At 69.5% G+C, this 56,043-nt stretch carries 52 protein-coding genes (1 of these 52 only partly in view); 23 read left to right on the top strand and 29 right to left on the bottom strand.

The genetic code is table 11. From position 1 onward, the window contains the following. Positions 1-44, top strand: the 3' end of a protein-coding gene (locus tag BM066_RS18090; protein ID WP_089929805.1) for a winged helix-turn-helix domain-containing protein. 265 nt of this gene lie to the left of the window's left edge; the window shows 44 of its 309 coding nt (coding positions 266-309); its start codon lies off the left edge, out of view; it ends in the stop codon at positions 42-44. Between the two features lie 151 nt (positions 45-195). Here BM066_RS18090 and glmM read toward each other — a convergent pair whose 3' ends face one another. Continuing rightward, complete coding sequence (gene glmM / locus BM066_RS18085) at positions 196-1,542, bottom strand: phosphoglucosamine mutase (RefSeq protein WP_089929804.1); 1,347 nt, start codon at positions 1,540-1,542, stop codon at positions 196-198. A gap of 160 nt (positions 1,543-1,702) precedes the next feature. On the opposite strand from glmM, the gene glmS reads away from it, so the two are divergent. Next, positions 1,703-3,526 (top strand): glutamine--fructose-6-phosphate transaminase (isomerizing), encoded by a 1,824-nt coding sequence (glmS, locus tag BM066_RS18080; RefSeq protein ID WP_089929803.1) that lies wholly within the window; start codon positions 1,703-1,705, stop codon positions 3,524-3,526. Positions 3,527-3,592: 66 nt separating this feature from the next. On the opposite strand, the gene BM066_RS18075 is transcribed toward glmS, so the two are convergent. Next, positions 3,593-5,011, bottom strand: a complete 1,419-nt coding sequence (locus tag BM066_RS18075; RefSeq protein ID WP_089929816.1) for an APC family permease — start codon at positions 5,009-5,011, stop codon at positions 3,593-3,595. A gap of 150 nt (positions 5,012-5,161) precedes the next feature. On the opposite strand from BM066_RS18075, the gene BM066_RS18070 reads away from it, so the two are divergent. After that, entirely contained in the window at positions 5,162-5,623 is a 462-nt protein-coding gene (locus BM066_RS18070) for an SAM-dependent methyltransferase (protein WP_089929802.1), read from the top strand. Positions 5,624-5,630: 7 nt separating this feature from the next. Here the strand turns inward: BM066_RS18070 and BM066_RS18065 are convergent, their stop codons facing one another. From BM066_RS18065 to BM066_RS18055, 3 genes are all read right to left on the bottom strand, one after another. Continuing rightward, complete coding sequence (locus BM066_RS18065; RefSeq protein WP_089929801.1) at positions 5,631-6,680, bottom strand: alpha/beta hydrolase-fold protein; 1,050 nt, start codon at positions 6,678-6,680, stop codon at positions 5,631-5,633. A gap of 151 nt (positions 6,681-6,831) precedes the next feature. Beyond that, a complete protein-coding gene (locus tag BM066_RS18060; RefSeq protein WP_089929800.1) occupies positions 6,832-8,019 on the bottom strand; it encodes an SAM-dependent methyltransferase in 1,188 nt (395 codons plus the stop codon). Positions 8,020-8,104: 85 nt separating this feature from the next. Next, the gene (locus BM066_RS18055; RefSeq protein WP_089929799.1) at positions 8,105-9,115 is read right to left on the bottom strand and encodes an aldo/keto reductase; all 1,011 of its coding nucleotides are present in this window, start codon (positions 9,113-9,115) and stop codon (positions 8,105-8,107) included. Positions 9,116-9,234: 119 nt separating this feature from the next. Between BM066_RS18055 and BM066_RS18050 the strand changes: the two genes are divergently transcribed. The 5 genes from BM066_RS18050 (at position 9,235) to BM066_RS18030 (ending at position 15,204) form a co-directional block, all read left to right on the top strand. Then, entirely contained in the window at positions 9,235-10,128 is an 894-nt protein-coding gene (locus tag BM066_RS18050; RefSeq protein WP_089929798.1) for a LysR family transcriptional regulator, read from the top strand. Between the two features lie 179 nt (positions 10,129-10,307). Next, on the top strand, positions 10,308-11,336 hold the full coding sequence (locus BM066_RS18045) for an aspartate-semialdehyde dehydrogenase (protein WP_089929797.1): 1,029 nt from the start codon (positions 10,308-10,310) through the stop codon (positions 11,334-11,336). Between the two features lie 96 nt (positions 11,337-11,432). After that, on the top strand, positions 11,433-12,344 hold the full coding sequence (gene rarD, locus BM066_RS18040; protein WP_089929796.1) for an EamA family transporter RarD: 912 nt from the start codon (positions 11,433-11,435) through the stop codon (positions 12,342-12,344). A gap of 84 nt (positions 12,345-12,428) precedes the next feature. Further along, positions 12,429-13,721 carry a serine hydrolase domain-containing protein gene (locus tag BM066_RS18035; RefSeq protein WP_089929795.1) on the top strand — a complete coding sequence of 431 codons (1,293 nt, stop codon included), beginning with the start codon at positions 12,429-12,431 and terminating at the stop codon, positions 13,719-13,721. A gap of 58 nt (positions 13,722-13,779) precedes the next feature. Further along, positions 13,780-15,204, top strand: coding sequence for an MFS transporter (locus BM066_RS18030; protein WP_089929794.1), 1,425 nt, complete (start codon positions 13,780-13,782; stop codon positions 15,202-15,204). Here BM066_RS18030 and BM066_RS18025 read toward each other — a convergent pair. The 6 genes from BM066_RS18025 to BM066_RS18000 form a co-directional block, all read right to left on the bottom strand. Further along, positions 15,201-16,028 carry a transporter gene (locus BM066_RS18025; protein ID WP_089929793.1) on the bottom strand — a complete coding sequence of 276 codons (828 nt, stop codon included), beginning with the start codon at positions 16,026-16,028 and terminating at the stop codon, positions 15,201-15,203. The genes BM066_RS18030 and BM066_RS18025 overlap by 4 nt on opposite strands. A gap of 82 nt (positions 16,029-16,110) precedes the next feature. Beyond that, positions 16,111-17,238, bottom strand: coding sequence for a serine hydrolase domain-containing protein (locus tag BM066_RS18020; protein ID WP_089929792.1), 1,128 nt, complete (start codon positions 17,236-17,238; stop codon positions 16,111-16,113). 153 nt (positions 17,239-17,391) lie between these two features. After that, positions 17,392-18,252 carry a PfkB family carbohydrate kinase gene (locus BM066_RS18015; RefSeq protein WP_089929791.1) on the bottom strand — a complete coding sequence of 287 codons (861 nt, stop codon included), beginning with the start codon at positions 18,250-18,252 and terminating at the stop codon, positions 17,392-17,394. 176 nt (positions 18,253-18,428) lie between these two features. Further along, entirely contained in the window at positions 18,429-19,820 is a 1,392-nt protein-coding gene (gene ahcY, locus BM066_RS18010; RefSeq protein ID WP_089929790.1) for an adenosylhomocysteinase, read from the bottom strand. An 84-nt stretch (positions 19,821-19,904) separates the two neighbouring features. After that, positions 19,905-21,203 carry a M61 metallopeptidase family protein gene (locus BM066_RS18005; protein WP_143093761.1) on the bottom strand — a complete coding sequence of 433 codons (1,299 nt, stop codon included), beginning with the start codon at positions 21,201-21,203 and terminating at the stop codon, positions 19,905-19,907. Between the two features lie 214 nt (positions 21,204-21,417). Further along, the gene (locus tag BM066_RS18000) at positions 21,418-22,953 is read right to left on the bottom strand and encodes a CYTH and CHAD domain-containing protein (RefSeq protein WP_089929788.1); all 1,536 of its coding nucleotides are present in this window, start codon (positions 22,951-22,953) and stop codon (positions 21,418-21,420) included. 130 nt (positions 22,954-23,083) lie between these two features. Between BM066_RS18000 and bioB the strand changes: the two genes are divergently transcribed. Continuing rightward, the gene (bioB, locus tag BM066_RS17995; protein ID WP_089929787.1) at positions 23,084-24,094 is read left to right on the top strand and encodes a biotin synthase BioB; all 1,011 of its coding nucleotides are present in this window, start codon (positions 23,084-23,086) and stop codon (positions 24,092-24,094) included. 99 nt (positions 24,095-24,193) lie between these two features. Then, positions 24,194-26,956, top strand: a complete 2,763-nt coding sequence (locus BM066_RS17990) for a M16 family metallopeptidase (protein ID WP_089929786.1) — start codon at positions 24,194-24,196, stop codon at positions 26,954-26,956. Between the two features lie 30 nt (positions 26,957-26,986). Here BM066_RS17990 and BM066_RS17985 read toward each other — a convergent pair whose 3' ends face one another. From BM066_RS17985 to BM066_RS17965, 5 genes are all read right to left on the bottom strand, one after another. After that, positions 26,987-27,265, bottom strand: a complete 279-nt coding sequence (locus tag BM066_RS17985) for an HPr family phosphocarrier protein (protein ID WP_089929785.1) — start codon at positions 27,263-27,265, stop codon at positions 26,987-26,989. Further along, positions 27,262-27,669 (bottom strand): PTS sugar transporter subunit IIA, encoded by a 408-nt coding sequence (locus BM066_RS17980; RefSeq protein WP_035080717.1) that lies wholly within the window; start codon positions 27,667-27,669, stop codon positions 27,262-27,264. Before BM066_RS17980 ends, BM066_RS17985 begins: the two co-directional genes overlap by 4 nt. Before the next feature lie 75 nt (positions 27,670-27,744). Further along, complete coding sequence (locus tag BM066_RS17975; protein ID WP_089929784.1) at positions 27,745-28,179, bottom strand: HPr kinase/phosphorylase; 435 nt, start codon at positions 28,177-28,179, stop codon at positions 27,745-27,747. Continuing rightward, entirely contained in the window at positions 28,176-29,873 is a 1,698-nt protein-coding gene (locus BM066_RS17970; RefSeq protein ID WP_255367639.1) for a sensor histidine kinase, read from the bottom strand. Before BM066_RS17970 ends, BM066_RS17975 begins: the two co-directional genes overlap by 4 nt. Before the next feature lie 7 nt (positions 29,874-29,880). After that, positions 29,881-30,591 (bottom strand): response regulator transcription factor, encoded by a 711-nt coding sequence (locus BM066_RS17965; protein ID WP_035080721.1) that lies wholly within the window; start codon positions 30,589-30,591, stop codon positions 29,881-29,883. A 218-nt stretch (positions 30,592-30,809) separates the two neighbouring features. On the opposite strand from BM066_RS17965, the gene BM066_RS17960 reads away from it, so the two are divergent. Next, a complete protein-coding gene (locus BM066_RS17960; protein WP_089929783.1) occupies positions 30,810-32,531 on the top strand; it encodes a hypothetical protein in 1,722 nt (573 codons plus the stop codon). 132 nt (positions 32,532-32,663) lie between these two features. Here the strand turns inward: BM066_RS17960 and pseC are convergent, their stop codons facing one another. Both pseC and pseB read right to left on the bottom strand, forming a co-directional pair. Continuing rightward, on the bottom strand, positions 32,664-33,836 hold the full coding sequence (gene pseC, locus BM066_RS17955) for a UDP-4-amino-4,6-dideoxy-N-acetyl-beta-L-altrosamine transaminase (RefSeq protein ID WP_089929782.1): 1,173 nt from the start codon (positions 33,834-33,836) through the stop codon (positions 32,664-32,666). Beyond that, on the bottom strand, positions 33,836-34,870 hold the full coding sequence (pseB, locus tag BM066_RS17950; RefSeq protein WP_089929781.1) for a UDP-N-acetylglucosamine 4,6-dehydratase (inverting): 1,035 nt from the start codon (positions 34,868-34,870) through the stop codon (positions 33,836-33,838). The genes pseC and pseB overlap by 1 nt, the downstream gene beginning before the upstream one ends. A 116-nt stretch (positions 34,871-34,986) precedes the next feature. Here pseB and BM066_RS17945 point away from each other — a divergent pair, with 116 nt between their 5' ends. Further along, positions 34,987-35,394 carry a hypothetical protein gene (locus BM066_RS17945; RefSeq protein ID WP_089929780.1) on the top strand — a complete coding sequence of 136 codons (408 nt, stop codon included), beginning with the start codon at positions 34,987-34,989 and terminating at the stop codon, positions 35,392-35,394. A gap of 4 nt (positions 35,395-35,398) precedes the next feature. On the opposite strand, the gene tadA is transcribed toward BM066_RS17945, so the two are convergent. From tadA to BM066_RS17930, 3 genes are read right to left on the bottom strand one after another with little or no spacing between them, the layout of a single operon-like run. Beyond that, positions 35,399-35,872, bottom strand: coding sequence for a tRNA adenosine(34) deaminase TadA (gene tadA / locus BM066_RS17940; protein ID WP_255367641.1), 474 nt, complete (start codon positions 35,870-35,872; stop codon positions 35,399-35,401). After that, a complete protein-coding gene (locus BM066_RS17935; protein WP_089929778.1) occupies positions 35,869-36,300 on the bottom strand; it encodes a type II toxin-antitoxin system VapC family toxin in 432 nt (143 codons plus the stop codon). Before BM066_RS17935 ends, tadA begins: the two co-directional genes overlap by 4 nt. Then, entirely contained in the window at positions 36,290-36,820 is a 531-nt protein-coding gene (locus BM066_RS17930; RefSeq protein WP_143093760.1) for a DUF7662 domain-containing protein, read from the bottom strand. The genes BM066_RS17935 and BM066_RS17930 overlap by 11 nt, the downstream gene beginning before the upstream one ends. 131 nt (positions 36,821-36,951) lie before the next feature. Between BM066_RS17930 and BM066_RS17925 the strand changes: the two genes are divergently transcribed. Beyond that, positions 36,952-38,391: a pseudouridine synthase gene (locus BM066_RS17925; RefSeq protein WP_369823253.1), complete on the top strand. Its 1,440-nt coding sequence runs from the start codon at positions 36,952-36,954 to the stop codon at positions 38,389-38,391. 41 nt (positions 38,392-38,432) lie between these two features. Here BM066_RS17925 and BM066_RS17920 read toward each other — a convergent pair whose 3' ends face one another. Then, entirely contained in the window at positions 38,433-39,095 is a 663-nt protein-coding gene (locus BM066_RS17920) for a CDP-alcohol phosphatidyltransferase family protein (RefSeq protein WP_089929776.1), read from the bottom strand. 74 nt (positions 39,096-39,169) lie between these two features. Here BM066_RS17920 and BM066_RS17915 point away from each other — a divergent pair, with 74 nt between their 5' ends. Both BM066_RS17915 and BM066_RS17910 read left to right on the top strand, forming a co-directional pair. Further along, the gene (locus BM066_RS17915) at positions 39,170-40,144 is read left to right on the top strand and encodes a phosphatidate cytidylyltransferase (protein WP_089929775.1); all 975 of its coding nucleotides are present in this window, start codon (positions 39,170-39,172) and stop codon (positions 40,142-40,144) included. 2 nt (positions 40,145-40,146) lie between these two features. Further along, on the top strand, positions 40,147-40,785 hold the full coding sequence (locus BM066_RS17910) for a lysophospholipid acyltransferase family protein (protein WP_089929774.1): 639 nt from the start codon (positions 40,147-40,149) through the stop codon (positions 40,783-40,785). 4 nt (positions 40,786-40,789) lie between these two features. On the opposite strand, the gene BM066_RS17905 is transcribed toward BM066_RS17910, so the two are convergent. Next, complete coding sequence (locus tag BM066_RS17905) at positions 40,790-41,728, bottom strand: CPBP family intramembrane glutamic endopeptidase (RefSeq protein WP_089929773.1); 939 nt, start codon at positions 41,726-41,728, stop codon at positions 40,790-40,792. A gap of 127 nt (positions 41,729-41,855) precedes the next feature. Between BM066_RS17905 and BM066_RS17900 the strand changes: the two genes are divergently transcribed. After that, entirely contained in the window at positions 41,856-42,494 is a 639-nt protein-coding gene (locus BM066_RS17900; RefSeq protein ID WP_089929772.1) for a TMEM175 family protein, read from the top strand. Positions 42,495-42,496: 2 nt separating this feature from the next. Further along, positions 42,497-43,063 carry a 16S rRNA (guanine(966)-N(2))-methyltransferase RsmD gene (gene rsmD / locus BM066_RS17895; RefSeq protein WP_089929771.1) on the top strand — a complete coding sequence of 189 codons (567 nt, stop codon included), beginning with the start codon at positions 42,497-42,499 and terminating at the stop codon, positions 43,061-43,063. 13 nt (positions 43,064-43,076) lie between these two features. Here rsmD and BM066_RS17890 read toward each other — a convergent pair whose 3' ends face one another. From BM066_RS17890 to BM066_RS17875, 3 genes are all read right to left on the bottom strand, one after another. Beyond that, positions 43,077-43,352, bottom strand: a complete 276-nt coding sequence (locus BM066_RS17890) for a YjhX family toxin (protein WP_089929770.1) — start codon at positions 43,350-43,352, stop codon at positions 43,077-43,079. Positions 43,353-43,690: 338 nt separating this feature from the next. Continuing rightward, positions 43,691-45,778, bottom strand: a complete 2,088-nt coding sequence (locus BM066_RS17885; RefSeq protein ID WP_369823252.1) for an AsmA family protein — start codon at positions 45,776-45,778, stop codon at positions 43,691-43,693. A 255-nt stretch (positions 45,779-46,033) separates the two neighbouring features. Next, positions 46,034-46,423: a hypothetical protein gene (locus BM066_RS17875; protein ID WP_018061488.1), complete on the bottom strand. Its 390-nt coding sequence runs from the start codon at positions 46,421-46,423 to the stop codon at positions 46,034-46,036. A gap of 154 nt (positions 46,424-46,577) precedes the next feature. On the opposite strand from BM066_RS17875, the gene BM066_RS17870 reads away from it, so the two are divergent. The 3 genes from BM066_RS17870 to BM066_RS17860 all read left to right on the top strand — a co-directional run bounded on the left by BM066_RS17870 (position 46,578) and on the right by BM066_RS17860 (position 48,405). After that, positions 46,578-47,219, top strand: coding sequence for an HAD-IA family hydrolase (locus BM066_RS17870; RefSeq protein WP_018061489.1), 642 nt, complete (start codon positions 46,578-46,580; stop codon positions 47,217-47,219). A 32-nt stretch (positions 47,220-47,251) separates the two neighbouring features. Further along, entirely contained in the window at positions 47,252-47,539 is a 288-nt protein-coding gene (locus BM066_RS17865) for a 4a-hydroxytetrahydrobiopterin dehydratase (RefSeq protein ID WP_018061490.1), read from the top strand. 80 nt (positions 47,540-47,619) lie between these two features. Then, positions 47,620-48,405 carry an SDR family oxidoreductase gene (locus BM066_RS17860; RefSeq protein ID WP_018061491.1) on the top strand — a complete coding sequence of 262 codons (786 nt, stop codon included), beginning with the start codon at positions 47,620-47,622 and terminating at the stop codon, positions 48,403-48,405. 114 nt (positions 48,406-48,519) lie between these two features. On the opposite strand, the gene spdR is transcribed toward BM066_RS17860, so the two are convergent. Next, entirely contained in the window at positions 48,520-49,077 is a 558-nt protein-coding gene (gene spdR, locus BM066_RS17855) for a stationary phase response regulator transcription factor SpdR (RefSeq protein WP_018061492.1), read from the bottom strand. 89 nt (positions 49,078-49,166) lie between these two features. Beyond that, positions 49,167-50,576 carry an ActS/PrrB/RegB family redox-sensitive histidine kinase gene (locus tag BM066_RS17850; protein WP_026176466.1) on the bottom strand — a complete coding sequence of 470 codons (1,410 nt, stop codon included), beginning with the start codon at positions 50,574-50,576 and terminating at the stop codon, positions 49,167-49,169. Positions 50,577-50,631: 55 nt separating this feature from the next. Here BM066_RS17850 and BM066_RS17845 point away from each other — a divergent pair, with 55 nt between their 5' ends. The 3 genes from BM066_RS17845 (at position 50,632) to BM066_RS17830 (ending at position 53,554) form a co-directional block, all read left to right on the top strand. Beyond that, positions 50,632-51,228: an SCO family protein gene (locus BM066_RS17845; protein WP_018061494.1), complete on the top strand. Its 597-nt coding sequence runs from the start codon at positions 50,632-50,634 to the stop codon at positions 51,226-51,228. 95 nt (positions 51,229-51,323) lie between these two features. Beyond that, on the top strand, positions 51,324-52,580 hold the full coding sequence (locus tag BM066_RS17840; RefSeq protein ID WP_018061495.1) for a polyhydroxyalkanoate depolymerase: 1,257 nt from the start codon (positions 51,324-51,326) through the stop codon (positions 52,578-52,580). A 254-nt stretch (positions 52,581-52,834) separates the two neighbouring features. Further along, complete coding sequence (locus BM066_RS17830) at positions 52,835-53,554, top strand: M48 family metallopeptidase (RefSeq protein ID WP_018061496.1); 720 nt, start codon at positions 52,835-52,837, stop codon at positions 53,552-53,554. 127 nt (positions 53,555-53,681) lie between these two features. Here BM066_RS17830 and BM066_RS17825 read toward each other — a convergent pair whose 3' ends face one another. Beyond that, a complete protein-coding gene (locus BM066_RS17825) occupies positions 53,682-54,659 on the bottom strand; it encodes a sensor histidine kinase (protein WP_049801054.1) in 978 nt (325 codons plus the stop codon). Positions 54,660-56,043: the final 1,384 nt, after the last annotated feature.

Raw genomic sequence — 56,043 nt, 5'->3', positions numbered from 1 at the left:
ACCTGCGCGCCGTGGTCGAGGGCGTGGACGGGGACGTCACCTAACCACCGCTCATCCCGGCGAACGCCGGGACCCAGATGGAATGGCTTTGGGGCCGACGCCAAGAACGCTGAGCTCTTCCAATCAGCCACCCAGCTTTGGGATCTGGGTCCCGGCGTTCGCCGGGATGAGCGGATTATGGGGCTGGCGAAAAGATCAAACCGCCTTCACCGCCGAGACGATCGACTTGACCACCTTCCGGACCAGGGCCGGGTCGTCGCCCTCGGCCATGATGCGGATCAGGGGCTCGGTGCCGGACGGACGGACCACGATGCGGCCCGAACCGTTCAGCTGGGCCTCGCCGTCGGCGATGGCCTCCTTGACGGTCTTGTGCTCCAGCGGCTTGCCGCCGGCGAAGCGGACGTTCTCCAGCAGCTGCGGCACCGGCTCGAACTGCCGGCCCAGGGCGCTCATCGGCTGGCCGGTCTGGATCATCACCGCCAGCACCTGCAGGGCGGCGATCAGGCCGTCGCCGGTGGTCGAGAAGTCCGACAGGATCACGTGGCCCGACTGCTCGCCGCCGATGTTGAAGCCGCCCTCGCGCATGCGGGCCATCACATAGCGGTCGCCGACGCCGGTGCGCTCCAGCTTCAGCCCGTTGTCGGTCATCAGCCGCTCGAGGCCGAGGTTGGACATCACCGTGGCGACCACGCCGCCCGCCTTCAGCGTGCCGGCCCGGGCGAAGGCCAGGGCGACGATGGCCATGATCTGGTCGCCGTCGACCACCACGCCCTTCTCGTCGCAGATCACCAGCCGGTCGGCGTCGCCGTCGAGAGCGACGCCGATGTCGGCGCGATATTCGCGCACCATCTTGGCCATGGCTTCGGGATGGGTCGAGCCGCATTCGGCGTTGATGTTCGTGCCGTTCGGGGCGACGCCGACAGTGATCACCTCCGCGCCCAGCTCGTAGAGCGCCGTGGGGGCCACCTTGTAGGCGGCGCCGTGGGCGCAATCGATGACGATGCGCAGGCCCGACAGGCTCAGATGGCGCGGGAAGGTCGCCTTGGCGATCTCGACATAGCGGGCCTGGGCGTCATCGATGCGGGTGACGCGGCCCAGGCCGCGCGGCGGGGCCAGGCCCTCCTGCAGGCCCTCGTCCATCAGGGCCTCGATCTTCAGCTCCTGCTCGTCCGACAGCTTGTAGCCGTCGGGGCCGAACAGCTTGATGCCGTTGTCGGCGAAGTCGTTGTGCGAGGCGCTGATCATCACGCCCAGGTCGGCGCGCATCGAGCGGGTCATCATCGCCACGGCCGGGGTCGGCAGCGGGCCGAACAATCGCACGTCCATGCCGACGCTGGCGAAGCCGGCCACCAGGGCCGGCTCGAGCATGTAGCCCGACAGCCGGGTGTCCTTGCCGATCACCACCAGGTGGCGGCGGTCGTCCTGCGAGCGGAACAACTTGCCGGCCGCCAGGCCGACGCGCAGGGCGACCTCGGCGGTCATCGGATGCTTGTTGGCCTGACCGCGGATGCCGTCGGTGCCGAAATAAGCGCGCTTGCTCATGGTCTTGTTCTGGTCTCGGTTAGGCCTTGGTCGAACCGCGAAACGATCCGAAATGCAGATTTATGAGGGCCGGGTCCTCACGAATGCTAAAGCCTGGCCTCGAAATATCCGCTTCGACAGCAATAGTCCGGTCGAAGCGTTCTACAAAGGATCATGGCCCATGTGCGGCATCATCGGCATCGTCGGCACCAAACCCGTCACGGAGCGCCTGATCGACAGCCTCAAGCGGCTGGAATATCGCGGCTACGACTCGGCCGGCGTGGCGGCCGTCGTCGTGGGCGGCAAGGTCGAGCGCCGGCGGGCCCAGGGCAAGATCAAGAACCTGGAGGCGGTGCTGGTCGAACAGCCCCTGGCCGCCCAGAACGGCATCGGCCACGTGCGCTGGGCCACCCACGGCGCGCCCAACGTCGGCAACGCCCACCCCCACACCGCCGGCCGCGTCACCCTGGTGCACAATGGCATCATCGAGAACTTCGCCGAGCTGAAGGCCGAGCTGAAGGCCGCCGGCCGCGTCTTCGGGAGCGACACCGACACCGAGGTCATCGCCCACCTGATCGACGCCGAACTGGCCACCGGCCTGGAGCCGCTGGACGCCTTCAAGGCCACGCTCGACCGCCTGACCGGGGCCTACGCCCTGGCGGTGCTGATCGAGGGCGCCGACAACCTGATCCTCGGCGCGCGGCGCGGCAGCCCGCTGGTGGTCGGCAAGGGCCAGGGCGAGATGTTCCTGGGCTCCGACGCCCTGGCGGTCGGCCCGTTCACCAACCGGGTGATCTATCTGGAGGAAGGCGACTACGTGGCCCTCGACCACGACGGCGCCCGGATCTTCGACGTCTCGGGCGCGCCGGTCGAGCGCGCCGTGAAGCTCGTCCCCGCCTCGGCGGTGATGATGGAGAAGGGCAACTACCGGCACTTCATGGAAAAGGAGATCCATGACCAGCCGGAGGGCTGCCAGCGCACGATCTCGGCCTATGTCGACGCCCTGACCGCCCGCACCGCCGTGCCGGGCGACATCGACTTCAAGGCCCTGGAGCGCATCCAGATCGTCGCCTGCGGCACATCCTACATCGCCGGGGTGATCGGCAAGTACCTGATCGAGCAGCTGGCCGACTTGCCGGTCGACGTCGAGATCGCCTCGGAGTTCCGCTACCGCCAGCCGGCCCTGCGCCCCGGTTCGCTGGTCATCGCCATGTCGCAGTCGGGCGAGACCGCCGACACCCTGGCCGCCCTGCGCTACTGCAAGGCCAAGGGCATGAAGAGCGCCGTGGTGGTCAACGCCCAGGAATCGACCATGGCCCGCGAGGTCGACGTGGTCTGGCCGATCCACTGCGGACCGGAGATCGGCGTGGCCTCGACCAAGGCCTTCACCGCCCAGGTCAGCGTGATGATCGCCCTGGCGGTGGCGGCGGCCAAGGCGCGCGGGATGATCGACGCGGCCGAGGAGCAGCGGATGGTCCGGCTGATGCTGGAGGCCCCGCGCCTGATCGCCGAGGCCATCGGCCTGGAGGACGCCCTCAAGGAGATCGCCACCGACATCGCCAAGGCCCGCGACGTGCTGTTCCTGGGCCGCGGCCCGATGTCGGCCCTGGCCCTGGAAGGCGCCCTGAAGCTGAAGGAGATCAGCTACATCCACGCCGAGGGCTACGCGGCCGGCGAACTGAAGCACGGTCCGATCGCCCTGGTCGACGACCAGACGCCGATCATCATCCTGGCCCCCTACGACAGCTATTTCGAGAAGTCGGCCTCGAACATGAGCGAGGTGATGGCGCGCGGCGGCCAGGTGGTGTTCATCACCGACCCGCAAGGCGCCAAGCACGCCCCGGCCGGCGCCCGGGTGGTGGTCACCGCCCCGGCCAGCGACCCGCTGGTCTCGACCCTGGTGATGTCGGCCCCGATCCAGCTGCTGGCCTACCACGTGGCGGTGGTGAAGGGGGCCGACGTGGACCAACCGCGGAATTTGGCGAAGTCGGTGACGGTGGAGTAGGGATTCATAACCCGCTCATCCCACGAAGGCGGGGATGAGCGGGTTATGAGAGGCGATGAACGGCCTTTAGGAAATGCCGGCCAGCTTCGAATTGCGCGCCGAATAGCCGAAATAGATCGCGCAGGCCGCCGCCGCCCAGGCCGCGAACAGGATCCAGGTGTCCAGCGGCAGGCCGTAGATCAGGTAGCCGCAGAACGCCACGCTGAGCGCCGGCACGACCGGATAGAGCGGCACGCGGTAGCCGCGCGGCAGGTCCGGCTGGGTCCGCCGCAGGATGATCACCCCCAGCGAGACGATGGCGAAGGCGATCAGCGTGCCCATGCTGGTCAGGTTGACCAGGGTGTCGAGCGGCACGAAGGCGGCCAGCAGGGCGATGAAGGCCGCGACGATCCAGGTGTTGAGGTCCGGGCTCTGGGTCCTGGGATTGACCCGCTGGAACACGCGCGGCAACAGGCCGTCGCGGCTCATGGCGTAGAGGATGCGGGTCTGGCCGTACATGACGACCAGGGTGATCGAGAAGATCGAGACGATGGCCCCGACGCAGAGGATCAGCGAGGTCCAGGCCTGGCCGGTCAGGTTGCGCAGGATCACCGCCAGCCCCGCTTCCTGCCCCGCGAACGCCGTCCAGGGCTGGGCGCCGACGGCGGCCAGGGCCACCAGGATGTAGACGCCGGTGACGATCAGCAGGGACAGGATGATGCCCAGCGGCAGGGTGCGGCGCGGGTCCTTGACCTCGTCGCCGGCCGTCGAGACCGCGTCGATGCCGATATAGGAGAAGAAAATCGACGAGGCCGCCGCCCCGATCCCGGCCACGCCCATCGGCGCGAACGGTTGCAGGTTGCCGGCGTGGAAGCCGCTGAAGGCGATGACCACGAAGAACAGCAGCACAAGCAGCTTCAGCACCACCAGGATCGCATTGACCGTCACCGACTCCTTCACGCCCCGCAGCAGCAGGACCAGGCAGGCGCCGACCAGCACCACGGCCGGCAGGTTGAACACCCCGCCCGCCCCCGGGGCCTTGGCAATGGCGTCGGGCATGCGCCAGCCGATCAGGTCGGAAAACATCTCGTTCAGGTACTGGCCCCAGCCCACCGCGATGGCCGAGGCCGAGACGGCGTATTCCAACAGCAGGCATGCGCCGACCAGGAAGGCGACGAACTCGCCCAGGGTGGCGTAGGCGTAGCTGTAGGACGACCCCGACACCGGGATGGTCGAGGCCAGTTCGGCGTAGCACAGGGCGGTCAGGGCCGCGGTGATCCCGGCGATCACGAACGAGACGACGACGGCCGGACCGGCGGCCGGCACCGCCGTGGTCAGGGCCACGAAGATGCCGGTGCCGATCGTGGCGCCGACCCCCAGCATGGTCAGCTGGAACAGGCCGATCGAACGGTGCAGGCCCTCGTCGGGCAGATGCTCGCCGCCCTCGGCGACGACCCGGCTCACGGGCTTGCGGCGAAACAGGTCGGCCGCGCGAAACTGGCCCATGGAGATCCCCGAGGTCTGGAAAGGCGGCGGCAACCTAGCCTTGGCCGACTGCTCGCGGCAACTCGGCTCCGCCGACGACAGCGGAGAAGGGCGCTCTTGCCGCCCCTCCGACAACGGCTAAGCTCGGCCTCGACGAGGTGGAGGAGGCCCATGTCCATCACCATGACGCCGATCGGCAGGGTCCATGGCGGCCGCGACGTTCCCGAGGACGACGACTGGGGCCGGAGCCGAGCGCGCATCGACCTCGACCCCGCCCGCTTCGACGCCGAGGCGCTGATGGGCCTGGACGCCTTCAGCCATGTCGAGGTGGTCTATGTGTTCGACAAGGTGACCGACGACCAGATCGTCGCCGGCGCCCGCCACCCGCGCGGCAACCCGGCCTGGCCCAGGGTCGGCATCTTCGCCCAGCGCGGCAAGAACCGGCCCAACCGCATCGGGGTGACGGTCTGCGAGATCGTCGCGGTCGACGGCCTGTCGCTGGAGGTGCGCGGCCTGGACGCCATCGACGGCACGCCGGTGCTGGACCTCAAGCCGGTGATGGCCGGCTTCGCCCCGCGCGGCGCGCATCGCGAGCCCGACTGGGCGCGGGAGATCATGAAGGACTACTGGTAGACCAGGGTCATTCGTAGACGAGTTTCTGGGCGAAGAACGGCAGCATGTCGCTATAGACCCGCCCGGTCTCGCCCCAGGTGCGGTCGCCCCAGCCGCCGACATATTCCTCGGCCTCGTGCGGCACGCCGAACTCGACGAGGGCGCGGGAGAAGGCCTGGTTGGAGACCACGTGGTCGGGATTGGGGTCGTTGCGGCCCCAATCGAACTTCAAGCCGCGCAGGGTCTTCAGGTTGTCGGCGTAGCGCGGCAGGTTCAGGCCCAGCAGAAAGCTGTCCTGCAGCTTGGCGGTCCGCTTCATGTCGACGACCATGCGCCCGTCCGCCTCCTTGCGCGCCGGCAGGTCGACATAGAGCGGCGGCCGGTCGGGATTGGGCAGGTGGGCCTGGTAGATGGCCACGAACAGTTGCGAGAAGCCGTCGGCCTTCAGGTCGTCCAGCGACCTGGCGTTCTGGATCAGATCCCAGTTGGGCCGCGAGGACATGGTCTGCAGGCCAAGCCCCGTGCCCACCGGATGCAGGGCGTAGACCGAACCGAAGACGTCGGCGTGGCGCATGCCGAACGCCAAGGCCCCGTAGCCGCCCATCCGGTCGCCGGCCAGGCCGCGCGAGTCGCGGCCCGCCAGGGTGCGAAACTGCTTGTCCGTCCAGGGCACGAGCTCGTCTGCCATGAACGCGTCCCAACGACCGGTGACCGGCGAGCTGGTGTAGATCGAACCGCCCAGCGGCGTGCTGAAGTCGGCGGCGACCACGATCACCGGCGGGATCGCCTTGGCGGCGATCGCCTGGTCGAGCAGGGCGGCGAAGCCGTCGCGGTCGAAGGCCGGCCGTTCGTCCTCAAACAGGTTGTGCAGGTAGTAGATGACCGGGTAGCGCCGGCCCGAGGCGTCGTAGCCATCGGGCAGATAGACCCGCACCCGCCGCTGCGGGCTGACGCCGATCTTGTTGCCGTCGAAGGCCTTGGACGCGACGACGAAGTCGCGCACCTGGCTCTGGGCCAGGGCCGGCGGAGCCGCCAGCAAGGTCATGAAGGCCGCGAGCAGCAGGCCGAGCCGGATCATCGGGACTCTCCGTGTCACACCCAGGGAGAACGCCACGCCACTCAACTGAAGATCATCAACGCCCGGCAATCGGGCGCATTTACGGCGGCTTAAAGCATTTTCGAGCGAAGTGGACGCCGGTTCGCGTGAAGAAAATGCGCCAAGACAAAGATTACCGCCGCTCGCCTTCGAACATGTAGTCGCGGGTGATCGGCAGGGCCCCGACCTTCTTGGCGACCTGGATCTGGAAGACCATGTGGCCGCCGTAGCGGAAGCCCAGCTCGGCCCCGCACAGATAGAACTCCCACATCCGCCGGAACCGCGCGTCGAACATCGTGGGGATGTCGGGATCGGCCAGGAAGCGCAGCCGCCAGTGCTTGCAGGTCTCGGCGTAGTGCAGGCGCAGGATCTCGATGTCGGTGATCCACAGGCCCGCCGCCTCGACCGCCTTGACGATCTCCGACAGGCCCGGGATGTAGCCGCCGGGGAAGATGTACTTGGCCGTGAAGGCGTTGGTCGCGCCCGGTCCCGACATGCGGCCGATCGCGTGGATCACCGCGCTGCCGTCGTCGGCCAGCAGGCGTTTGACCGTGTCGAAATAGGTCTGGAAGTTCGGCGCGCCGACGTGCTCGAGCATGCCGACCGAGACGATGCGGTCGAAGGTCTCGTCGAGGTCGCGATAGTCGGTCAGGCGGAACTCGACCTGGTCGGACAGGCCGGCCTTCTCGGCCCGCTCACGGGCCAGGGCCAGTTGCTCGGTCGACAGGGTGACCCCGGTCATCCGGGCCCCATGGTCGGCCGCCAGGGTCAGGGACATGCCGCCCCAGCCCGAGCCGATGTCCAGCACCTTCATGCCCGGGGTGATGTTCAGCTTGGCGCCGATATGGGCCTTCTTGGCGGCCTGGGCCTCCTCCAGGGTCATGTCGGGCCGGGCGAAATAGGCGCAGCTGTACTGCATGTCCGCGTCGAGGAAGCGTTTGTAGAGCTCGTTTCCGACGTCGTAGTGATGGGCGACGTTGCGGCGCGCGGCGATGCGATCGTTGAGCGACTGCATCGTGCGCTTGACCGCCTTCCTGGCCCGGGTGATGGGCGTGCCGCGCTTGGGCGTGCGCCCGCCGCTCCGGCCGACGATCTCCAGCAGGTCCCACAGGGTCCCCTGCTCGATCTTCAGGTCGCCCTCCATATAGGCCTCGCCCAGGCCCAGGCTGGGATTGGCCACCAGGCGGCGCAGGCCGCGGGCGTTGACCCGCATGGTCACCGGCGGACCCGAGCCGTCGCCGGCCTTCTTCACCGAGCCGTTGGGAAGATGGACGGTCAGGTCGCCGACCTTGACCATCCTGTTCAGCAGCGCTTCGATCATGACCGCGACCCTAGCGCGAGCGCGGCCGGAGAAAAGGCGGAAATTTTCGTCCGCCTCCCCTTGCAAACCGGCGGCCGCGAACCGGTCAGCGCTCGCTGTCGAGATGCGCCATCTGGGCCTCGGCGTAGCGCGCGCCGGCGGCGGCGTCCCTGGGCACGGCCCGTTCGATCGCCGCCAGGTCGTCGGCCGACAGCGCCACGTCCAGCGCGCCGAGCGACTCCGACAGCCGCGCGCGGGTGCGCGCCCCGACCAGGGGCACGATGTCCTGGCCCTGCGCCGCCACCCAGGCGATGGCGATCTGGGCGACGCTGACGCCCTTTTCCTGCGCGATCCTGCGCAGCGCCTCGACCAGGGCCAGGTTCTTGTCGACATTGTCGCCCTGGAAGCGCGGGGAATAGGCGCGGAAGTCGCCCTTGGCCTTGCCTTGGTCCTTGTCCCAGTGGCCGCTGATCAGGCCGCGCGACAGCACGCCGTAGGCGGTCATGCCGACGCCCAGCTCGCGCAGCACCGGCAGGATCTTGTCTTCGACCCCGCGGGTGATCAGCGCGTATTCGATCTGCAGGTCGACGATCGGATGGACGGCGTGGGCCCTGCGGATCGTCTCGACGCCCACCTCCGACAGGCCGATGTGGCGCACGAAACCGGCCTGGACCATCTCGGCGATGGCGCCGACCGTGTCCTCGATCGGCACGTCGGGGTCCAGGCGGGCGGGACGGTAGATGTCGATATGGTCGACGCCCAGCCGCTGCAGCGTATAGGCCAGCGAGGTCTTCACCGCCGCCGGGCGGCCGTCGAAGCCGATCCAGCCGGCCCCGGGGTCGCGTTGGGCCCCGAACTTGACGCTGAGCACGGCCTTGTCGCGCCTATTTCCTTTAAGGAGGCCGCCCCTGAGCGCCTCGCCGATCAGCATCTCGTTGTGGCCCATGCCGTAGAAGTCGCCGGTGTCGATCAGGGTGATCCCGGCCTCAAGGGCGGCGTCGATCGTCGCCAGGCTCTCGGCCCGGTCGGACGGGCCGTACATGCCCGACATGCCCATGGCGCCCAGGCCCAGGGCCGAGACGACCGGACCGGTCTTGCCGAGTTGACGCGTTTGCATGGGAAGTCTCCGTGAAAGGCGCCGGGGAGGGCGTCCGTGTTCGATGGCGGCACTATGCAGCCCCGCCTCGCGTGCGATAATCCGGCCATCACCGCACGAGCTGTTCGGAAATTCGCACAATGGCCCAGCCCGATCTCGCCGATCTCGACGCCTTCACCGCCGTGGCGCGGGCCCGCGGCTTCCGTGGCGCGGCGGCCCAGCGCGGGGTTTCGGCCTCGTCGTTGTCCGAAGCCCTGCGTCGGCTGGAGGCGGCCCTGGGCGTGCGCCTGCTCAACCGCACCACCCGCAGCGTCACCCCCACCGAGGCCGGCGAGCGGCTGCTGGCCCGCCTGACCCCGGCCCTCGCCGACGTCGGCCTGGCCCTGGACGAGGTCAACGCCTTCCGCGACAGCCCGACCGGCGTGCTGAAGCTGAACGTGCCCGGCGCGGTGGCCCGCATCGTCTTTCCCGACCTGATCCCCCGCTTCCTGGCCGCCCATCCCGGCATCCGCGTCGAGATCAGCGTCGAGGACGCCTTCGTCGACGTGCTGGCCGCCGGCTTCGACGCCGGGGCCCGCTACGACGAGCGCCTGGAGAAGGACATGATCGCCGTGCCCCTGGCCGGGCCGCAGCGCTTCGTGGTGGTCGGCTCGCCGGCCTATTTCGAGCGGCGCGGCCGGCCGAGCCATCCGCGCGAGGTGCTCAACCATCCCTGCATCCGCCACCGCTTCGCCAGCGGCGTCAGCCACGCCTGGGAGTTCGAGAAGGACGGCGAGGTGATCCGCGTTCAGCCCGAAGGCCCGCTGATCACCTCCAGCGGCGAGCTGGAACTGGCCGCCGCCGAGGCCGGCCTGGGCCTGCTGGCCACCTTCGAGGGCTTTTGCGCCGATCGCATCGCGGCGGGCCGGCTGGAAACCGTCCTCGACGACTGGCTGCCGCCGTTCAGCGGACCCTATCTCTACTATCCCAGCCGCCGGCACATGCCCGCGCCCCTGCGGGCGTTCGTGGATTTCGTGAAGGCGGAGCGGCGGTAGGCGCCGCTGGACGCCCCCTCCGCCGTGCAGAACCCATCCAACCCAGGTGAAATCTGCCCCAACACCCCCGCCCTAAGCGTCGCATTAGAAAGGCTGTTCTTGCTTATGCGCCTTGCGGGGCGTAACGGGTCCGCTCCCGCCGCCGATGGCGGGGCTTACAAGACGAATTGGAGGCTGCGATGGGTTACCGGGTCGCCGTGGTCGGCGCCACGGGCAATGTGGGCCGTGAGATGTTCAACATCCTCGAGGAAGTGAAATTCCCCGTGGACAAGATGCATGCCATCGCCTCGCGCAAATCCATCGGCGTGGAAGTCTCGTTCGGCAGCCAGATCCTTCGCTGCGAGGACCTGGAGACCTTCGACTTCTCGACCGTCGACATCGTGCTGATGAGCGCGGGCGGCGCCATCTCCAAGGCCTGGGGCGAGAAGATCGGCGCCGCGGGCGCGATCGTCATCGACAATTCCAGCCACTTCCGGATGGACCCGGACGTGCCGCTGGTGGTGCCGGAAGTGAACCCGGACGCCGTCGACAAGCTGCCCAAGAACATCATCGCCAACCCCAACTGCTCCACGGCCCAGCTGGTGGTGGTGCTCAAGCCCCTGCACGACGAGGCCAGGATCAAGCGGGTGGTCGTCTCGACCTACCAGTCGGTCTCGGGCGCCGGCAAGGAAGGCATGGACGAGCTGTGGGAGCAGACCAAGGGCGTCTTCGTCCTGGGCGCGCCCGAGCCGAAGAAGTTCACCAAGCAGATCGCCTTCAACGTCATCCCCCACATCGACGTCTTCATGGAAGACGGCTTCACCAAGGAAGAGTGGAAGATGATGGCGGAGACCAAGAAGATCCTGGATCCGTCGATCAAGCTGACCGCCACCTGCGTGCGGGTGCCGGTCATGGTCGGTCACGCCGAGTCGGTGAACATCGAGTTCGAGACCCCGCTGGACGAGGACGACGTCCGCGAGATCCTGCGCGACGCCGACGGCGTGCAGGTGGTCGATAAGCGCGAGGACGGCGGCTACATGACGCCGAAGGAAAGCGCCGGCGAGTTCCCGGTCTATGTCTCGCGCATCCGCACCGACCCGACCGTGGAGAACGGCATCGCGCTCTGGTGCGTGGCCGACAACCTGCGCAAGGGCGCGGCGCTGAACGCCGTGCAGATCGCGCAGCTGCTGCATGAGAAGGGTCTCATCAAGCAGAAGCTCCCGGCCTAAGCCGCCCCTCCGCAACAAGCGGGTGGACGATTTCAGGGCTCCCGGGACATCAGGTCCCGGGAGCCTTTTTCATTTGCGACCTTGAGGAACGACGCGATGTCGGCCGATTTGACCAAGAGCCCGGAAGAAGCCCGGACAGCTTTGATCGCCGGTGTGGGCTGCTACCTGCTGTGGGGCGTCCTGCCGCTCTATTTCCACCTGCTGTCCCTGCTGGGCGTCGGCGCGTGGGAGATGGTCGCCCACCGCACCCTGTGGGCCGCCCCCTGGGCCTTCCTCGCCGTGCTGATGGCCCGCCAGGGCGGGCAGGTGGCGGCCGTGCTGCGCCAGCCCCGGACCTTGGGGATCCTGGCCCTGAGCACGGCGGCGATCTTCATCAACTGGTCGATCTACGTGTTCGCGGTCACCGCCGGCCACGTGATCGAGGCCAGCCTGGGCTACTACATCAACCCGCTGATGAACATGGCGGCCGGCGCCCTGCTGTTCCGCGAGCGGATCAGCCGCGAAGGGGCCATCGCCATCGGCCTGGCCGTGATCGGGGTGGCGATCCAGACGGCGGCCCTGGGCCACCTGCCGATCATCTCGCTGGGGGTGGCGCTGAGCTTCTGCCTCTACGCCATCCTGCGCAAGCAGGTGAAGGCAGACGCCCAGACCGGCCTGTTCATCGAATGCGTCTACCTGGCCGTGCCGGGGCTGGTCTACGTGCTGCACCTGCAGGCCGCCGGCGCCGGCCACTTCGCCACGGGCGCGGGCGTCACCACCCTGCTGCTGCTGGCCGGGCCGGCCACGGTGGTGCCCCTGGCGCTGTTCGCCTGGTCGGCGCGGCGCATGCCGCTCAGCGCCATGGGCTTCCTGCAGTTCATCGCGCCCACCCTCCAGTTCCTGATCGGCGTCGTTCTGGGCGAGGCGTTCACCCCAATGCGGGCCCTGTCGTTCGTGTTCATCTGGCTGGGCGTGGCGGTGTTCGCCTATGGGGCCTGGAAGCGGACGCGGGCGGTGGCGATCGCCTGATCCCACGGCGTCATCCCTGACCTGTGAGGGGATGACGCCGGATTCGAACACCAGCTAGGTTGGCCCTCTCACGAGAGCCGCCCCATGCCGACCCGACGCTCCCTGCTCGCCGCCGCCGGCGCCCTGGCCATGACCGGCGCGGCGCGCGACCCGCTCGACGACCTGCTGGCCGGCGCGGGCGACCCGCAGGCCGCCGTCCCGGCTCTGGCGGGAACCGCCTTCCGCGGCGCGCCCAAGCCTCTTGCGGCGACCGTGGCGCGCGGCCTGGCCGACGTCGCGAGCGGCCGGGCCATGACCGAGAGCTCCCCGGCCCGCATCGCCTCGATCTCCAAGCTGGTCACGGCGCTCGGCTTCATGACCCTGGTCGAGGCCGGCAAGGTCGGGCTAGACGACGACGTCTCCGACATCCTGGGCTGGTCCCTGCGCCATCCGCGTTTCCCCCAGGCGGCGATCACCCCGCGCCGGCTGATGTCGCACACCAGCGGCCTGCGGAACGGCCCCAGCTACCCGGTCGCGTTCGGCCGGCCGCTGAGCGCAGCCCTGACGCCCGGCGGCGTCCAGTGGGACGGCGGCGCGTGGTTCGGACCAGCCGAGGAGGCGCCGGGCGACTGGTTCGCCTATGCCGACGTCAACTACGCCGTGGTGGCCCAGTTGATCGAGCGGCTGTCGGGCCAGCGCTTCGACCATTTCATGGCCGGGCGGGTGCTGGGGCCGCTGGGCCTGGAGGGCGGCTTCAACTGGAGCGGGGTCTCGCAGGCGGTCCGTGACCAGCGCGCCGTGCTCTATCGCAAGGCTCCGTCCGACGACGGACCCTGGGACGCGGCCGGTCCCTGGGTCGCCCAGCTGGACCAGGCCCTGCCGCCCGCGCCCCAGGCCGCCGTCCGGGTCGCGCCCGAGGCGGCGGGACGCTCGCTGGACAGCTACGTCCCCGGCGAGAACGGCTTCGTGTTCGCGCCGCAGGGCGGCCTGCGAGCCTCGATCAACGACCTGAACACGATCGGCCGGCTGCTGGTCCGACGCGGCGCCCCGATCCTGAAGCCCGAAACCTTCCAGGCCATGACCAGCCCGGCCTGGCGGTTCGACCCGGCCCGCCCCAACGGCGAGGGCTATGGCGGCCTGATCCGCGCCTACGGTCTGGGCGTCCAGACCCTGACCGGGACCCAAGGCTACGACAATCCGTTCGACGGTTGCGAAGGCTGGATCGGCCATGCCGGCGACGCCTACGGCCTGACCTCCGGCCTTTGGGTCGCCCCCAACACGCGCCGCGGCCTGGCCTACCTGCTGACCGGTCAGGCCGGGCCGCTAAAGCGCAACAAGGGCCGCTCGAAGCTGACCCGCCAGGAAGAAGCCCTGGCCGCGTGGCTGGCGCGAGCCTGACAGCAACCGTCGGGCGAGGCATGGCGCGGCGCGAGGCCTTGGGCCATGCTCGCACCCCATGACCGGTCCGCAACATCCGCCCTGCGACGAAGGCGTCGTCCGGGCCCATCCCTGTCCCGAAGGCGAGACCTCCGCGTCCCGCAAGCGCCTGGCCCTGGCCGCCACGGTGCTGGGCTCGAGCATGGCCTTCATCGACGGCTCGGTGGTCAATGTCGCCCTGCCGGCCATGCGGACCGCGCTGAAGGCCGACGCCGCCCAGGTGCAGTGGATCGTCAACGCCTACCTGCTGCTGCTGGGCGCCCTGGTGCTGATCGGCGGCTCGGCCGGCGACCGCTATGGGCGGCGGCGGATCTTCGTGATCGGCGTGAGCCTGTTCGCGGCCGCCTCGCTGGGCTGCGCCCTGGCTCCGGACGCCGGCTGGCTGATCGCCGCCCGCGCCGTCCAGGGCGTCGCCGCGGCCATGCTGGTCCCGGCCAGCCTGGCGATCCTGGGCTCGACCTTCAGCGACCAGGAGCGCGGTGCGGCGATCGGGGCCTGGGCCGGGTTCGGGGCGGTGACCACGGCCGTCGGCCCGGTGCTGGGCGGCTGGCTGGTCGACCACGTCTCGTGGCGGGCCATCTTCCTGATCAACCTGCCGCTGGCCGCCGCCACCGTCTGGCTGGCCCTGGCGGCCGTGCGCGAGAGCCGTGACCCGGAGGTCGAGCGTCTGGACTGGCGCGGCGCGGTCCTGGCCGCCGCCGGCCTGGGGGCTTTGACCTGGGGCCTGACCGCCGCCGGCCACCGCGGCTGGACCAGCCTGCCGGTCTGGACCGCCCTGGCCCTCGGCGCGGCCCTGCTGGCGGGCTTCATCGTCAGCCAGGCCCGCGAGAAGCATCCGATGATGCCGCTGGCGCTCTATCGCTCCCGAACCTTCAGCGGCGCCAACCTGCTGACCCTGGCGCTGTATTTCGGCCTGACCGGCGCCCTGTTCTTCCTGCCGTTCGAGCTGATCGCCCGCCACGGCTATTCGGCGGCCGGAGCCGGTGCGACCCTTCTGCCGTTCTCGGTGATCATGGGCGGCCTGTCGGGCCTGGCGGGCCGGCTGGCCGACCGGTTCGGCGCCCGGCCGATGCTGACGGCCGGCCCGATCCTGGCCGGGATCGGGTTCGGCCTGTTGGGCGCGCCGTGGATCGGCTCGGGCTACTGGACCGGCGTGCTGCCCGGCCTGCTGGTGGTGGCCCTGGGCATGACCGTCGCGGTCGCGCCCCTGACCAACACGGTGATGAGCGCGGTGTCCGCCAGCCACGCCGGCGTCGCCTCGGGGGTCAACAACGCCGTCGCCCGGGTGGCCGGCCTGCTGGCGGTGGCGGTGCTGGGCCTGATCTATTTCGCGCCGGGACCCCAGGGCTATCCGTGGGTGATGGGGATCAGCGCCGTGGCGGCGATCGTCGCGGGAATCGTCGGGGCGCTGATGATCGAGAAAAAGCCCCGCGCGAAGGCCTAGAACCGCTTGGCCACGCCCACCGCCAGCTGGAGGTCGGGCGTATCGCGGTTCAGGCCGACATAGGCCGAGGCGTCCAGCTGCAGGTCCTTGACCGAGGCCGGCGTCCAGGCCGCCGTCAGGTCGAAACTGGCCGAGGTGACATGGCCGGACGGATCCTCGTCGCGGTCGGCCCACAGCTCGACGCCCAGGGCCACCGGCCCGAACGAACGCCCGACCCCGACCGCCCCGCCGAAGCCCGCGTGGCGGCCCGCGCCGTCGGCGTCCGGACGCGCGTCCAGCTCCGGCGACAGGGCCAGCGACCAGTCGCCGTTCAGCGGCAGCGAGATCGGAACGATCACCCCGCCCTGCCAGGCGTCGCCGCCGATCCCCTCGGCCCCGACCGGCGCGACGAGGAAGGGTTGCAGGGCCACCGAGACGCCGTCGCCCGCCGGATTCCGCAGCGACCAGCGCAGGGCGAAGGTGACATCGCCGGTCCCGTCGACGGTCGAGACCGCGCCCGAGGCCCGGTCCTTCTGGCGGACCCGTTCGTGGGCCGTCCAGCTGATCTGGCCCTCGACGGTCGGGGTCAGGCCCAGGCGCAGTTCGACGGCCCCGAAGGCCAGGTCGTCGGTCGAGACACCGCCGCCCCGGCTCCAGGCCCCGTCGGCCACGCCCAGCTCGGCCTGGAAGCGCCCGGCGTCGAGCACGCAGGGCGGCGAGCCCTTGCCCGGCCGGTCGGCGCAGAAGTCGCGCGCCCCATCCTGGGCGTGGGCCGCGGAACCCCACGCCAGGGCGGCCAGGCCGACGACGCCCGCGATCCTGATCTTGGCCCCGACCTTGCCCATGTCCGCCTCCGAAGGTTCGCTAGAGCATTTTCGAGCGAAGTGGATACCGGTTCGCGTGAAGAAAATGCGCCAAAACAAAGATCTAGAGCGCGCCGTACGCCGCCTGGACCAGCCGCACGGCGCGGGGGTCGCCGATCAGCTCGGTCCCCTGCTTGTTCATCACATAGGCCCCCGAAACGCCGCGCGACGGGTCGGCGAAGGCGCACGAGCCGCCCCAGCCGCTGTGGCCGAAGGCCTCGGCGGTCGGGCCGTAGAAGAAGTTGGGCGTGTTGCGCATGAAGCCCGCGCCCCAGCTGATCACATAGGGCAGGACCAGGTCCTGGCCGGCGATCCGCTCGGCGCTGGCCTGGGCGATCACGGCCGGCGACAGCACCGGGACGCCGTCCAGCTCGCCGCCCGAGGCCAGGGCGCCCATCAGCCGCGCCAGGGCCGGGGCGGTGGCGTGGCCGTTGGCCGACGGGATCTCGGCCCGCCGCCAGTCGGCCGTGCCGCGTCCCCCCGGCGCCGCCCACTTGGTCATGAAGGCGGCCTTCACGGCGTCGTTCATCGCCCCGAACTTGGGCAGGGCGGTCGGCCGCATCAGCTCGGCGCAGCGGGCGTGCTCGCTGTCGGGCAGGCCGATCCACAGGTCCAGGTCCAGCGGCTGCGCCAGGTCCTCGCGCAGGGCGGTCCCCATGGTCCGGCCGTCGACCCGGCGGAAGATCTCGCCGGCCGTGAAGCCGAAGGTCACCGGGTGATAGCCGCTAGCCGAGCCGATCGGCCACAGCGGCGCCATGGCCGCCAGCTTGGCGGTCGTGGCCGCCCAGTCGAACCAGATGGCCGGGTCGGTCTCGTCGGGAAAGCCCGACAGGCCGTCCTGGTGCGACATCACCTGGCCGACCGTGACGTCCTGCTTGCCGGCTTGCGCGAACTCCGGCCAGACCGAGGCGACGGTTTGATCGTAGGTCAGCCGTCCCTGGTCGACCAGCCGGGCGATCAGCAGGGACGCCACCGCCTTGGTGGTCGAGAACAGCGGCGTCAGGGTGTCGGGACCGAACGCCACCTCGCGCTTGCGGTCGGCGAAGCCGCCCATCAGGTCGACGACCACCTCGCCATGGATCGCCAGCGCGAACCGCGCGCCCAGCTCGCCGCCGTCCTCGAAGTTGGCGGCGAACGCGTCGCGGACGGCGGAGAAGCGGTCGGGGCAGAAGCCGGTGATGTCGACGGTCATGGGCAAGGGTCTAGCCCAGGCCGCTTCCTGTTGTCATCCATCGACAGATCCTCCCCCTCTGGGGGAGGTGGCCCGGAGGGCCGGAGGGGGAGCGCCGCGCAAGCTCCCTCAGTCGCTTCGCGACAGCTCCCCCAGCAGGGGAGCATCTAGGCCCTAGGCCAGCCGCTCGATCCGCACGGTCGGCGAGGTCTGCTTGATCCGCGCGGCCATGGCCACGATCGGCAGCTCCGGCGCGTTCCAGATGTTGGCGGCGGTCACGGTTTCGGCCACGCCGCCGACGGCGCGGGCCAGGCCGTAGGAAAGGGTCTGGCCTTCCAGGATCGAGGCGGCGAACAGGGCGGTCAGCAGGTCGCCGGTGCCGCTGGGCGAGCGCGCGGCCTTGGCGTGGGCCGCCAGCCAGGCCTCCTTGCGGTCGACATAGACCACGCCGATCTCATTTCCTCTTTGTACGGACGACACCAGGGTCGGCTTGTTCAGCAGCCGGCCGGCGCGCACCGCGGCCTGGGGGTCGCGCGAGTCCATGCCGGTCAGGCGCTGAAGCTCCCAGGCGTTGCAGGCCACCACGTCGGCGCGCGGGATCAGGTCGCCGGCGATCGCCTCGGCCACCTCGACCGGCACGTAGAGGCCCTTGCCGGCGTCGCCCATGGTCGGGTCGATGATCACGGTCGGCTTGCGCGCGAAGGCGCCCTTGGGTCCGCCTTCGCGCGGCGCGGCGCGCACGGCGTCGATGGTGCGGGCGGCGGCGCGCACCTGGGCGGCGCTGGCGAAATAGCCGGTGATAACCATGTCGGTCAGGCTCAGCAGGCCGTTGGCCTCGATGCCGTCGAGCATGCCCTCCATCACCTCGATGGGCGCGGCCGCCCCGCCCGGGATGCCCCAGCCGGGATGACGGCCGTAGAGCACGGTCGGCACGACCATCGAATCGATGCGGAACTGCACCAGGGCGGCGGCCTGGGCCGTGCCGCCCACCTGGCTGCCCGCGACATGGCTGGAAATGATCAGAGCTAGCGGCATGACCAGCGGCTTAGCCGAGCATGGGGGACTTGAATAGGGCAAGCGCCACTATGACGCAGCGCAGGTCGACGAACAATGTTATCTGATTGGCGAGCATCTCGACATCCGCCTCGGCGCCCAACAAAAAGGCCCGCCGCGTTTCCGCGGCGGGCCCTTCGGTTCGCTCGGGGCGAAGCCTAGTAGCGGTAGTGGTCCGGCTTGAACGGACCCTTTTCCGGCACGCCGATGTAGTCGGCCTGGTCCTTGCGCAGGGTCGACAGCTTGGCGCCCAGCTTCTCCAGGTGGAGGAAGGCGACCTTTTCGTCGAGGTGCTTGGGCAGGGTGTAGACCTCGTTCTTGTACGCGGCCTTGTTGGTCCACAGCTCGATCTGGGCCAGGGTCTGGTTGGTGAAGCTGGCCGACATCACGAAGCTGGGGTGGCCCGTGGCGTTGCCCAGGTTCACCAGGCGGCCTTCCGACAGCACGATGATCTTCTTGCCGTCCGGGAACTCGACGTGGTGGACCTGCGGCTTGATCTCGTCCCACTTGAAGTTGCGCAGGCCGGCGATCTGGATCTCGGAATCGAAGTGGCCGATGTTGCAGACGATGGCGTTGTTCTTCATCCGGCGCATGTCGTCGACGGTGATGACGTCCTTGTTGCCGGTGGCGGTGACGAAGATGTCGGCCTTGTCGGCCACGTCCTGCAGGGTCTGGACCTCATAGCCTTCCATCGCCGCCTGCAGGGCGCAGATCGGGTCGATCTCGGTGACGATCACCCGGGCGCCGCCCTGGCGCAGCGAGGCGGCCGAGCCCTTGCCCACGTCGCCATAGCCGCAGACCACCGCCACCTTGCCCGACAGCATCACGTCGGTGCCGCGGCGGATGGCGTCGACCAGCGATTCCCGGCAGCCGTACAGGTTGTCGAACTTGCTCTTGGTGACGCTGTCGTTGACGTTGATGGCCGGGAACGGCAGCTCGCCCTTCTGGGCCATCTGGTACAGGCGGTGGACGCCCGTGGTGGTCTCTTCCGACACCCCGCCGATGGCGTCGCGGATGGCGGTGTAGAAGCCCGGCTTTTCGGCCAGGTAGCGCTTCATCACGGTGTAGAGCGCTTCTTCTTCCTCGTTCTGCGGATTGTTGAGGATCGAGGGATCCTTCTCGGCCTTCGGACCCAGCACGCACAGCAGGGTGGCGTCGCCGCCGTCGTCGAGGATCAGGTTCGGATAGCCGCCGTCGGCCCATTCGAAGATCTTGTGGGCGTATTCCCAGTACTCGACCAGGTTCTCGCCCTTGAAGGCGAACACCGGCACGCCCGAGGCGGCGATGGCCGCGGCGGCGTGGTCCTGGGTCGAGAAGATGTTGCACGAGGCCCAGCGCACTTCGGCGCCCAGGGCGGTCAGGGTCTCGATCAGCACGGCGGTCTGGATGGTCATGTGCAGGCTGCCGGCGATGCGGGCGCCCTTCAGGACCTGGGCCGGGCCGTATTCGGCGCGGGTGGCCATCAGACCGGGCATTTCGGTCTCGGCGATGGCGATTTCCTTGCGGCCGAAATCGGCGAGCGAAATGTCCTTGACGATGTAGTCGGCCACGGTCGGCTCCTGCGGTCGGGGGATGGTCTTGCGCGGTCTATACCGCGCCCGGCCCCTTCTCGCAATTAAGGCATAAGGATTTCTTTATATGCTGGGACCGAACGCGGCGGCGACACAGCCGTCCATGTCGAGTTGCACCACTCCGTTCCGTGGCGGGTCGGCGGTGGGAAGCCAGTCGCAGATCCTGGCGATCGCTTCGGGAACCTGGGCTGGCTCGCCCCGTGTAACATAGCGCTCGATGTCCGCCGACAGGTCCAGGCCCGACACCTCGGCATAAACCTTTGGAAACAGGGCGTCGGCGGTCTGGCTTCCGCCCGCCGCGGCGTGTTTGGCCTGAGCCAGCAACACGTCGCGCAGCGCGCCCTTGCCGCTGCCCCGCAGGCGCTCGTCCCACCGCAGCGCCAAGTTGAAGCCCTGGAAATAGGGCCAGTTGAACAGCTCTGGATCACGCCAGTAGTCGGTCGTCATGCGCTCGGCGCTGACCGGGCCGGGCCACGCGTGGCCGCTTAACGCCGTACCGAAGTCGGCGGGCGAAAACACGCCCGACTTCACCAGGCTTCGATAGCCCAGATAGTCGGCGAAGCCCTCCGAGAACCAGTAGCCTTTGGGCTCGTCGGTGCCCGCCGGCAGGCCGCCCAGGGCGCGCGCCAGCCATGCATGGGTGATCTCATGGGCCAACACCTCAGTGAACTTACTTAGCCACACGGCCTTGGACGCATAGAGCGCAGCGCTGTCCGCGCCACGCCCCTGGCCGCCCCAGATCATCACGTCCGGGACGGGGACCTGGTCGATGGTGATCAGGAAGGATCCGGGCGGCGCCCTCCAGTATTGACGCTGGTAGGCGACGAGCCGGGCGGCGTTGTTGGCCACAGCGTCGTCGCCAAAGTCGAAGTCGCCGCGTAGGGCCACGCGCAGCCGCGAGCCGTCGGGCAGGCGTCGCTCGACGATCCGCACCGTCGGACCCGCCAGCAGATAGCTTTCCCGCGCCTCGCGGAGAGTAGTGTCGCTCGCCGCTTCCAGATCGGACGCCAGGGTCCAACCCGCCGGCATCGCGCCCAGCCGCACCGTCGCCGGCACATCGAGCCTCCCTTCGAGATAGGCGATCACCGTCTCGCCCAGGAAGCTGACGCCCTGAGCGCCCTCGGCGGGTCCGGCCTCGACGCCCAGGCCGCGCCGGCCTCGCACGCCGGTCTTAACCCGATAGCGCAAGTGAAGGGTCGCCGAGGGCGCGTGGTCCAGGATCAGCGTCTTGGCGTCACCAGGCGTGATCCGGCCGCCGTCGACCGAGACTTCGGTCACGTTGAGCCAGAGATCCGTGGCGTAACCGAAGCGATCGGGCAGGCGCACCACCGTGCGTCCGTCAGCGTCGCCCTGGAAGGTCATGTCGACCCACACAGCGCGTCGTTCGGGACCTTCGCGCAGGGTGATCTCGACCGCGATGGGCGGTTGTGCCGACGGTGCGTGAGTTTGGGAACGGGCGTGGGTCGCACCCGCCGACAGCAAGGCAACTAGAATCAGAACAGAAAAGCGCATTCGGCCCCCGAGCCCACTTCGGGTCACCTAAGCCGTCGGACGCGGGTCGCGCAACCCTGGCGGATCACCAGAAACGCTTGGCCTCGGCGAAGGTGACGTAGGCGCCCTGGGCGTCGGCCAGCAGTTCGGCTTCGCGCTCGGCGCCGTTCGCGGTCAGGCGGCCGGCGGCGAAGGCGGCCTCGGGGTCCTCGCAGGCCGTCGCCACCTCGCGGGCCAGGGCCTCGCGCCCGGCCTGGTCGTTGAGCAGCCCCAGGGCGTCCTGCAGGTCCCGGGTCGCCGCGACGAAGCGGCCCAGGCGCTTGGGATGATCGGGAAACAGCCCGCCCAGGTCCTCGAGGGCGTAGCGCAGCTTCTTGCCGCGAATGCGCAGGTGGTGACGATCCTCGGGGCTCAGGCCGGCCAGGTCGCGGCCGTCCTTGCGGATGCGGCGCCGGCGCTTGTCCAGCGCCTTCCTGGCGAAGTCGGCGGCGGACTTGGCGCGGATCTTTTCCAGGCGCTTGTCGGTGGTCCAGGCGCCGGCCTCCAGCCAGGCGGCGGCGTCGATGGCCAGGGCGCGGAAGCGGGCGCTGTCCACGGCCTCGCCGGCCTGGGCGTAGGCCTTGGTCTGAGCGGCCAGCAGGGCCTTGCCGAACGCCGCCAGGGCGCGGGCCTCGTCCTGGACGGCGGCGCCGGGCTCGGCGTCGGCCGGGTCCGGCGCCGGACGCCCCTCGACAGCCGGCCGCCAAACGTCGGCGACGAACACGTCCAGGTTCCGCGCCGCGCCCAGGGCGTCGGCCAGCCATTTCAGCTCGGCCTTGACGTGGCGGGCGGCCGGATCGGCGGCCAGGGCCTTGAAGGTCGACAGCAGGGCCCGGAAGCGCCGCGCCGCCACCCGCAGCTTGTGCACCCGCTCGGGACCCGGACGGGTCCGCAGGCCCTCGGCGGCGGCGCACAGCCGGTCCAGGGCGGCGCGCCCCAAGGCCTGCAGCGCCTCGCCGACGGTCGCGTCGGGCGCCAGGACCGCCTCGGCCCGCGGCCCCTCCGCCTCGCCCAGGGCCAGGACGTAGCCGCGCTCGGCCTTGCTGACCAGGGACAGGCGCAGCGGCGCGTGGGCGGCCAGGTCGCGCGCCAGGTCGAACAGCACGCGTGGCGCGCCGGCCTTCAGCTCCAGCTCCAGCTCGCTGATCCCTGCCCGCCGATCGTCGGCCAGCAGTTCGCCCTGGTCCAGGGCCGCCTCGATGGTCGCGCCGTCACGCTCGATCAGCCGGGTCACGCGCGTGACGTTGGCGGCGAACACCGGGGTCAGGGCGTCGCCGTTGATGATCTTGGCGGCCGGGGTGCGGGCCAGCAGGTCGCGGTCGGGTTCAGGCCCTTCGACCGGGTTCTCCCACTCGCCGCGGGCGAAGACGCCGCCGGAGGAGGCCGATTTGAGGGTCTGCTTGCGGCCGTTCTCGCCGTCGCGGACGCGCAGGCCGAAACCCGCCTTGCGCAGGGCGTGGTCGGCCGTGTCGAAATAGGTCGCGTCGAGCTGTCGAACCGCCTCCCGCCCTTCGAGCCGGGCCAGGATCTCGCTCGAAGCCTCCGGGGCGATCAGGAACTTCAGCTCGATTTCGTGATCCATGCGACCTTATAACCTGACGCGCCGGCTTTGGCTCCATGAGCCGTTGCTCGCCTTCGCGCGCGGGACCCGGCGGGGCTCGCACGCTGGACGTGCTTGCCAATCAAACTGGCGGAGTCCAAACCTGCGCGCCATGAGCCAGATCAACCTCGCCCACCCTCGCCACGACTGGACCCTCGACCAGGTCGAGGCCCTGTTCGACCTGCCGTTCATGGAGCTGGTCTTCCAGGCCGCGACCGTGCACCGGGCCTGGTTCGATCCGTCGGAGGTGCAGCTGTCGCAGTTGCTGTCGGTTAAGACCGGCGGCTGCGCCGAGAACTGCGGCTATTGCAGCCAGAGCGCCCACTTCAAGACCGGCCTGAAGGCCGAGAAGCTGATGGACGCCGAGGTGGTGATCGCCAAGGCCCGCGAGGCCCGCGACGGCGGGGCCCAGCGTTTCTGCATGGGCGCGGCCTGGCGCGAGCTGAAGGACCGCGACCTGCCCAGGCTGGCGGCGATGATCGGCGGGGTGAAGGCCCTGGGCCTGGAGACCTGCGCGACCCTGGGCATGCTGACGCCGGACCAGGCCAGGCAGCTGAAGGACGCCGGCCTCGACTACTATAATCACAACCTCGATACCGGCCCGGAATATTACGGCGACGTGGTCTCGACCCGCACCTACCAGGAACGGCTGGACACCCTGGCCTACGTCCGTGACGCGGGCATGAGCACCTGCTGCGGCGGCATCGTCGGCATGGGCGAGCAGCGTCGCGACCGCGCCAGCCTGCTGCACCAGCTGGCCACCCTGCCGGCCCACCCCGACAGCCTGCCGATCAACGGCCTGGTGCCGGTCAGCGGCACGCCGCTGGGCGACAAGGTGCTGAAGGAAGGCCAGATCGACTCGATCGAGTTCGTCCGCACCATCGCCGTGGCCCGGATCGTCTGCCCCAAGGCCATGGTCCGCCTGTCGGCCGGCCGCGACGAGATGAGCCGCGAGCTGCAGGCCCTGTGCTTCCTGGCCGGCGCCAACTCGATCTTCGTCGGCGGCAAGCTCTTGACCACCCCCCTGCCCGGCCAGGACGAGGACAGCGCCCTGTTCCAGGACCTGGACCTGCGGCCGATGGGCGTGAAGACGGCGGCGCCGGAAACGGTGGCGGCGGAGTAGCGGCGGCGCCGTCGCTCCAAAGCTGAGCCTTGCCCAATTGGCGTCACAACCTAAGGTGAAGATCGTGTCGATCACGATTCATCGCCTGGGGGACGCCTCGTGAAACTATTCATTTCGGCCGCAGCCGCGGCCCTGCTCGTCGCATCACCGGCGCTGGCCGCGCCGACGGCCAAGGCCGCGACAACCGTCGCCGCGCGGCCGGCGCTGCCGGATCCGGACGTCCCCTACACCAAGTTCGTCCTGAAGAACGGCCTGACGCTGCTGGTCCACGAGGACCACAAGGCGCCGATCGTGGCGATCAACATCTGGTACCACGTCGGCGCCAAGGACGAGCCCCGCGGCCGTTCGGGCTTCGCCCACCTGTTCGAGCACCTGATGTTCAACGGCAGCGAGAATCACAACGACGACTTCTTCAAGGTCACCGAGCGCATCGGCGCGACCGACATGAACGGCACCACCAACAACGACCGCACCAACTACTTCCAGAACGTCCCCAAAAGCGCGCTGGACACCATTCTGTGGCTGGAGAGCGACCGCATGGGCCACCTGCTGGGCGCCCTGGACCAGCCCCGGCTCGACGAGCAGCGCGGCGTCGTCCAGAACGAGAAGCGCCAGGGCGAGAACCGTCCCTACGGCCAGGCCTGGAACCTGATCACCAAGGCCACCTACCCCGAAGAGCACCCCTACGGCCACACCGTCATCGGCTCGATGGACGACCTGAACGCCGCCAAGCTGGATGACGTGAAGGAGTGGTTCCGCACCTATTACGGTCCGACCAACGCCACCATCGTGCTGGCCGGGGACATCACGCCGGCCGAGGCCAAGACCAAGGTCGAGACCTATTTCGGCGACATCCCGCCCGGCCCGCCCGTCGCCCATCCCAAGGTCTGGATCGCCAAGCGTTCCGGCGCCCAGCGCGAGGTGGCCTATGACCATGTCGCCCAGCCGCGCCTCTACAAGGTGTGGAACATCCCCCAGGACGGCGACGCCGACGCCCGCCTGCTCGACCTGGCCTCCGACCTGCTGGTCTCGGACAAGGGCTCGCGCCTCTACAAGCGGCTGGTGTTCGACGAGCAGATCGCCACCGACGTCACCGCCTACGCCTGGACGCGCGAGATCGCCGGCCAGTTCGTGATCGAGGTCACGGCGAAACAGGGCCAGGACCTGGCGCGCATCGAGCGCGAGGTCGACGAGGAGGTGTCCAAGCTGATCGCCGCGGGCCCGACGGCGGCGGAGCTGGACCGCGTGCGCACCCGCCGCGCCGCCAATATCCTGCAGGGCCTGGAGCGGATCGGCGGGTTCGGCGGCAAGTCCGACCTGCTGGCCCAGAGCCAGACCTTCCACGACTCGCCCGACGCCTGGAAGGAAGACCTGGCGGTCCTGAAGACCGTGACGCCGCGCCAGATCCAGGGCGCGACCCAGCGCTGGCTGTCCGACGGGTCCTATACCCTGTCCATCCTGCCGGTTCCGGACTTCGCGGCCAGCGGGCCGGGGGCCGACCGCAAGACCATGCCCACGCCGGCCCAGACCGCCAGCCCGGTGTTTCCGACGGCCAAGCGCCTGACCCTGTCCAACGGCCTGAAGGTGATCGTCGTCGAGCGCCACGCCGCCCCGACCGTCGAGCTGAGCCTGATGGTCAACACCGGATACGCCCCGGACTTCGCCGGCGAGAAGACCGGCACGGGCTCGCTGGCGATGTCGCTGATGGACGACGGCACGACGACGCGCGACGCCATCGGCATAAGCGAGGAGCTCAGCGGCCTGGGAGCCAGCCTCTCGACACGTGGCGGCGGCGAGGCCTCCTATGTCAGCATGAGCACCCTGGCGGCGACCTTGACGCCGTCGCTGGCCCTGTTCGCCGACGTGATCGAGAATCCCGCCTTTCGTCCGGCCGACGTCGAGCGCGAGCGCGCCCTGGCCATCGCCGGCGTCCAGCAGCAGAAGCGCAACCCTTCCAACATGGCGTTCCGGGTGATCGGACCGGCGATCTACGGGCGCGACCACCCTTACGGTCGCATCTCGACCGAGAAGAGCCTAAGCGCCCTGCGTCGAGACGAGCTGGCCGCCTTCCATGCCCGCTGGTTCCACCCCAACAACGCCGTCCTGGTGGTGGTCGGCGACGTCGAGGCCGGCAAGCTGACGCCGGCCCTGGAGACGGCGTTCGCCGGCTGGCAGCCCGCCGCCGTGCCGCCGATCGCCGTGCCGCCCGCCGCCGGCGGCAACAAACCCCTGGTCTATCTGGTCGACAAGCCCGACGCCCAGCAGTCGATGATCCTGGCCGGCAACATCGCGCCGCCGCGCAACGACCAGGACGAGATCGCCATCGACACCTTCAATACGGTGCTGGGCGGCGCCTTCGTCTCGCGCCTGAACATGAACCTGCGCGAGGACAAGCACTGGTCCTATGGCGCCTCCAGCTTCGTGGGCGGCGGCCGTGGGCCCTGGCGTTTCAACGCCTACGCCTCGGTGCAGACCGACAAGACCGCGGAATCGGCGGCCGAGCTGCGCAAGGAGCTGACCGGCGTCGTCGGGCCCAGACCCGTGACCGCCGAGGAATTGGCCATGGCCCAGAACAACATGACCCTGTCGCTGCCGGGAGCGTGGGAGACCAACAACGCGGTCGCCGGCTATCTGACGGACATGGCCTATCGCGGCCGCGCCGACGACTATTACGACGGCTACGCCGACAAGGTGCGGGCGGTGACCCTCGCCGAAACCGGCGAGGCGGCCCGCAAGGTGGTGCGTGACGGGGCCCTGGTCTGGGTGATCGTCGGCGACCGCAAGAAGATCGAGCCGGGCCTGGCGGCGCTCAAGCTCGGCGAGATCCGCCACGTCGATGCGGACGGCGACCCCGTCCCCTGAGCGCGGTCCGACCCGGTTCGGCGAGCGGCTTCAGCGCTCCTCGTCGAACCGGTTCGACACCAGTTCGATCAGGGCCTCGACCGCCGCGTCGGCCTCGGGGCCCTCGGCGGCGATGTCGATGGTCGAGCCGATGCCGGCGGCCAGCATCATCAGACCCATGATCGAGCGAGCGTCGACGCTGGTCCCGTCGCGGGCGACCGTGACCTCGGCGTCGAAGCCCGAGGCCAGCTTGACGAACTTGGCCGAGGCGCGGGCGTGCAACCCCCGCTCGTTGACGATCTCGACCGTGCGCGCCGCCATGCGACTCATTTTTCCCCTGCCAGCACGTAGGAGGCCACGGAGATATATTTGCGTCCAGCCTCCTGGGCGTGGGCGACGCAGGCCTGCAGGTTCTCGCGCTGGCGCACGCTGGCCAGCTTGATCAGCATCGGCAGGTTCAGGCCGGCGATCACCTCGGCCTTGGTCTGCTCCATCACCGAGATGGCCAGGTTCGACGGCGTGCCGCCGAACATGTCGGTCAGCAGAATCACGCCGTCGCCGTCCTGGTCGACCGCGGCGCACGCCTTCAGAATGTCCGACCGGCGACGTTCCATGTCGTCCTCCGGGCCGATGCAAATGGCCTTCACCGCGCCCTGCGGTCCGACCACATGTTCCATGGCGGAGACGAACTCCTCCGCCAGCCGCCCGTGCGTGACTATCACGAGCCCGATCATGCCTGATCTCTCAAACGGATCCCCATAACCCGTGGCGGCAGGGAGGCGGCCGCGCGGGCCGCCTTGATACGCTTGTTAGTCGGTGACTCCAAGATGCTCAAACACCCGCCTGATTTTCCCCGGCGCGCCGGGTTCCAGAGGCCACAGGTCCAGCACCGGCGTGGAAACGCCTTCGATGACCTGGAACGTGGGATCGGGCAACCGCTCGACCGCCCGCGGCCCATCCACGCAGCGTACCAGAAGATCGATCCGGCAAAACGTTCGATGCGGCTGGGGCAGCACGCCCAGGCCGCGGGCCTCGATCAACCCGGCCAGGGCGTCCGGCGCGCGGCCATGCAGCCTGCCGCCGGACACGAACACCAGGGTGCGGTCGTCGGCGACCAGGACGAAGCCCTGGTCGAGGGCCCGCAGCATCAGGTCGCTCTTGCCGACGCCCGACGGGCCTTCGATCAGCGCGCCGCGCCAGGTTCCGGCGACCCGCCGGGCGATCAGGCCCGCATGGCGGATCATTCGCGCGCGCCCCCATCGCGTTGGCCGCCGTGATGATGGTGACCGTTGTGGGCGCCGGCCTCGGGCAGGTCGACCACGAACCGCGCCCCGATCACCTTGCCCTTGGCGTCCTTGCGGTTCTCGGCTCGCATGGTCCCGCCATGCGCCTCGACGATCTGGCGGGCGATCGACAGGCCCAGGCCCGAATTGCCGCCGAACGCCTTGCCCTTGGGCCGCGAGGTGTAGAACCGCTCGAAGATCGTCTCCAGATTGTCGGGCGGGATCCCGGGGCCGTCGTCGTCGACCGTGACGATCAGGCGATTGTGATGATCGCGCAGGCCCGGATCGCGCTTGAGCGTGACCCGCACCTCGCCGTCGGCGGCGCTGAACGAGCGGGCGTTGTCGATCAGGTTGCGGAACACCTGGCCCACCGGGGTCTCGCGCGCCACGATCCGGGCGTGCTGCGGCGCGCCCTTGGCGTCGAAGGTCACCCGCACGCTGCCCGGGGCCTCGCCCGGACGCAGCTGGGCCTCGTACAAATGGATGACCTCGGCCAGCAGGCCGTTCAGCTCGAAGGCCCGCGGCGCCTCGCGCGACAGCTCCGCGTCCAGCCTGGAAGCATTGGAAATGTCGGTGACCAGCCGGTCCAGGCGGGTGACGTCCTGCTGCAGGATGCCCAGCAGCCGGGCCCGGGCGGCGGGATCGGTCACCAGGTCCAGGGTCTCGATCGCCGAGCGGATCGAGGTCAGGGGGTTCTTGATCTCGTGGGCGACGTCGGCGGCGAAGCGCTCGATGGCGTCCATCCGCTCGGACATCGAATCGGTCATCTCCTCCAGGGCCCGCGACAGGTCGCCCAACTCGTCCTTGCGGTCGGAAATGTCGGGCAGGGAGATGGCCCGCGCGCCGTCCAGCCGCACGCGATCGGCGGCGCTGGCCATGCGCAGCACCGGCTGGGCGATCAGGCGGTTGAGCAGGAACGACGAGATCAGGGTGGTGGCGATGGCGATCAGGGCGAACGGCAGCAGGGCCTTGCGCTCGGCGGCGATGATCTGGTCGACGTCGCCGGCCTCCAGGGTCAGGACGCCCAGGACCGCGCGCACGTGCTGGATGGGGATCGACACCGACACCACACGCTCGCCCATCTCGTCGATGCGGGTTCCGGCCACGGGCTCGCCCAGCTTGGCCTGGGCGATCTCGGCCGCCAGGGCCTCGCGCGCCGCCTCGGCGACCCGGGGCTTGGTGTCGGGACTGTGGGTCGGCAGGCCGAAGGCCGGCTGGCCGGGCTTGCGGGCCGGCGGCAGCGCCTTGGACTCCACGCGGTCGGCGACGACGTAGCTGTCGGCCAGCTGGTTGCCCTCGGCGTCGAACAGCCGGGCGCGCTGCGAGCGCGGGATGAACAGGCTCTGCAGGATGTCGCTGGCCTGGTCGGGGACCAGGCGCGGCTCGGGGTCGCCGACCGTGGCGGCCAGATCGATCACGTTGGCGATCAGCTCGCCTTGGGTGGTCAGGCTGTCGATGCGCGTGTTGATCAGGCCGCTGCGCAGCTCGTTCAGCACCAGCGCCCCGCCCAGCAGCACGGCCAGGGCCAGCAGGTTCAGGCCGATGATCAGCCGGCCCAGGCGCGAACCCCTGGGCCAGCCGAACTTGGGCCAGCCGAGCCTGGGCCAGGTCAAACGCTGTTTCGGCTCGGCCTCCGGCCCGGGCTCCCCGGCCATCTTGCGATCAGGATTCGCGATATCGGTAGCCGACGCCATACAGGGTTTCGATGGAATCGAACTCCGGATCGACCTGGCGGAACTTCTTGCGCATGCGCTTGATGTGGCTGTCGATGGTGCGGTCGTCGACATAGACCTGATCGTCGTAGGCGGCGTCCATCAGGTTGTCGCGGCTCTTCACGAAGCCCGGGCGCTGGGCCAGCGACTGCAGCAGCAGGAACTCGGTGACCGTCAGGCGCACCGGCTTGCCGTCCCACAGGCTGTCGTGGCGCGCGGAGTCCAGCGTCAGCTTGCCGCGCTTCATGATCTTGGAATTGGCCGAGCCGGGGGCGGCGCTGGCGGCGTCCTCCTCCTCGGGGCGGGCGCGGCGCAGCACGGCCTTGACCCGCTCCAGCAGCAGGCGCTGGCTGAACGGCTTGTGGATGTAGTCGTCGGCCCCGAGGTTGAAGCCGAGGATCTCGTCGATCTCGTCGTCCTTGGAGGTCAGCATGATCACCGGGATCTCGGTGGTCTGGCGCAGGCGGCGCAGCACTTCCATGCCGTCCATGCGCGGCATCTTGACGTCCAGGATCACCAGGTCGGGCGCCTGGCTCTCGACCGCGTCCAGCCCCGACGCGCCGTCGTAATAGGCTTTGACCACGTGGCCATGGCTTTCCAGCGCCAGCGAAACCGAAGCGACGATGTTCTCGTCGTCGTCGATGAGAGTAATATCGGCCATCGAGCCCTATGGGTCCTTTCGCGGTTTTCCTGCCGATACTATCGATCGGCGTCGCCCTCTACAACGCGCGGGGCGGCTAAGCTTTCCCCGCCTTTTGCGACCCCAGCGTGGCGCGATTGCGGCGCGCGCCCGCCAAGGGCGCCCACAAGGCGTTGCGGACGGCAACCTCACCTTAAGGTCTTGTATCCCATAAGGGAGCTTCGGGGAGCCCTTTGCCGATGAGCGACCAAGTCCATTACGAGCTGTTCGTGCGCCGCAAGCCCGGCGCGCAGTGGACGCTCGACATGGCGACCGAGATCCGCGCCCACGCCCTGCAGACCGCCGAGGAGGCGCTGGAGCAGGGGCGGGCGATCGCCGTGCGGGTCAGCAAGGAGACGCTCGACCCCGAGACCCGCGAATACAAGTCGATCTCGATCTTCACCAAGGGCCAGGTCGACGGCGGCAAGCCCAAGAAGGTGCAGGAGGATCTGGATCCGCTCTGCGTCCAGCCCGCCGACCTCTACACCGCCCACGCCCGTGACCGCATCGGCCGCCTGCTGGAAGGCTGGCTGGCCCGCCACAACGCCACCCCGTTCGAGCTGCTGCACCGTCCCGACCTGGTCGAGAAGCTGGAAGCCTCCGGCACCGACCTGCAGCACGCCCTGCAGAAGATCGCCATCCCCGAGGCCGAGGCCCGGGGCATGTCGGTCCACGAGCTGATCCGCACCTTCCAGGGCCTGGTCGAGCGCACGGTCGCCAACCTGATGAAGCAGTTCAAGAAGGGCGCCCTGCCCGACCTGGACAAGGAAGGCTTCGCCCGCGCCGCCGAGCGGCTGTCCGCCGATCCCGACCGCGCCTTCCTGCTGGGGGCCGGCGTCGCCGCCTCGATCGCGCCCGGCAAGAACTGGTCCGAGAAGATCGCCCGCCTGCTGGACCTGGCCGACGCCGCGCCCAGCGACCCCAAGGCCCGCGCCGCCGCCCTGGCCGCCATCGAGACGCCCCTGGCCGAGATCATCGGCTCCAAGGCCGGCATGGCCGACCTGCTGGGCGCCAATGACAAGGGGGGCGACGCCGACCTCGGCACGACCCTGGCGGCCATGACCCGCCTGGCCGGCGGCGCCCAGGTCGAGGGTCTGATCCGCGTCGAGGCCGGGGTGCGCAACTGCATGCCCGAGCTCTCCGGCACGGCCCGGCGCCTGTGCGACTGGCTGAGCGGCGAGGCCTTCCCCGCCGTGCGGATGTCGATCGCCCAGCGCGTGCTCAAGGAGCTGAACGGCGTCCGCCGCCTGAAACCCGCCGACGCCGAGGCCGAGATCGAATACCTGCGCGCCCTGGCCATGAGCCTGACGGCCGCCGCGGGCCGCATCCTGCCGCCGGAAGACATCACCAGCGCCTTCACCACCCGCTCCAAGACCCTGCTGAACGGCGAGTTCATCGAAGCCCTGCTCGGCCGCGACCGCTCGTCGCGTGAAGAGATCCAGATGCTGATCCGCCTGGCCGAGAACGTCATGGGCGCGGTCAACAAGCGCATGGCCGCCCGTTGGCTGTCGGCCAACGTCCTGGCCCTGCGCTTCGAGCGCGAGCTGCGCCAGGGTCCGGACTCGGCGGCGTCGAAGCTGGCCGCCCTGGCCGCCCTGCAGAAGGCCCTGGTCCGCTCGGGCCTGGTGGTCGAGGACTACGAACCGCTGTGCGTCCGCCTGGGCGAGGTGGGCGGCATGATCGAGACCGACGCCCGCCTGGTGGCCATGCTGGTCCGCGCCCCCGCGCCCCTGCCCCAGAAGCTGGCCGTGCTGATCAAGCTGGCCATGGGCGAAGCCGGCCCCACCGGCCCTGTCGCCGACAAGGCCAAGGCCGAGGTCATGAAGCTGGCCCGCGCCCCGGAAGCCCGCGAGGAGCTGGCCGGCTCGCCCGAGACCATGGACCTGCTCAAGGGCATGGTTCAGCAGAAGGCGGCGGCTTAACTCAAACATCTTGTCATCCCGGACGAAGCGCGCAGCGCGAAGATCCGGGATCAGGGCGTGAACTCGGCGTTTCCGGCGGTCCCGGATCTGCGGCCCTTTGGGCCTTGTCCGGGATGACAACAGGATAGGAGCCTAAAGCCCCAGCGCCCCCGCCAGCGCCTCGACCACCCGGTCCACGTCGCCGTCCTCCATCCCCGGATACAGCGGCAGGGTCAGGCAGCGGGCGTACCAGGCGTCGGCGCCGGGCAGGTCCAGGGCGCCGTAGCGGGCCTGATAGTAGGGCTGGCGGTGCACCGGGATGTAGTGGACCTGGCTGCCGACCCCGTGGGCCTTCAACGCCTCGACCACCGCGCGACGGGTGGTTCCGGCGGCCTCGAAGTCGATCAGCACGGTCAGCAGGTGCAGGGCCGGGTCGGACCAGGCGGGGCTGGTCGCCAGGCGCACGGTCGGGGCCAGGGCCGCCAGCTTGTCGGCGTAGAGCGCGGTCAGGGCCCGCCGCCGGGCCACGAAACGGTCCAGCTTGGCCAGCTGCGAGATTCCCAGGGCGCACAGCACGTCGGGGATGCGGTAGTTGAAGCCCAGCTCCGGCATCTCGTACCACCAGGGCTCCGCGCCCGCCGGACGGACCATGCCGTGGCTGCGCAGCGATCTCGCCCGGGCCGCCAGGGCCGCGTCGTTGGTGGTCAGCATGCCGCCTTCGCCGGTGGCCAGGGTCTTGACCGGATGGAACGAGAAGCTGGCGAAACTGGAAAAGGCCCCGTCGCCGACCGGGTGCGGGGTCCCGTCGAAGGCGGCGACCGAGCCCAGGGCGTGGGGCGCGTCCTCGACCAGCACCGCCCCGGCCCCGGCCGCCAGGTCGCGCAGAGCCGGCAGGTCGCAAACGTCGCCGCGCAGGTGCACCGGCAGCACGGCGCGCACACGGCGGTCTCCAGCCCGCTTCAACGCCTCGGCCAGGGTGTCCGGCGTCATCAGGCCGCTGGCGGGATCGACGTCGGCGAACACCACCTCGGCCCCGACATAGCGGGCGCAGTTGGCGGTGGCCAGGAAGGTGACCGACGGGACGATGCAGACGTCGTCCTGGCCGACGCCCAGGGCCAGCATGGCCAGGTGTAGGGTGGCGGTGCCGTTGGCGACGGCGATCGCGTGCCCGGCCCCGACCCTCCGCTTGAAGGCGGTCTCGAAGGCCTCGACGGTCGGGCCGGTGGTCAGGAAATCGGCCCTCAGCGCCGCCGCCACCGCCGCCACGTCGTCGTCCTCGATGGTCTGACGGCCGTAGGGCAGGAACGGGAGCGCCCCCTCCGACATCAGGCCTTCTCGGCCAGCATGGCGTTGAGGCCGTCCTCGCTGAGCCAGTCGTCGTTGCTGTCGCTGCTGTAGCTGAAGCCTTCGGCGACGTCCTTGGTCCCGGCCTCGCCGCGGAACGGCTTGCGCGGATACTCCACGAAGGTCGGCTCGATCACGTAGCGGTCGGCCAGCTCGACCGTGGCGCGGGCGTCGTCGGCGCTGATCATCATCTCGTGCAGCTTCTCGCCCGGGCGGATGCCGACGATCTTGACGCCGACATCCGGCGACATGGCCTTGACCAGGTCGGGCATGGTCATCGACGGGATCTTGGGCACGAAGATCTCGCCGCCGCGCATGATCTCCAGCGACGACAGCACGAACTCCACCCCCTGGTTCAGGGTGATCCAGAACCGCGTCATCCGCGCGTCGGTGACCGGCAGCTCGGTCGCGCCCTGGCCCAGCAGGCGCTTGTACAGCGGCACCACGCTGCCGCGCGAGCCGACGACGTTGCCGTAGCGGACCACCGCGAAGCGGGTGCCGATGTCGCCCGACAGGTTGTTGGCGGCCACGAAGGTCTTGTCCGAGGCCAGCTTGGTCGCGCCGTACAGGTTGATCGGGTTGCAGGCCTTGTCGGTCGACAGGGCCACCACCTGCTTGACGTGGTTGTTGAGGCTGGCCCAGACCACGTTCTCGGCGCCCAGCACGTTGGTGTGGATGCATTCGGAGGGGTTGTATTCGGCGGCCGGCACCTGCTTGAGGGCGGCGGCGTGGATCACGATGTCGACCCCGCGCAGGGCCAGGGTCAGGCGCTCGCGGTCGCGCACGTCACCCAGGAAGAAACGAAGCTTGGCGTAGGTCGCCTCGTCGAACTGCTCGCGCAGCTCCAGCTGCATGTCGCTCTGCTTCAATTCGTCGCGGGAGTAGACGATCACCTTCCGCGGGGCCGAACGTCGCAGGACGGTCTCGATGAATCGGCGGCCGAACGACCCGGTGCCGCCGGTCACCAGGATGACCTTGCCGTCCAGATCGAGGGTTTTCGGTGAAAAGCGCCCCAATTTCAGCCTCCTGAGCCTCCACCGCCGTTTCGGCGCGCGAGACGAGTCATGGTTAACGCCCCTTTGTGCCCGCCAGACGTAAAGAGGACGTCAATCCCGTCGTGCCACAAGGGCCCATGCGCCGCGCCCTCGCCCTGCCCCTCCTGTCGCTGCTGGCCGCCGCCAGCCTGGCCGCCCCGCCCGCCTTCGCCGGTCACGGCAAGGAGGAGAAGAAGGCGCCCGCCACCTATTTCGCCCTGCAGCCCCTGACCGCCACCACCATCCGCCGCGACGGCCGCCGGGGCGTCATGACCCTGGAGACCGGGGTGCAGGCGCTGGACCCGGCCCTGATGGAGCGCGCCCAGCAGTCCGAACCCCGCCTGCGCGCCGCCTTCGCCCAGGTGCTGATGACCTACACCGCCGGCATGCCGCGCGGCGCGGCGCCGGACCTGAACTATCTGGGCTCCCGGATGCAGGACGCCGCCGACAAGGTGCTGGGCCGCAAGGGGTCCAAGGTGCTGCTGGGTTCGGCGATGGTGAACTAGGGCCTCACCTCTTCCGCCGTTCGCGGAAGAAGCCCCGCAGCAGGTCCGCGCTCTCTTGGGCCATCACCCCGCCGGTCACCTCCGGCCGCCAGTGACAGGTGGGCTGGGCGAAGAACCTCGGGCCGTGGACCACCGCCCCGCCCTTGGGGTCCTCGGCCCCGAACACCACCCGGCCGATCCGCGCGTGGCTGATCGCCCCGGCGCACATGGCGCAGGGCTCGAGAGTCACCACCAGGGTCAGGTCGGTCAGGCGGTAGTTCTGCAGCCTGGCGGCGGCGATCCGCAGGGCGGCGATCTCGGCATGGGCCGTGGGGTCGTGCGCGCCGATCGGGCCGTTGCCGGCCCGGGCGAGAATCTCGCCGGTCGCCGGATCGAGGATCACCGCCCCCACCGGCGTCTCACCCGCCGCGGCGGCGGCGCGGGCTTCCTCCAGCGCCAGGGCCATGGCGGCTTCGTCGGTGAGCGGGGCGGCGGCTATGGTCGGGACTCCGGCGTGATAAGGCGGACGTGGCGGGCCAAGCCGCCCTCGACCGCCCTTCTAGCAAGCTTCGCATCGGCCGTGACCAGGGGAACGCCGCGCTTCAACGCCAGGGCCAGGTAGAAGGCGTCATAGGCGGAGAAGGCATGGTCCCGCGCCAGATCGTGGGCGGGCCTCGCCAGCGCGCCCAGCGGCGCGACCTCGTCGATCAATCGCGGCAGTCGATCGACGGCCTCGTGGGCGATCGCCCTCGAAATCTGGTTCCGCCGGACGAGCTTGATGGCGACCGAGGTGAATTCGGCGAAGATCAGGTCAGGCGCGATCCGTCGATCGTCCGGCCTCATGAACGCCGTCACCACCGCCGAACGCGGTCCCGGAAGAAGCCAGTCGGCGGCCACCGAAGCGTCCAGCACGATCTCATCGCTCATCACTGTCCCGATCTTCACGGATCAGATCGACGACATCGACGGTGAGCGGCGGCGACGCCTTCTGGAACCAATCGACCATCGCCGCGAGCCGGTCGTTGGCCAGTTGGTCGAGCAGGGCGACGCAAGCGCTGGCCCGATCCCCGCCGTGCTCGGCGACGTGCTCGTCGATCATCCGCAGGGCGCGCGTGTGGAGCGCCGCGAGCGGCAGGACGATGGCTTCCGTATCCCGATGCCGAAAGACCGCCCCTTCCTCGGCCACGCCGGACGCGTCGGCCTTCACGAAGCTCACCTGGCGGGCCGCGAGATCGAGCCCGGCGGTCTTCCAACCGGCGTCCAGCCAGGCGGCCGCCTGCGAGTGGCCCGCGCGGGTGTTCGACCACCAAGGCTGGGCGTCATGGGCCGAAGGCGGAAGGGAAAAGCCCAGGATGCGCTCAATCTCGGCGAAGGAGAGCCGGACCTCGTCGTGCTGGAACATCCCTTCGAGATGCCGCTTCAAGGGTTCGTACTTCGTAGGCTTCATAGTATTTTTCTGCCCCATATACGAAGTATATACTATTTTTGGAAAGCGTCCACCTTGATCCCTCGCCCGATCGGCGCCATCAGAAAAGCCGCCCATCGTGAGATGCGCCCCGCCCTTGAAGGACTGACGCCGTGACCGAGAAATACCAGCCCCACCTGCACGACAACGCCTTGCTCGGTCACGACGACGAGCATGAGGTCCAGGATGGCGAAGGCGGCGAGGGCGAGCGCGTCGCCAAGATGCTGGCCCGTTCGGGTGTGGCCTCGCGACGCGAGGTCGAGCGGCTGATCGAGGCGGGCAAGGTCGCCCTGAACGGGACCGTGCTGACCACCCCGGCCGTCAAGGTCCGCCCCGGCGACATCCTGACCGTCGACGGCAAGATGATCGACGAGCCCGAGCCGACCCGGATCTTCCGCTACCACAAACCGACCGGCCTGCTGACCTCGCACACCGACCCCAAGAACCGCCCGACGGTGTTCCAGGCCTTGCCGCGCGACCTGCCGCGCGTCATTTCGGTCGGGCGCCTGGACCTCAATTCCGAGGGCCTGCTGCTGCTGACCAACGACGGCGAACTGTCGCGCGCCCTGGAGATGCCGCAGAACGCCTGGGTGCGCCGCTACCGGGCCCGCGCCTTCGGCGACACCACCCAGGCCAAGCTGGACCGGCTGAAGGACGGCATCACCGTCGAGGGCGTGCGCTACGGCCCGATCGAGGCGCGACTGGACAAGGCCCAGGAAAAGGCCGGCGGCGGCAAGAACGTCTGGATCACCCTGACCCTCAGCGAAGGCAAGAACCGCGAGGTCCGCAAGGTGCTGGAGGCGATCGGCCTGAAGGTCAACCGCCTGATCCGCCTGTCCTACGGCCCGTTCGCGCTCGGGACCCTGCTGCCGGGCCAGGTCGAGGAGGTCGGCCCGCGAGTGATCCGCGAGCTGCTGGAAGGCATCATTCCGGCCGAGAACATGCCGACGGGCGACAAGCCGCGGTTCGTCGGCGTGGCCGACCCGCTGAAGGCGCCCGGCCAGGCGGGCGGCGGCGACATGCAGCGGCGGGGCGTGCCCCGGGCCGGCAAGATGACCCAGGTCGCCATCCTGACGCCCGAGGAGACGGTCGAGGAAGAAAAGTTCGTCCGCAAGCCGGGCTGGGCCAAGCCGAAGAAGAAGCCGGCGATCGCCGGCCGCGGCCCCGTGCGTCCGGCCAAGAAGTCGATCGAGAGCAAGATGATCGGCCCCAAGCCGCTGTCCTACCGCGACGCCGCCGCCAAGCGGATTCGCGACAAGGAGCTGGCCGAGAAGAACGCGGCCGACAAGCGCGCCGCCCAGGGCAAGGAAGCGCGGCCTTCGAAAACGGCCGCCAAGCCGAAGCCCGGCGCGCTGCGGGCCAACGGCTACAAGCCGCTGACCGAGGGTCCGGCCAAGACCGGCAAGCCCGGCGGGGCGCGTCCCGGCGGCAAGCCCAGCACGGTCAAGGCGGCCGGCGCGCGGTCGGACGGCCCCAAGGCCGCGCCACGCTCCGGCGGCAAGCCGGGCGGTTCGCGTCCAGGCGGCTCGGGCGCCCCGCGCGGCAAGCGCTAGCGAGCGGTTGGCGTCCCCGTCGGCGGGCTAAGCGTCACGGGCTAGCCGCGCAACGCCCGCGCCAGGTTCCCCGTCCGCCTCACCACCGTGACCAGGCCGCCGGCCGCGATCACCACCAGCCCGCCCAGCAGCACCTGGCCATGGCCGCGCCAGAGCGGTTCGAACATCGAGACCAGGCAGATGACGGTCAGCGCCGCCATCCGGTGCTGCTTGGCCATCGGCCCGGAGAAGTCGGCCGGCTGGCCCAGGCCCCGGCCCAGCTCGCGGACATAGGCGGTCAGCACCGCCAGCACCGCCGCGATCCAGCCGACGGCCGCCCCGCCATAGATCCCGGCCGACTGCGCGCCATAGCCGGCCCCGGCCAGCAGCAGCACATCGGCCACGCGGTCGGGCAGTTCGTTCCAGATCGGTCCCGCCGGTCCGCCCCGGCCGTGCTCGACCGCCACCAGCCCGTCCAGCAGGTTGCACAGCAGCCGCGCCTGGATGCACGCCGCCGCCAGTCCGAACAGCGCCGCCCGCAGGAGCCAGCCGTCCAGCGCCCCGGCCGCCATGATCAGCGCCCCGCCCAGGACCGCGAAGGCGACGCCGCCCGCCGAGACGACGTCCGGATCGACCTTGGCCTCCGCCAGACGACGCGCCATCCGGCGCGCGAGGGCGGCGTCGCGGACCTTCAGCGGGCGGCGGTTGTCCAGGTCCTGGGTCATGGCGTCTCCTCCAAAACGAGAACTAGGCTATAGCTAAACCGGTTCACCGCCAGGGGCGCGTCGCAAGGAGCCGCATGGACATCGTCGCGACCGTTCGGGCCTTCCTCGCCGCCCAGCCGCCGGCCCTGCTGCTCGGCCTGGCCGGCGTTGTGGCCCTGCTGAGCGTGGCCGGGGCGATCGTCACCCTGCTGACCGCGCTCAAGCCGGACAAGGACTATCGCGAGCTGCGCCAGCGCATCGCCAGCTGGTGGGTGATGGTCGCCCTGCTGGCCGGGGCCCTGCTGCTGGGCTGGCAGGCCACCGTGCTGGCCTTCGCCCTGATCTCGTTCATGGCCCTGCGCGAGTTCCTGTCCCTGGCCCCGATCCGCAAGGAGGACCGCCCGGCGATCCTGGCCGCCTATCTGGCCCTGGTCGCCGCCTACGGCTTCATCGCCGCCGACAAGTACATGTTCTACCTGGTGTTCATCCCGGTCTGGACGTTCCTGGGCCTGCCGTTCCTGATGGCCATGCTGGGCCAGACGCGCGGATTCCTCACGACGGCCGCCACCTTCCACTGGGGCCTGGTGACCTGCGTCTACAACCTGGGCTTCGCCGCCTTCCTGATGCGCACGCCGGCCAGCGATCGCCTGCCGGCCGGGGCGGCGGGGCTGGTGTTCTTCCTGTTGCTGGTCACCGAGTTCAACGACGTGGCCCAGTACGTGTTCGGCAAGCTGCTGGGCAGACGCAAGATCGCGCCCACGGTCAGCCCCAACAAGACCTGGGAGGGCTTCCTGGGCGGCTGGCTGGCGACGGGCCTGCTGATCGGGTTCGCCGGGCCGGTGTTCACCCCGCTCGCGGGCCAGGGCCTGCTGGTGGTCGCTGTCGCCCTGCCGCTGGCGGGCTTCGCCGGCGACGTGACCATGAGCGCGGTCAAGCGCGACATCGGGGTCAAGGACACCTCGCACGCCATCCCCGGCCACGGCGGGGTGCTGGACCGCGCCGACAGCCTGACCTTCACCGCCCCGCTCTATTTCCACCTGATGGCGCTGTTCGCGCTCGACAGGTTCTGACCATGGGCTGGCTGCGCTTCCTGCTGCTGGTGCTGGCGGCCCGCCCCCTGGCCCTGTTCCTGACCGGGGCCGACGTCGTCGGGCGCGAGCGCCTGCCGCTGAAGGGGCCGGCCATTATCGCGGCCAACCATGCCAGCCATGTCGACACCCTGTTGCTGCTGGCGATCTTCCCGTCGCGCGCCGTGGCCCGGGTGCGGCCGGTGGCGGCGGCCGACTATTTCCTGCGCGACCCGGTGATCGGCTGGTTCTCGCGCCATGTGATCGGCATCGTGCCGGTGGCGCGGCTGAAAGCGGGCTCCGGCGAGGACGTCCTGGCCCCCGCCCGCGCGGCCCTGGCGGCCGGCGACATCGTGGTGGTGTTTCCCGAGGGCACGCGCGGCGACGGCGACGATCTGGGCCAGCTGAAGGGCGGCGTGGCGCGCCTCGCCCAGGCCTTTCCCGAAGCGCCGGTGACGCCGGTCTGGATCCAGGGCGCGGGCCGCGTCCTGCCCAAGGGCGAGACGATCCCCGCGCCGCTGAACTGCGCGGTGCTGGTCGGCGAGCCGCTGGACTGGACGGGCGACCGTGCCGCCTTCATGGCCCGGCTGCGCGCCGCATTGCTGGCCTTGAAGGACCAGGCGCCGCCGCTGCGCTGGTCCTAGAGCCCTACAGAACGGCCAGCCGCGTCCAGCGGCGCAGCGGCGCCCAGCGCGCCACGATCTCGGCCAGGGCCACGTAGCCGGCCAGCATCAGCGGCGCGATGACCAGGGTCTCGGGCGGGAAGGCGTGCGGCGGCTCGGGCTTCAGCGCCATCGGCTGGATGAATAGCAGGATCAGGATGTTGTTGGCCGCGTGGGCCCCGATGGCGAACTCGATCCCGCCCAGGCGCAGGGTCATCCAGGCCAGGCCCACGCCCATGGCCAGCCGCACCAGGAAGGCGTCGAGATTGGGATCGAAGTGGATCGCCGAGAACAGCAGGCCGCTCAGGACCAGCACCACGCGGGGATCGGGGAACCAGGCGCCGACGATCTTGACCAGCCAGCCCCGGAAGACCAGCTCCTCGGCGGCGGCCGCGATCAGCAGCAGGGACACGGCCAGGACCGCATAGGCCAGGCGGCCGGCCAGGTCCGGGCTGATCGCCAGCAGCGGCGCGCCCGGCGCCTTGGGGTCCAGCGCCGCCGAGGCCAGCAGCAACGGCCCGATCGTCACCGCGAACAGGCCCAGGCCCAACAGCAGCAGCCGCCAGCGGAAGCTGGACGCGGCGGTGAAATAGGACGCCAGCCGGCGGCGGTGCAGCAAGGCCGCGACGCCCACGAAGGCCAGGGCCATGCCGCCGTTGACGAAGGCCAGCAGGCTGATCACGAAGGCGATCTGGGTCAGGCCGGCCGGCGTTTCGCCGCGGCCGATCATCGCCATCAACCGCTCGGCCGACTCGACCCCGCCGCCGGCGATCGCGAAGGCCACGAACACCGCGATGCCGCAGATCACGGCCGCCAGCAGCGCCGCCAGCACGCCGATGGGCAGGGTCAGCAGCAGCGGAACGATGCGCCGGTCGCCCGGCGTCAGATCGTCCAGGAACGGCGACCGTCGAAGCTCTGCTAGCACCACTGTTTTCGATCCTGACCCCGGTTCATCGCTAGGCGTTCGACGCGCGCGACGCAAGCGGCGCGACAACGCGGCTTGCCGCGATGGCCGGCGCTTGGCACACATCGGGGCAGGAAGCGGGGCGCGCATGACCGACAACACGCACAAGGAAGCACAGCATCTCCACCGCCTGATCCTGTTCTCGGACGCGGTGTTCGCGATCGCCATCACCCTGCTGGCCATCGAGATCCACCCGCCCGAGCACTGGCATGGGGTGGCGGACCTGTTCGGCCAGATGCAGCACAAGCTGATGGCCTACGCCGTCAGCTTCGCCGTCGTGGGCGTCTACTGGATCAGCCATCGCCGCACCTATTCGCGCCTGCGCCGGGCCGACGGCGTCCTGGACCTGCTGAACCTGGCGATGCTGGGCCTGCTGGGCCTGCTGCCGCTGGCCACGGAACTGCTCTGGGAAAGCGGTTCGGCGCCGGCGGCGCTGGTCTATGTGGGCCTGGTGACCGCCATCGGCCTGGCCCACGCCGTGGCCTGGGGCTACGCCGCGCTCTTCGGGGGACTGTCGGAACCGATGTCGACGATCGAGAAGATCTACGTGCTGCTGCGCGTGGCCCTGCTGCCCGGACTGATGTGCAGCCTGACCTTCATCAGCCTCATCACCCGCACGCCATGGGGCTGGCTGGGCATCGCCGGGGTCGTGGCCGGGCTGTCGATGGTCAATCGCCGGGTGGCCAGGCAGGCCGCGGCCCCGGCCGCCCAGACGGCGGACGCCTGATCGTGCGCATCGTCTCGGGCCGGTATCGCGGCAAGGCCATCGTCACCCCGTCCGGCGACACCACCCGCCCCACCTCCGACCGGGCGCGGCAGGCGGTGTTCAACATCCTCGAGCACGCCGCCTGGGCGCCGGAGCTGAACGGGGCGCGGGCGATCGACCTGTTCGCCGGCTCCGGCGCCCTGGGCCTGGAGGCGATGTCGCGCGGGGCGGACTTCTGCCTGTTCGTCGAGACCGACGACGCCGCGCGCGGGGCGATCCGCGAGAACCTGGAAGCCTTCGGCCTGTTCGGTCAGGCGCGCGTGCACCGGCGCGACGCCACGGACCTGGGTCCGCGCCCCGGCAGCGTCGGCGCGCCGTTCGACATCGCCTTCCTCGACCCGCCCTACGCCAGGGGCCTGGGCGAGAAGGCCCTGGACCAGCTGGTCGCCGGCGGCTGGCTGGCCCCCGGCGCCATCGTGATGTTCGAGCGCGGCCGCGACGAGGCCGATCCGGCGCCGGCCGGCTTCGAGCGGCTCGACGCGCGCGACTACGGGGCGGCGAAGGTGTTCTTCTTCCGCGCGCCCCGATAGGTCGGCCGGCGCCTCACCACCCCCGGGCGGTCACCCGGTTGTCGGCCTGTGCGCGCAGGTTCGCCGCGCCCTCCCGCGTGATCCGATAAGGCCCGCCGCCGGTGCTGGCGATGAAGCGCCGCCGCTTGAGGGCCTTGAAGACCGCCAGGGTGCAGTCGCTCAGGCGCCAGCCCTCGCCGGTGATGCAGTCGGCGCCGACGACGCGGCCCTTGTCGTCGCGCAGGAGTTCGATGCGGGCGCCCTGCGCCAGCGCGTGCAGCGTGCGTTGCTGCGGCTTGGAGATATTCAAGGAAAAGGTCCGAGGATCGAGGCATGGGAACGCGCGCCGGGGCCTCCTTCGGAGGCTCGCCCAAGGATCTGGACGTGACGAAGTCACGTCCGGGCGAGACGCGCGGACGGAGCGGGGCCTGATCAGCTTACGAACGGGAGGTTCGGAGCCTTAGGCCCGGGCCTCGAACACAATCTCGGACATGAACCACACGGGGTTTCGGATGGGAAAACCTAACCTGGAGCGCCCACGGTCGTCATCCCCCGACGTGTTCGGGGGCTCAGAACCGGGCCGGCCGGTGTCTTTTCCGCAACGCGGCTTGGGTCCTTCGCACGAAAGCCGTCGTGCAGGGCCAATCCCTACTTCTTCTTGACCTTGGCCGGCGTGGTCTGGGCCACCTTGACCGGGGCGCCGTCGCTGCGGGCCTCGGCCACCAGGCCGGCGCAATCGATGTCCTTGGCCTCGCCGCCGGTGACGAAGGGCAGGATGGCGGCCAGGGGCGAGAGCAGGCTGCCCAGCGCGACCGCGACGCCGCCCTGGGCCACCGCGCCGCCCGTCTCCAGCCCGACCTTCGGCGCCATCAGCGGCCCCCTGATGGTGATCGGCATGAACAGCCGCACCAGGCGCGGCTTCTTGCTGTCGCCGTCGATCTTCAGGTCCAGGCGCTCGTTCCGCAGGTCGACCGTCCCCTTGCCGCGGGCCAGCACCACGCCGGTGTCGGCGACGATCCGGTTGGCGGTCATGATCCCGTCCCTGACGCTGAAGTCGGCCACGGCGCAGCGGACGCTGGTCTCGCGGTTGTCCTTGCTCAGCAGCAGGATCAGGCCCTTGGACGCGTTGACGCCCAGCAGTTCGGCGAAGGCCTGGCGCATCTCGCCCTTGGGCGACACCACCGTCACCTGGCCGTTGGCCGACGAGGCGGCGCGGTGCACGGAATTTCCGTAGCCGGTCAGCTTGGCCCGGGCCATCACCCCGCCCTCGATGGCCGGCTTGCCGCCGCTGCGGATCGGGATGAAGTCCTCGAGCTTGGCGTTGGTCAGGCGCATGTCTAGGTCGGTGCGGGGAACCTTGGGATTGGCGTCCAGCCGCACCTTTCCGGACAGGTCGCCGCGCGAGAAGGTGAAGCCGATCGGATCCAGGGTCAGCACGCCCTTCTCCAGGGTCAGGTCCGCCCGCACCTTTCGCAGCGGCAGGTTGGGCGCGTTGACCGTCAAGGCGCGGTATTTGACCTTGGCGTCCATCGCCTTGACGCGTTCGACCTGCAGGGTGGCGTCGGGCAGCAGGCGCTGGGCGGCGTCGCGCTGGGCGGCCTCGACCTTCTGGCCGGCCGAGGCGGTCTCGCCCCGACCGGTGGCCGGCGCCGCGCCGACCAGGCTGCCCAGGTCGTCGAAATCCAGGCGCCGGGACCGCAGGTCGGCCTCCAGATAGGGCCGCTCGCGCCCCATCAGCACGAAGAGGTCGCCGGCCATGTCGCTGTCGCCGACCCGGCCGTTCAGCCTGTTGAAGTCGAAGCGCTGGCCGTTGCGCGTCAGGCGGCCGCTGATCCTGTAGGGCGGGGTGTTGGGCAGGGCCAGGCCGGTCAGGGCGTAGAGGCGGTTCAGGTCGGCGCCTGAGACGGTCAGCTGGGCCTCGAACAGGCCCAGATTGAACGGCTTGGTGATGTCGCCCTTGGCCGTGACATGGGTCGAGCCCGCGTCGACCTTGGCGTCGAACGGATAGGGGCGGTCGGGCGAGATGTTCAGCAGCGGGCCGCCGGTGACCAAGGCCGTGAACGGCGCGCGGTTCAGCTGGCCCTTGCCCTCCAGCACGAACCGGCCGCGGCCCTCGCTGGTGACCTGCTCGTTGGAGCTGACCGTGCCCAGGAAGACGACGTCGCGCTGCTGGTCCACATAGCGCAGCCGGCCGTCGTTGATGATGAAGTGCTGGATGGCCGGCAGCTTCAGCGGCTTCCTGGGCGCGTCGGGGTCGCCGAACGTCCAGTTGGCGCGGCCCGAGCCCTCGCGCAGCAGGCGCATGTCGGGGCGGTCGATGGCCAGCAGCGGCAGGATCACGTCGCCCTTCAGCAGGGGCAGCAGCTTGATCTCCACGGCGATGCGGTCGACCTCGGCCATGGGGGTTCCGGCCGGCGAGCCCTTGGGATCGGCCTTGGCCGCCCAGTCGGGCTGGGCGATGCGGACGCCCAGGACCTCGGCCTTGGGCGACAGCGACCAGGGATGGACCCGCAGGTCGCCGGTGATCGTCACCTCGCGGTTCAACCGCACCGAGGCGAAACGGCCCAGCGGACCGCGAAACCAGTTCCAATCGAAGAGGACGAGGAAGACGACGATCGCCGCCGTCAGCAGGATCGCGCCGAGCATCCCCCAGCGGGCGCGCGGCGGCAGGTCGCGCAGACGTGCGGCCAGGCCGGGCGCCCGATCAGGCGGCGAAGGGGAAGCGAGCGTCGTCATGCCCGTCCTCAACGCGCGGACGGGGTCCTTGTGTCCCGAAATCGGCCAAACGCCCCCCGAAGGGGCGGTCGGGTCTAGTAGACCAGCCTCAGGCTGCCGACGCCGATCGCGGCCAGCGCGAAGGCGACGATCGCCACGATCTCATAGGTCTTGAAGAGCGGTTTGCTCGGCGTGCGCATGATGGAAAGTCCCCCCGTCCCGGATTGAAGCGTGCGGCCCCGCCCCACGCAATCCCCGGGCCAAAAACATGAGTCGCTACGGCAGCTTGCCTGGCCAGACCAGGAAGCCGTCCGCGTCTCGACCCGCGACGCGGTAAGTCGGATAGGGCGCGTAGGGACCGTCCCCGTAAGGTCCTCCCGCGTAGCCCGGATGACCGGGAGCCCGACGCCAGCCGCCGTAGCGGTCGCCCTGCAGCGGGCCGTCCACCACGTCCAGCGGCCGGCGGCCGTCGCCCCAGCGGTCCACCTCGCTCCAGCCGACCTGGGCCTCGCACTCGACGCGGTCCCAGCGATAGGCGCCGCCCGGGCCGGTGACCCGCCGCACGACGCACTCGCCCGGCCAGGCCTGGGCCGACGCGGCGGTCCCCACGCCCCAGGCCAGGGCGGCGAGCGCGAGCGCGAGCGACGGAAGCAGGCGGCGGGTCATGGCGAAAACTCCAGAAAGGTTAACAAACCAGAGCCCCGAAGCGGTTTCGCCCGTTTTCGCCTTCGACGCGAGCGTGGCCATGAAGATTCATCAGGCGATTGCCAGGACGGCGCCGGCCGCCTAGCGTTCGGTCAAACAGTTGTTTGAGGCGGGCATGGCGATCGAGGCGGTGATCTGGGATTTCGGCGGGGTGTTCACCACCTCGCCGTTCGAAGCGTTCCGGCGGTTCGAGGCCCGGCGCGGCCTGCCCGCGGACTTCATCCGCCGGGTCAACGCCGCCGATCCCGACGCCAACGCCTGGGCGCTGTTCGAGCGTAACGAGATCGACGCGGCGGCCTTCGACGCGATGTTCCTGGAGGAGGCGACGCGCCTGGGGCATCCGCTGCGCGGGGCCGAGGTGTTGCCGCTGCTGTCGGGCGACGTGCGGCCGCGGGTGGTGGCGGCCCTGGACGCGTGCAAGGCGCGTTTCAAGGTCGGCTGCATCACCAACAATGTCGTGACGGGGCACGGAACCGGCATGGCCGGCTCGGCCGAGAAGGCCCAGGCGATCGCCGACATCCTCGCGCGGTTCGACGCGGTGATCGAAAGCTCCAAGGCCGGGGTCCGCAAGCCCGATCCGCGCATCTACGCGATGATGTGCGAGCAGCTGGCGGTCGCGCCCGCCGCCTGCGTCTATCTCGACGACCTGGGGGTCAACTGCAAGCCGGCGGCCGCCCTGGGCATGACCGCCATCAAGGTGACGACCGAGGACCAGGCGCTGGAGGACCTTGCGGCGGCGACCGGTTTGGCGTTCTGAAGGTTCGACAAAGTCGAACCGCAGGAGCCGCCATGTCCCGCCCCGCCAAGATCGGCGCCGCCGCCGCCCTTTCCCAGCTGGAAGGCTGGGCCGCCGTGTCCGGCAAGGACGCGATCGGCAAGACCTTCCGGTTCGCCGACTTCAACGCCGCCTTCGGCTTCATGACCCGCGTGGCCCTGATGGCCGACAAGCTGGACCACCATCCCGAATGGTTCAACGTCTACAACCGGGTCGAGGTGGTGCTGACCACCCACGACGCCGACGGGGTCAGCGACCTGGACGTGACGATGGCGCGGTTCATGGATTCGGTCGCGGCCTGACGCCCCTTCGTTTCCCCCTTCCGCCCGCCCTGGTTCCAGTTCAAACTATCGTTTGAATTATGATCGGGAGGACGCCGCCAATGGCGCAGAGCACGGGCCGGGTCGCCGGCAAGAAGGCCTTCATCACCGGCGGGGCCCAGGGTCTGGGCGCGGCGGCCGCGCGGCGGCTGGCGCAGGAGGGCGCCAAGGTCAGCCTGGCCGACATCAACTTCGCCGGGGCCCAGGCCGTGGCCGACGAGATCAACGCCGCCCACGGCGCGGGCACGGCCTTCGCCTTCGCCCTGGACGTCACCCAGGAAGACCAGTGGGTCGCGGCGCTGGAACAGGCCGACGCGGCCATGGGCGGGATCTCGGTGCTGCTCAACAACGCCGGGGTCGCCGGCGACAAGCCGCTGGAGCAGATGGAGTTCGACCTCTGGAAGAGGATCATGTCGATCAATGTCGACAGCGTCTTCCTGGGGGCCAAGCACGCCCTCAAGTACATGCGAGCCTGCCAGCCGGGCTCGATCATCAACATCAGCTCGATCGCCGGCCTGATCGCCAACCACAATTCGCCGGCCTACAACGCCTCCAAGGCCGGGGTCTGGCTGCTGAGCAAGAACATTGGCCTCTACTGCGCCAAGATGGGGCTGGATATCCGCTCCAACTCGATCCACCCGACCTTCATCGACACGCCGATCCTCGACCCGCTGAGCCAGCGCCTGGGCAGGGAGGAGGCCCACGCCAAGCTGGGCCGGCAGATCCCGCTGGGCCATATCGGCGAGCCGAACGACATCGCCAACGCCGTGCTCTACCTGGCCAGCGACGAGAGCAAGTTCATGACCGGCGCCGAGCTGAAACTGGACGGCGGCATTTCGGCGATGTGAGGAAACGCGGAGCAACCCCCTCAGTCGCTTCGCGACAGCTCCCCCAGAGGGGGAGCATCCTGGCGTCTTAGATCCTCCCCCTTTGGGGGAGGTGGCCCGAAGGGCCGGAGAGGGTCAGCGCGGCGCCCGCTTGGCCAGGATCCGCTGCAGGGTCCGCCGGTGCATGTTCAGCCGCCGCGCGGTCTCCGACACGTTGTGGCCGCACATCTCGTAGACCCGCTGGATGTGCTCCCAGCGGACCCGGTCGGCGCTCATCGGATTCTCCGGCGGGGCCGGGGCGGCGTCCTTGGCGGCCAGCAGGGCGCGGGCCACGTCGTCGGCGTCGGCCGGCTTGGAGAGATAGTCGATCACCCCCGCCTTCACCGCCGCGACCGCGGTGGCGATGTTGCCGTAGCCGGTCAGCATGATGACCTTGGCGTCGGGCCGCACGTCCCGCACGGCCTCGACCACCTTCAGGCCGGTGCCGTCCTCCAGGCGCATGTCGAGCACGGCGTGGGCCGGCGCCTGACTTCGCAGGGCGCTCATCGCCTCGGCGACCGAGGCGCACAGCGTCACCGCGAAGCCGCGCTGTTCGAGGGCGCGACCCAATCGCGTCCGCAACGGCGCGTCGTCGTCTAGAAGCAGCAGCGACTTGTCGGGCAGAGCCGCGACCATTTCACCGATATCCGCCATGAACTTCAGCGCCTCCCTACGCCGACACTCAACCAGGCCACGAGCAAGCTATCTTGCTGCCCAATTCGCGAGTGTCGCAAGTGATTCATTTACAGCTCGCTCGCTCCGATGATCGCCGGCGCCTCCAGCGCCGACCTGGGCCAGCGCGCCGCGACCACCGCGCCGCCGCGCCGTCCGTTCTTGAAATCCACCGTCGCACCGGTTCGTTCCAGCAGCGTCTTGGCGATGAAGAAGCCCAGGCCCATGCCGATGTGGCCCGTCCTCGAGCCCTCCGCCCCCGGACGGGACGTCACATAGGGCTCGCCCAGCTTGGCCAGGATCTCGGGCGAGAAGCCCGGCCCGTCGTCGCGGACCTCGATCACCACCGCGCGGGCGTCGAAGCGGGCCACGACGATGACTTCGGCCCGGGCGAAGTCGACGGCGTTCTCGACGATGGTCGTCAGGGCGTGGAGGATCTCGGCCCGCCGCCAGATGTCGGGCGCCGAATCGCCCGGCGGGCCGTTGACCACCGCCTCGACCCGGATGCCGTGGATCATGTGCGGCTCGATCACCTCGTGGACCAGTTGCACCAGGCTGATGCGTTCGTGGACGGCGTCCTTGGCCTCGGGCATCTCGGTCAGGCGGGCCAGGATCTCGCGGCAGCGCGCAGCCTGGCCGATCATCAGCTCGGCGTCCTCGCGGGTCTGCTCGTCCGGGGCGTTGCGGATCATCTCGCGGGCCACGACCGAGATGGTGGCCAGGGGCGTGCCCAGCTCGTGGGCGGCGGCGGCGGCCAGGGCGCCCAGGGCCGAGAGCCGCTGCTCGCGGGCCAGCACCGTCTCGGTGACGTTCAGCGCCAGCTCCATCCGCGCCGATTCGGTCGCCGCCTGCCAGGCGTAGGTCCCGGTCATGGCGATCCCCAGGACCCGCGCCAGCACGATGGTCATCAGGGTCAGGCCGCCGGGCACCGGCCCCGGCCCCGCCGACGGCGGGTAGGGCGTCGGCAGGTAGAAGAAGGTCAGGACCACGCAGGCCGCCACCGCCAGGACCCCGATCGCCACGGCGAACCGGGCCGGCAGGGTGGCGGCGGCCAAGGTGACGGGGGCGATCAGCAGCAGGGAGAACGGATTGACGATCCCGCCGGTCAGATAAAGCATGCCCGCCAGCTGCAGGGTGTCGAAGGCGATCTGGGCCGTGGCCTCGCCCTCGCGGGCCATCCGCTGACCGCCGAACGCCAGGCCGATCAGCACGTTCAGCCAGGCCGACAGGGCGATCAGGCTGAAGCACAGGGCGTAGGGAACCTTCAGGTCCAGGACCAGGCCGGCGACCAGCACCGCGATCGTCTGGCCGATCACCATCAGCCAGCGCTGGGCGATCAGGGTGCGAACCCTCAGGCGTCCGTGACGCAGCCCTGGCCCCGCCCAGGACCAGTCCTCGTCTTGCGCCGCCTCGACGTCAGGCTTATCGAGCCCCGTCCGAGGCGAACCATGCGGCGCATTCTTGAGAGACGCGTCTGCCATGTCGCACCATAAGGCCAGAAATTTCCGTCTGGCGAGAGCCAAAGGTTCAAAGCCCATGTCGCGTCATCGGTTGCTTCCGATTTTGGCCGGTCTCCTGGCCCTGCTGGTGGCTGGCGGGCTGATCCTCAAGTCGGGCGTGCTGGACAGGGCCCCGCCCCCGTCCCTGGTCGGCGGACCGTTCCAGCTGGTCGACCAGAACGGCAAGCCGACCACCGAGGCGGCGCTGAAAGGCCAGTGGAACGCGGTGTTCTTCGGCTTCACCTATTGCCCGGACGTCTGCCCCGGCACGCTGCAGGCCCTGGCCGCCGCCAGCGACCAGCTGGGCCCCAAGGCCAAGGACCTGAAGATCGTCTTCATCTCGGTCGATCCGGGTCGCGACACGCCGCAGGCGGTGAAGGACTTCCTGTCGGGGCCCACCCTGCCGAAGAACATCCTGGGCCTGACCGGCACGCCGCAGCAGACGGCCGCCGCCGCCAAGGCCTACCGCGTCTATTACAAGGCCGTCGGCGACGGGCCGGACTACAGCGTCGACCACTCCACGGCGGTCTATCTGATGGATCCCAAGGGCCGGTTCGTCAAAGTGATCCCCTACAACCTGCCGCCCGACGAGATCGCCCGGCAGATCCGCGACGCGATGGAAGGCCGCCGCTAGCGTCTTCCGGTCCCATTACGCTTTACCGCTACCGGAAGGCTGTACTTTCCTGCATCTCGGCATGTTATGTTGCATCGCAACATTTTGGATGCGCCATGCTCTACGCCCTGCATGAGGCAAGCTTCTACGCCTCGACGCCCCTGCGACTCGCGGCCCGCACGGCCCGTGACTTCTGGGGGTCCCCCCTGAATCCGGCGGCCGAGACCGATTTCGGCCGCCGGATCCACGCGGGCGCGGACCTATTCTCGAACGTCACCCGCCGCTATGGCAAGCCGGACTGGCGGATCGACACCGTCAAGGTCGGCCAGGTGGACGTGCGCGTGCGCCCCACCGTGGTCTGGGAAAGCCCCTGGGCGCGGCTGATCCAGTTCGACCGCGACATGGCCGACATGCGCCGGGCCGGCCGGTTCCAGCTGGATCCCGCCGTCCTGATCGTCGCCCCCCTCTCGGGTCACTACGCGACGCTGCTGCGCGGCACGGTCGAGGCCTTCCTGCCCGACCACGCGGTGTTCATCGTCGACTGGGTCAACGCCCGCGAGGTCTCGGTCCTGCAGGGCCGCTTCGACTTCCACGACTATATCGACAACATCCGCCAGATGCTGACGGTCCTGGGGCCGCGTCCCAACGTCGTGGCCGTCTGCCAGCCCGGCCCGCCGGTCCTGGCCGCCGCCGCCCTGATGGCCGAGGACGGCGATCCCTCGCGCCCGGCCAGCATGACCTTCATGGGCTCGCCGATCGACGCGCGCCTGTCGCCGACCGTGACCAACCAGCTGGCCGAGGAAAAGCCGTTCACCTGGTTCCAGTCGAACATGATCTACACCGTGCCCCCGCCCTATGGGGGCATGGGCCGGCGCGTCTATCCGGGCTTCGTCCAGCTGGCCAGCTTCATGAGCATGAACGCCGAGAAGCACCAGGCCGCGCACCGACGCTATTTCCAGGACCTGGTGAAGGGCGACGGCGACAGCGCCGAAAAGCACCTGGAATTCTACGACGAATACCTGGCGGTGCTGGACCTGACCGAGGAGTTCTATCTCCAGACCATCGACATCGTGTTCCAGCAGCACCTGCTGCCCAAGGGCGAGCTGACCCATCGCGGGCGGCGGGTGCGGCCCGACCTGATCACCGACATCGGCCTGATGACGGTCGAGGGCGAGAACGACGACATCTCCGGCATCGGCCAGACCCAGGCCGCCCACGGCCTGTGCTCGTCCCTGCCCGAGGCCCTGAAGGAGGACTACGTCCAGCCGGGCGTCGGCCACTACGGGGTGTTCAACGGCCGCCGGTTCCGCGAGGAGATCTACCCCCGGGTCCGCGACTTCATCCTCAAGAGCGACCCGAACTTCGGGGGCTGAGGCCAAGGTCCTTCTCCTGTGGGGAGAGGTGATCACATATGACCCAAAGACGCTGTCATCCCGGACGAGCGCGCAGCGCGAAGATCCGGGACCGGGGCGTGAACTCGGCGCCTGCGGCGATCCCGGATCGGCGCCCGGCTTTCGCCGGGCTTGTCCGGGATGACAGCGTTTTTGGCGGTGAACCTCTATGCGATCACGCTGTCCCCACGGGGCAGGAGCTTGCGCGACTCCCGGCCAAGAGCGATCTAAAGGACATGAACCTCTTCCGCCCGCAGCGCTACGCCGACGGTGACCAGCTGGACGTGCGCGGCTGCGCGGTGCGGCTGAAGGTCGACGGCAGGGCCCGGCGGATCTCGCTGCGGGTCGACCGGGCCAAGTCCGAGGTGGTGGCCCTGGCCCCCACCCCGCGCCGGCTGTCCGAGGCCGTGGCCTTCGCCCACGAGAAGGCCGACTGGATCGCCGGCCAGCTGGCCGCCCTGCCCACCCGCCAGGTCATCGCCCCCGGCGGAGTCCTGCGGCTGCTGGGCACGCCCTACCGGCTGGAGGTCGGTCCCGGCCGGCCGAGGATGACCGAGGACGCGCTGATGGCCCCGGACGACAGCGCCTGGGGCCTGCGGATCCTGCGCCTGGCCAAGCGCGAGGCCCTGACCCGCCTGACCGAGCGCACCGCCCACCACGCCGCCGCCCTGGGCCGTCCCATGCCCTCGGTGGCCATCGCCGACCCCAAGGCCCGCTGGGGCTCGTGCCGGCCGGCCCGGCCCGGCCATCCGGCGGCGATCCGCTACAGCTGGCGGCTGGTGCTGGCCCCGTTCGCGGTGGCCGACTATGTCGTCGCCCACGAATGCGCCCACCTGGTCGAGGCCAATCACGGCCCGCGGTTCTGGGCGCTGTGCGAGCAACTGGCCGGCGATCCCGCGCCGCACCGGCGCTGGCTGCGGGCCCACGCGGCGGAGCTGCACGCGATCTCGGCGTGAGGGCGGCGGATGTCGGCCGCCTGGTCGGAACCCGAGTTCCGCTTTCCGACCCCGCCCGGAACTTCATACGGTCCGCTATCGAGACCTAAGCCCCGCGGTCCTTTCCGATGGGCGCCTGCGACGAGGCCTACGAGCCCGAGGTCGACGGCGCCAGGGCCGCCAAAATCGTGCAAACAAGCCCCTCCGGCCTGTAGTCCAGATTGACCGGACCCCGCAGATCCGCGGCAAGGCTGCGCTGCAGAAGGCGGACACCAAAGCCTTGCCGCTGGGGCGGAGCGACGGTGGGGCCGTCGCGTTCTTGCCACACGATCTCGACCGTCTGCGGATCAGGACAAGACCATCGAAGATCGATGTAGCCCCGCTCGTTCGACAATGCGCCGAACTTCATCGCATTTGTGGTCAGCTCGTGCAGAGCCATCGACAGGGCCAAGGCAAGGGGAGGATGCAGCGAGACCTTCGGACCTGCCAAGCGCAGTCGGCCAGCATCAATAATGTTGGGCAGAATGACCTCGCGCGCGATTTCCGCGAGCTGGCTGCCTTCCCATTGCTGCCGCGTCAGGACGTCGTGCGCCTTCGAGAGCGCCATCAACCTCGCCATGAAAGCCGCCCGGGCCGCAGGCAGGTCTTCAGCGCCCCGAAAGGTCTGCGCCGCGAGAGATTGGACCGTGGCCAGGTTGTTTTTGACTCTGTGATTGAGTTCGCGGACCATAAGTTCAAGCTGCTCGATACCGCGCTTTCGCTTGGTGACATCGCGATAGAGCAGCACCAATCCTTCGGCCGTCGGCAGAATGCGCAGTTCCATCCAGGCCAGCCCGCCGTCGCGTGTTGGCCATTCTCGCTCCAAAGTTACGGGCTCACCGCTCTTAATCGCTTGTCGGTAGAGATCTCTCAGGGGTTCGAAATAGGCCTCCGGCCAGGCCTGTTCGTGAGACAGGCCCAATATGTCTTGGGCTTGACGCCCCTCCATCGCCAGGGCCGCCCGGTTTATCAGTAGGACCGTGAGATTTCGATCGAGCAGGATGAATCCGTCGACGAGGCTGTCCAAGATGCTGGCGGCCAGATGTGGTGACAGCGATGGAGCCGAGGCGGACACGGACTTCGTCATGATCTGCTCCACAGGGTGGCGCCCTCGCACGGTAGATGGCATCGCGCACGGCGCCCACGATCACGAACACTGTTCTACGACATCCGTCTCTGCGTGGGTACCGAAGCCGAAGTTGTGCTCCTCGGCGCATCCCATCCATAGGGACGTCAGCGAGCTGACCTTCCCCGCGCCCGCAGTCGGCGGCAAGCTCCAAGGTCCGCTGTCAGCACCGTCGCCAATTTCCGGACCCGACCCCCAAGCAGACGTGCCCTTCACACGACCTGCACGCGCCTTTGCAAGATGGCCTATGATCTGGAGAGCGGTGCTGTGGGGCGGCAGCCGTCCGCCTTTCACCCCCAGCTGAGATAACGGGCGGACACTCTGGGCGCCAACCTCTACGGACCTTCACCGCCATGACCCTGCCGAAAATCGCGAAGTCTCTAGTCGCTTGCGCAGCAGCCGCAACGCTGGGCCCACCCCTTCTTCTAGGTGTCCTTCGATTTCTCAAGCTATTGTCATCCACTCCGCTATATGCCGGACTGGGCTCAGTAATCATGTGGTTGATTATTCAGTGTTGCTTTTCACTCACAGCCTTGATCTTGCTTTGGGCGCCAGCACAGGCCTTGATGCAGAAGCTGGGCCGCACTGGGTGGGTGGTGCTCTCGTGTGGCGGATGCCTATTCGGTTTTGGAGCCGCGCTAGCTATCGACTACATTTTGCAGACCGAAGAACAGCAGGGTGTCGGGCCTGGGATTTGGACCTTCGACGCTATAGCCTGGGGCCTTTGCCTCTATGGCCTTGCCTTGGGCGGGCTTTGTTCGAGCCTAGCGTGGATATTTCGAAGGCCGGACAAGGATGAAAACTCCATAAGAGCTTGAAGGAGAACAGATCACAGCGTCGGGGCAAGAAGTTCGCCTTCTGGGGCACTCGTTAGTTAGGGCCGCTTTCCATCCTTCTCGGTCGTTGTTAATGTCCGCTCGACGGATAGCCAACAAAGTTCTGCGATTTCAATATCCTAAACTTTTTCGGCCTCAATCTGTCCCCGCCTTCCAAACCCGCCGTATCCTGGTCTCACCTCGACGCAGGGAAAGGGCGCATGGCCAGCGACCGATGCGGCGGCGAGGGGCGATCGAGCGGGAAGCTCCGTCGGCGGTCCTTTTGGATCAAACCTCGCGTCTCCAGGGCCGGCCGGGCATGGAACACTAAAACGGCGTGGCGCGAGGGCTGGCGGATCAGCAGGCGGGCGGTGACAGGCCCGCGGTCCGGGACCAGGGTTCGTTGACCTGGCCCGCCCGTGGAGGCTTCAAGGCGGCGAGGCTCGAACAGGGCTCAGCGCCGCGGGCTTCCGGATAACGACCGCGCGGAGCGATCGGGCTTCGTCGAAACGGTATTCTTTTTCCAAACT

The sequence above is a fragment of the Caulobacter sp. UNC279MFTsu5.1 genome (assembly GCF_900114015.1).
In the GTDB taxonomy this organism is placed as follows: Bacteria; Pseudomonadota; Alphaproteobacteria; order Caulobacterales; family Caulobacteraceae; genus Caulobacter.
The sequence above is the reverse complement of the archived record's forward strand: the minus strand, read 5'-3'. Positions and strand labels throughout refer to the sequence as shown.

Bases quoted from the DNA above. Each gene is read 5' to 3' on its own strand.
- BM066_RS18030 (WP_089929794.1), top strand. From the start codon at position 13,780: ATGACCGGTCCGCAACATCCGCCCTGCGACGAAGGCGTCGTCCGGGCC.
- BM066_RS17920 (WP_089929776.1), bottom strand. From the start codon at position 39,095: ATGACCCAGGACCTGGACAACCGCCGCCCGCTGAAGGTCCGCGACGCC.
- BM066_RS18055 (WP_089929799.1), bottom strand. From the start codon at position 9,115: ATGCAAACGCGTCAACTCGGCAAGACCGGTCCGGTCGTCTCGGCCCTG.
- BM066_RS17845 (WP_018061494.1), top strand. From the start codon at position 50,632: ATGTCGCGTCATCGGTTGCTTCCGATTTTGGCCGGTCTCCTGGCCCTG.
- BM066_RS17840 (WP_018061495.1), top strand. From the start codon at position 51,324: ATGCTCTACGCCCTGCATGAGGCAAGCTTCTACGCCTCGACGCCCCTG.
- rarD (WP_089929796.1), top strand. From the start codon at position 11,433: ATGTCGGCCGATTTGACCAAGAGCCCGGAAGAAGCCCGGACAGCTTTG.
- BM066_RS17870 (WP_018061489.1), top strand. From the start codon at position 46,578: ATGGCGATCGAGGCGGTGATCTGGGATTTCGGCGGGGTGTTCACCACC.
- BM066_RS18005 (WP_143093761.1), bottom strand. From the start codon at position 21,203: ATGACCTTCCAGGGCGACGCTGACGGACGCACGGTGGTGCGCCTGCCC.
- BM066_RS17970 (WP_255367639.1), bottom strand. From the start codon at position 29,873: ATGGCCGGGGAGCCCGGGCCGGAGGCCGAGCCGAAACAGCGTTTGACC.
- BM066_RS17965 (WP_035080721.1), bottom strand. From the start codon at position 30,591: ATGGCCGATATTACTCTCATCGACGACGACGAGAACATCGTCGCTTCG.
- BM066_RS18060 (WP_089929800.1), bottom strand. From the start codon at position 8,019: ATGATCGAAGCGCTGCTGAACAGGATGGTCAAGGTCGGCGACCTGACC.
- BM066_RS17885 (WP_369823252.1), bottom strand. From the start codon at position 45,778: ATGACGACGCTCGCTTCCCCTTCGCCGCCTGATCGGGCGCCCGGCCTG.
- BM066_RS18050 (WP_089929798.1), top strand. From the start codon at position 9,235: ATGGCCCAGCCCGATCTCGCCGATCTCGACGCCTTCACCGCCGTGGCG.
- bioB (WP_089929787.1), top strand. From the start codon at position 23,084: ATGAGCCAGATCAACCTCGCCCACCCTCGCCACGACTGGACCCTCGAC.
- BM066_RS17980 (WP_035080717.1), bottom strand. From the start codon at position 27,669: ATGATCGGGCTCGTGATAGTCACGCACGGGCGGCTGGCGGAGGAGTTC.
- BM066_RS17935 (WP_089929778.1), bottom strand. From the start codon at position 36,300: ATGAGCGATGAGATCGTGCTGGACGCTTCGGTGGCCGCCGACTGGCTT.
- BM066_RS18035 (WP_089929795.1), top strand. From the start codon at position 12,429: ATGCCGACCCGACGCTCCCTGCTCGCCGCCGCCGGCGCCCTGGCCATG.
- glmM (WP_089929804.1), bottom strand. From the start codon at position 1,542: ATGAGCAAGCGCGCTTATTTCGGCACCGACGGCATCCGCGGTCAGGCC.
- BM066_RS17875 (WP_018061488.1), bottom strand. From the start codon at position 46,423: ATGACCCGCCGCCTGCTTCCGTCGCTCGCGCTCGCGCTCGCCGCCCTG.
- BM066_RS17900 (WP_089929772.1), top strand. From the start codon at position 41,856: ATGACCGACAACACGCACAAGGAAGCACAGCATCTCCACCGCCTGATC.
- glmS (WP_089929803.1), top strand. From the start codon at position 1,703: ATGTGCGGCATCATCGGCATCGTCGGCACCAAACCCGTCACGGAGCGC.
- BM066_RS17865 (WP_018061490.1), top strand. From the start codon at position 47,252: ATGTCCCGCCCCGCCAAGATCGGCGCCGCCGCCGCCCTTTCCCAGCTG.
- BM066_RS17960 (WP_089929783.1), top strand. From the start codon at position 30,810: ATGAGCGACCAAGTCCATTACGAGCTGTTCGTGCGCCGCAAGCCCGGC.
- BM066_RS18015 (WP_089929791.1), bottom strand. From the start codon at position 18,252: ATGCCGCTAGCTCTGATCATTTCCAGCCATGTCGCGGGCAGCCAGGTG.
- BM066_RS18065 (WP_089929801.1), bottom strand. From the start codon at position 6,680: ATGATCCGGCTCGGCCTGCTGCTCGCGGCCTTCATGACCTTGCTGGCG.
- BM066_RS17915 (WP_089929775.1), top strand. From the start codon at position 39,170: ATGGACATCGTCGCGACCGTTCGGGCCTTCCTCGCCGCCCAGCCGCCG.
- spdR (WP_018061492.1), bottom strand. From the start codon at position 49,077: ATGGCGGATATCGGTGAAATGGTCGCGGCTCTGCCCGACAAGTCGCTG.
- BM066_RS18075 (WP_089929816.1), bottom strand. From the start codon at position 5,011: ATGGGCCAGTTTCGCGCGGCCGACCTGTTTCGCCGCAAGCCCGTGAGC.
- BM066_RS18020 (WP_089929792.1), bottom strand. From the start codon at position 17,238: ATGACCGTCGACATCACCGGCTTCTGCCCCGACCGCTTCTCCGCCGTC.
- BM066_RS18070 (WP_089929802.1), top strand. From the start codon at position 5,162: ATGTCCATCACCATGACGCCGATCGGCAGGGTCCATGGCGGCCGCGAC.
- BM066_RS17830 (WP_018061496.1), top strand. From the start codon at position 52,835: ATGAACCTCTTCCGCCCGCAGCGCTACGCCGACGGTGACCAGCTGGAC.
- BM066_RS17985 (WP_089929785.1), bottom strand. From the start codon at position 27,265: ATGAGTCGCATGGCGGCGCGCACGGTCGAGATCGTCAACGAGCGGGGG.
- BM066_RS17860 (WP_018061491.1), top strand. From the start codon at position 47,620: ATGGCGCAGAGCACGGGCCGGGTCGCCGGCAAGAAGGCCTTCATCACC.
- BM066_RS17910 (WP_089929774.1), top strand. From the start codon at position 40,147: ATGGGCTGGCTGCGCTTCCTGCTGCTGGTGCTGGCGGCCCGCCCCCTG.
- BM066_RS17930 (WP_143093760.1), bottom strand. From the start codon at position 36,820: ATGAAGCCTACGAAGTACGAACCCTTGAAGCGGCATCTCGAAGGGATG.
- BM066_RS18000 (WP_089929788.1), bottom strand. From the start codon at position 22,953: ATGGATCACGAAATCGAGCTGAAGTTCCTGATCGCCCCGGAGGCTTCG.
- BM066_RS18025 (WP_089929793.1), bottom strand. From the start codon at position 16,028: ATGGGCAAGGTCGGGGCCAAGATCAGGATCGCGGGCGTCGTCGGCCTG.
- BM066_RS17850 (WP_026176466.1), bottom strand. From the start codon at position 50,576: ATGGCAGACGCGTCTCTCAAGAATGCGCCGCATGGTTCGCCTCGGACG.
- BM066_RS17975 (WP_089929784.1), bottom strand. From the start codon at position 28,179: ATGATCCGCCATGCGGGCCTGATCGCCCGGCGGGTCGCCGGAACCTGG.
- BM066_RS18045 (WP_089929797.1), top strand. From the start codon at position 10,308: ATGGGTTACCGGGTCGCCGTGGTCGGCGCCACGGGCAATGTGGGCCGT.
- BM066_RS17825 (WP_049801054.1), bottom strand. From the start codon at position 54,659: ATGACGAAGTCCGTGTCCGCCTCGGCTCCATCGCTGTCACCACATCTG.
- BM066_RS17945 (WP_089929780.1), top strand. From the start codon at position 34,987: ATGCGCCGCGCCCTCGCCCTGCCCCTCCTGTCGCTGCTGGCCGCCGCC.
- pseC (WP_089929782.1), bottom strand. From the start codon at position 33,836: ATGTCGGAGGGGGCGCTCCCGTTCCTGCCCTACGGCCGTCAGACCATC.